The sequence below is a fragment of the Desulfamplus magnetovallimortis genome (assembly GCF_900170035.1).
Taxonomy (GTDB): Bacteria; Desulfobacterota; Desulfobacteria; order Desulfobacterales; family Desulfobacteraceae; genus Desulfamplus; species Desulfamplus magnetovallimortis.
Map to the genome: position 1 here is coordinate 128,893 of NZ_LT828547.1, position 57,671 is coordinate 186,563.

Annotated in this window: 43 protein-coding genes (1 of these 43 running past the window's edge); 6 read left to right on the top strand and 37 right to left on the bottom strand. The window is 40.7% G+C overall.

The annotated features are described in order from the left end of the window. Window positions 1-3 precede the first annotated feature (3 nt). Both MTBBW1_RS14640 and rd read left to right on the top strand, forming a co-directional pair. On the top strand, window positions 4-156 hold the full coding sequence (locus tag MTBBW1_RS14640) for a YgaP family membrane protein (protein WP_087881775.1): 153 nt from the start codon (window positions 4-6) through the stop codon (window positions 154-156). Window positions 157-254: 98 nt separating this feature from the next. After that, window positions 255-413, top strand: a complete 159-nt coding sequence (gene rd / locus MTBBW1_RS14645) for a rubredoxin (RefSeq protein ID WP_080804510.1) — start codon at window positions 255-257, stop codon at window positions 411-413. A gap of 102 nt (window positions 414-515) precedes the next feature. On the opposite strand, the gene MTBBW1_RS14650 is transcribed toward rd, so the two are convergent. The 6 genes from MTBBW1_RS14650 to MTBBW1_RS14675 all read right to left on the bottom strand — a co-directional run bounded on the left by MTBBW1_RS14650 (window position 516) and on the right by MTBBW1_RS14675 (window position 8,008). Further along, complete coding sequence (locus tag MTBBW1_RS14650) at window positions 516-869, bottom strand: DVU0772 family protein (protein WP_080804511.1); 354 nt, start codon at window positions 867-869, stop codon at window positions 516-518. A gap of 527 nt (window positions 870-1,396) precedes the next feature. Beyond that, on the bottom strand, window positions 1,397-2,392 hold the full coding sequence (locus tag MTBBW1_RS14655; RefSeq protein WP_342743906.1) for a DHH family phosphoesterase: 996 nt from the start codon (window positions 2,390-2,392) through the stop codon (window positions 1,397-1,399). 47 nt (window positions 2,393-2,439) lie between these two features. Next, window positions 2,440-3,558 (bottom strand): hypothetical protein, encoded by a 1,119-nt coding sequence (locus MTBBW1_RS14660; RefSeq protein ID WP_080804513.1) that lies wholly within the window; start codon window positions 3,556-3,558, stop codon window positions 2,440-2,442. Between the two features lie 621 nt (window positions 3,559-4,179). Continuing rightward, on the bottom strand, window positions 4,180-6,453 hold the full coding sequence (locus MTBBW1_RS14665; RefSeq protein ID WP_087881776.1) for a DUF3141 domain-containing protein: 2,274 nt from the start codon (window positions 6,451-6,453) through the stop codon (window positions 4,180-4,182). Window positions 6,454-6,498: 45 nt separating this feature from the next. Further along, window positions 6,499-6,921, bottom strand: coding sequence for a MaoC family dehydratase (locus MTBBW1_RS14670; protein WP_080804514.1), 423 nt, complete (start codon window positions 6,919-6,921; stop codon window positions 6,499-6,501). 628 nt (window positions 6,922-7,549) lie between these two features. After that, on the bottom strand, window positions 7,550-8,008 hold the full coding sequence (locus tag MTBBW1_RS14675) for a polyhydroxyalkanoate synthesis regulator DNA-binding domain-containing protein (protein ID WP_080804515.1): 459 nt from the start codon (window positions 8,006-8,008) through the stop codon (window positions 7,550-7,552). A gap of 412 nt (window positions 8,009-8,420) precedes the next feature. Between MTBBW1_RS14675 and MTBBW1_RS14685 the strand changes: the two genes are divergently transcribed. From MTBBW1_RS14685 to MTBBW1_RS14695, 3 genes are all read left to right on the top strand, one after another. Beyond that, window positions 8,421-8,681: a hypothetical protein gene (locus MTBBW1_RS14685; RefSeq protein ID WP_080804517.1), complete on the top strand. Its 261-nt coding sequence runs from the start codon at window positions 8,421-8,423 to the stop codon at window positions 8,679-8,681. A 31-nt stretch (window positions 8,682-8,712) separates the two neighbouring features. After that, complete coding sequence (locus tag MTBBW1_RS14690; RefSeq protein ID WP_080804518.1) at window positions 8,713-9,012, top strand: hypothetical protein; 300 nt, start codon at window positions 8,713-8,715, stop codon at window positions 9,010-9,012. A 252-nt stretch (window positions 9,013-9,264) separates the two neighbouring features. After that, a complete protein-coding gene (locus tag MTBBW1_RS14695) occupies window positions 9,265-11,250 on the top strand; it encodes a metal transporter (RefSeq protein ID WP_080804519.1) in 1,986 nt (661 codons plus the stop codon). Window positions 11,251-11,449: 199 nt separating this feature from the next. On the opposite strand, the gene MTBBW1_RS14700 is transcribed toward MTBBW1_RS14695, so the two are convergent. The 31 genes from MTBBW1_RS14700 to surE form a co-directional block, all read right to left on the bottom strand. After that, entirely contained in the window at window positions 11,450-13,864 is a 2,415-nt protein-coding gene (locus MTBBW1_RS14700; protein WP_245809399.1) for a GNAT family N-acetyltransferase, read from the bottom strand. A gap of 98 nt (window positions 13,865-13,962) precedes the next feature. Next, window positions 13,963-15,090: a D-alanine--D-alanine ligase family protein gene (locus MTBBW1_RS14705; RefSeq protein ID WP_080804520.1), complete on the bottom strand. Its 1,128-nt coding sequence runs from the start codon at window positions 15,088-15,090 to the stop codon at window positions 13,963-13,965. Further along, window positions 15,087-16,196, bottom strand: a complete 1,110-nt coding sequence (locus MTBBW1_RS14710; protein WP_080804521.1) for a D-alanine--D-alanine ligase family protein — start codon at window positions 16,194-16,196, stop codon at window positions 15,087-15,089. The genes MTBBW1_RS14705 and MTBBW1_RS14710 overlap by 4 nt, the downstream gene beginning before the upstream one ends. Continuing rightward, complete coding sequence (locus tag MTBBW1_RS14715; RefSeq protein WP_245809400.1) at window positions 16,193-17,818, bottom strand: KamA family radical SAM protein; 1,626 nt, start codon at window positions 17,816-17,818, stop codon at window positions 16,193-16,195. The genes MTBBW1_RS14710 and MTBBW1_RS14715 overlap by 4 nt, the downstream gene beginning before the upstream one ends. A gap of 647 nt (window positions 17,819-18,465) precedes the next feature. Then, window positions 18,466-18,708 (bottom strand): hypothetical protein, encoded by a 243-nt coding sequence (locus MTBBW1_RS14725; RefSeq protein WP_080804523.1) that lies wholly within the window; start codon window positions 18,706-18,708, stop codon window positions 18,466-18,468. Beyond that, a complete protein-coding gene (locus tag MTBBW1_RS14730; protein ID WP_080804524.1) occupies window positions 18,708-19,139 on the bottom strand; it encodes a putative toxin-antitoxin system toxin component, PIN family in 432 nt (143 codons plus the stop codon). Before MTBBW1_RS14730 ends, MTBBW1_RS14725 begins: the two co-directional genes overlap by 1 nt. Window positions 19,140-19,196: 57 nt before the next feature. Beyond that, the gene (locus tag MTBBW1_RS14735) at window positions 19,197-20,930 is read right to left on the bottom strand and encodes an AAA family ATPase (RefSeq protein WP_080804525.1); all 1,734 of its coding nucleotides are present in this window, start codon (window positions 20,928-20,930) and stop codon (window positions 19,197-19,199) included. A 424-nt stretch (window positions 20,931-21,354) separates the two neighbouring features. Then, complete coding sequence (locus MTBBW1_RS14740; protein ID WP_080804526.1) at window positions 21,355-23,091, bottom strand: AAA family ATPase; 1,737 nt, start codon at window positions 23,089-23,091, stop codon at window positions 21,355-21,357. A gap of 59 nt (window positions 23,092-23,150) precedes the next feature. Beyond that, entirely contained in the window at window positions 23,151-24,506 is a 1,356-nt protein-coding gene (locus MTBBW1_RS14745; protein ID WP_080804527.1) for a GAF domain-containing protein, read from the bottom strand. A 125-nt stretch (window positions 24,507-24,631) separates the two neighbouring features. Further along, the gene (locus tag MTBBW1_RS14750; RefSeq protein WP_245809401.1) at window positions 24,632-28,024 is read right to left on the bottom strand and encodes a chemotaxis protein CheB; all 3,393 of its coding nucleotides are present in this window, start codon (window positions 28,022-28,024) and stop codon (window positions 24,632-24,634) included. Between the two features lie 81 nt (window positions 28,025-28,105). Further along, a complete protein-coding gene (locus MTBBW1_RS14755; RefSeq protein ID WP_186441328.1) occupies window positions 28,106-30,802 on the bottom strand; it encodes a PAS domain S-box protein in 2,697 nt (898 codons plus the stop codon). A gap of 128 nt (window positions 30,803-30,930) precedes the next feature. Beyond that, entirely contained in the window at window positions 30,931-33,426 is a 2,496-nt protein-coding gene (locus MTBBW1_RS29585; protein WP_245809402.1) for an ATP-binding protein, read from the bottom strand. A 35-nt stretch (window positions 33,427-33,461) separates the two neighbouring features. Beyond that, a complete protein-coding gene (locus MTBBW1_RS14765) occupies window positions 33,462-34,871 on the bottom strand; it encodes a TRAP transporter substrate-binding protein (protein WP_080804529.1) in 1,410 nt (469 codons plus the stop codon). Beyond that, window positions 34,861-36,084: a TRAP transporter substrate-binding protein gene (locus MTBBW1_RS14770; protein ID WP_080804530.1), complete on the bottom strand. Its 1,224-nt coding sequence runs from the start codon at window positions 36,082-36,084 to the stop codon at window positions 34,861-34,863. The genes MTBBW1_RS14765 and MTBBW1_RS14770 overlap by 11 nt, the downstream gene beginning before the upstream one ends. Before the next feature lie 145 nt (window positions 36,085-36,229). After that, a complete protein-coding gene (locus MTBBW1_RS14775) occupies window positions 36,230-36,958 on the bottom strand; it encodes a DUF1016 N-terminal domain-containing protein (RefSeq protein ID WP_080804531.1) in 729 nt (242 codons plus the stop codon). A 181-nt stretch (window positions 36,959-37,139) separates the two neighbouring features. After that, entirely contained in the window at window positions 37,140-37,364 is a 225-nt protein-coding gene (locus tag MTBBW1_RS14780; protein WP_222424068.1) for an SAM-dependent methyltransferase, read from the bottom strand. After that, entirely contained in the window at window positions 37,361-39,076 is a 1,716-nt protein-coding gene (locus MTBBW1_RS14785; protein WP_080804532.1) for a response regulator, read from the bottom strand. The genes MTBBW1_RS14780 and MTBBW1_RS14785 overlap by 4 nt, the downstream gene beginning before the upstream one ends. Before the next feature lie 2 nt (window positions 39,077-39,078). Beyond that, window positions 39,079-39,444 carry a response regulator gene (locus MTBBW1_RS14790; protein ID WP_080804533.1) on the bottom strand — a complete coding sequence of 122 codons (366 nt, stop codon included), beginning with the start codon at window positions 39,442-39,444 and terminating at the stop codon, window positions 39,079-39,081. Continuing rightward, window positions 39,441-42,041, bottom strand: coding sequence for a transporter substrate-binding domain-containing protein (locus MTBBW1_RS14795; RefSeq protein WP_080804534.1), 2,601 nt, complete (start codon window positions 42,039-42,041; stop codon window positions 39,441-39,443). The genes MTBBW1_RS14790 and MTBBW1_RS14795 overlap by 4 nt, the downstream gene beginning before the upstream one ends. A 177-nt stretch (window positions 42,042-42,218) precedes the next feature. After that, the gene (locus tag MTBBW1_RS14800) at window positions 42,219-43,454 is read right to left on the bottom strand and encodes an ATP-binding response regulator (RefSeq protein ID WP_080804535.1); all 1,236 of its coding nucleotides are present in this window, start codon (window positions 43,452-43,454) and stop codon (window positions 42,219-42,221) included. Next, window positions 43,447-45,858 carry an ATP-binding protein gene (locus MTBBW1_RS14805; protein WP_186441330.1) on the bottom strand — a complete coding sequence of 804 codons (2,412 nt, stop codon included), beginning with the start codon at window positions 45,856-45,858 and terminating at the stop codon, window positions 43,447-43,449. The genes MTBBW1_RS14800 and MTBBW1_RS14805 overlap by 8 nt, the downstream gene beginning before the upstream one ends. 207 nt (window positions 45,859-46,065) lie before the next feature. After that, on the bottom strand, window positions 46,066-46,464 hold the full coding sequence (locus tag MTBBW1_RS14810; protein WP_186441332.1) for a YfiR family protein: 399 nt from the start codon (window positions 46,462-46,464) through the stop codon (window positions 46,066-46,068). Beyond that, on the bottom strand, window positions 46,436-46,978 hold the full coding sequence (locus tag MTBBW1_RS14815; RefSeq protein WP_080804538.1) for a hypothetical protein: 543 nt from the start codon (window positions 46,976-46,978) through the stop codon (window positions 46,436-46,438). The genes MTBBW1_RS14810 and MTBBW1_RS14815 overlap by 29 nt, the downstream gene beginning before the upstream one ends. A gap of 1 nt (window position 46,979) precedes the next feature. After that, window positions 46,980-49,208: a TonB-dependent receptor gene (locus MTBBW1_RS14820; protein WP_186441334.1), complete on the bottom strand. Its 2,229-nt coding sequence runs from the start codon at window positions 49,206-49,208 to the stop codon at window positions 46,980-46,982. Window positions 49,209-49,465: 257 nt separating this feature from the next. Next, a complete protein-coding gene (locus MTBBW1_RS14830) occupies window positions 49,466-50,131 on the bottom strand; it encodes a nucleotidyl transferase AbiEii/AbiGii toxin family protein (RefSeq protein ID WP_080804541.1) in 666 nt (221 codons plus the stop codon). Then, window positions 50,100-50,420 carry a hypothetical protein gene (locus MTBBW1_RS14835; protein ID WP_080804542.1) on the bottom strand — a complete coding sequence of 107 codons (321 nt, stop codon included), beginning with the start codon at window positions 50,418-50,420 and terminating at the stop codon, window positions 50,100-50,102. Before MTBBW1_RS14835 ends, MTBBW1_RS14830 begins: the two co-directional genes overlap by 32 nt. Window positions 50,421-50,795: 375 nt before the next feature. Next, on the bottom strand, window positions 50,796-51,803 hold the full coding sequence (gene ltaE, locus MTBBW1_RS14840) for a low-specificity L-threonine aldolase (protein WP_222424069.1): 1,008 nt from the start codon (window positions 51,801-51,803) through the stop codon (window positions 50,796-50,798). A 39-nt stretch (window positions 51,804-51,842) separates the two neighbouring features. Next, window positions 51,843-52,940 carry an AI-2E family transporter gene (locus tag MTBBW1_RS14845; RefSeq protein WP_080804543.1) on the bottom strand — a complete coding sequence of 366 codons (1,098 nt, stop codon included), beginning with the start codon at window positions 52,938-52,940 and terminating at the stop codon, window positions 51,843-51,845. Beyond that, entirely contained in the window at window positions 52,933-54,363 is a 1,431-nt protein-coding gene (locus MTBBW1_RS14850; protein WP_080804544.1) for a PAS domain S-box protein, read from the bottom strand. Before MTBBW1_RS14850 ends, MTBBW1_RS14845 begins: the two co-directional genes overlap by 8 nt. A 265-nt stretch (window positions 54,364-54,628) precedes the next feature. Then, window positions 54,629-55,567, bottom strand: a complete 939-nt coding sequence (locus tag MTBBW1_RS14855; RefSeq protein ID WP_080804545.1) for a TIGR02285 family protein — start codon at window positions 55,565-55,567, stop codon at window positions 54,629-54,631. A 109-nt stretch (window positions 55,568-55,676) separates the two neighbouring features. Continuing rightward, window positions 55,677-56,438, bottom strand: a complete 762-nt coding sequence (gene surE, locus MTBBW1_RS14860) for a 5'/3'-nucleotidase SurE (RefSeq protein WP_080804546.1) — start codon at window positions 56,436-56,438, stop codon at window positions 55,677-55,679. A gap of 106 nt (window positions 56,439-56,544) precedes the next feature. Between surE and MTBBW1_RS14865 the strand changes: the two genes are divergently transcribed. Next, window positions 56,545-57,671, top strand: partial view of an MFS transporter gene (locus MTBBW1_RS14865; protein WP_080804547.1) — the 5' portion only. The gene runs 367 nt beyond the window's last position; only the first 1,127 of its 1,494 coding nucleotides appear in the window; it begins with the start codon at window positions 56,545-56,547; its stop codon lies beyond the right edge, outside the window.

The window sequence follows — 57,671 nt, forward strand, 5'->3', positions numbered from 1 at the left end:
CCGTTGAGTGTTGTTTTTGCGGTTTCCCACAGCATTTACTGGCTGTGGCTTACAGCTTTTGTTGGAGCCAACATGATTCAGGCAGCATTCACTGGTTTCTGTCCTTTGGCCTATGTGTTAAAATCAATAGGCTTAGAATCAGGCAATGCATTCTAAATTAAGAACAACAGAAGAGTTTTTTGTTTTTTTTATTATGAGATGTTGGATTAAGATCAATTTGCAAAAAACAAATTTTTTAAAGGAGATTTATTAGAATGGACAAATATGTATGCGATCTTTGTGGATATGTTTATGATCCTGCTGAGGGTGATCCTGATAGTGGTGTTGATGCTGGTACAAGCTTTGATGATCTTCCGGCGGACTGGGTATGCCCCATATGTGGTGCATCAAAGGATGATTTTTCCAAAGAGTAGTGTTTGAATAAACAGTCATTAGAGTAGAGACAAGGCATGCCTTGTCTCTACTATGGTGAAGGGGTATTTATGTGAAAACAATCTCTGTTTTTGCCTCATTTCTTAGCATGCAAGCTCTTTTTGAAGCCACTCTTTTACTTCTCCCTCAACAGCAAAAACTCCTTTCTGATACCCAACTGATGCCAGAAACTTCTTCTCAAGTCTTTCCGGAAGATTAAAAGTTGCAAGGTCTTCTGAGTCAAAGCCCTTTCTTTTTACAAGGGTTACAATGGGAGGATTCTTCCAGGTGTTTATTACAAAATAGACTGTCTCATTATTGCTGTCTCTTGAATTATAGTACGAGAGATCTCTTAAAGGTCCCCATTCAAGATGAAGGGCAATGGCCTCTTCTGGAGTCATCTCCCAGTCAACTGCATTCATTATAGCCAGATTATTTTTGATTTCATGAAGTTCCATGTGCCTGCCTCCGTCCTTTTATATTATAGTTCTGTTTTACCTTTCAAAATAGCTCTTTATTTATCAATCACTCAAAATTTTATATGAAAGTCTCCGTAACAGTCTGTTTTAAAAACGACTTTCATGACTTTCATTGTGGCGGTAATCCGCCATCTACGTTATTAATCACTCAAAGTCGACACCTATTATCCTGTGAGTCGTGTCAACACTTTCTGAATCAGGAGTCCCAAGATTAACAGGAGAAGGCAGGATTATATTTATCCTGAACATCCTTTTTATCTTGGTTACCCCCCCTGGCTCAGACAAATTCCGCAAATGCAAAAAAGCAATAAAATTTCGAATTTGAGTGATCAATAAGCACACTGAGTATATTGATTAACAAGCAAAAGGAATGCCACCTTGTGGCAGGGCAAAATCTGTGTCATATTGATGTTATAGAATACATTTATGTCTCACTATTGTGAGACATAAATGGAGTCACTTATCATAAAAGCATGCTTCCACAAATTGTCGCAGTTGTTTTGATATTATTCAGTTTTGACACCGGCATTTGCCTCCACCTGATCAATTATCCACTCTCCGATTTTATTTTCAAAATCATCTTTGCCCATTACTTCAGCAAGATCTTCCATTTTGATCTCAACCCTTGCCATAGCCTGATGCCCTCCTGCTGAACCAATTGATGCAAATGCCTGTTTTGCTGTATTGCCAGCGCTTTTTCTAAGGCCGTCGTTTCTCATTATAATGATAAGCTTTTCATTGTAGATACCTGATATAATACTCCAGTTGGCAGAGTCCATTCTCATAAAAAAGTCTGCTGTTATAACACATTGATCAGGGTTTTTTATTTTGCCGGTGTGTGAATATACCCTGTGGTTTATTATTTTCTTTTTTTTTATGGCCGAAGCAATGAAATCAAGGTCGTTCTCCTTGAATTCAGCCTGTTCAATGCGTGTAATAAGACATGGATTGACATATTTATAAAGGAACTGAAACGCTCTTACATCGTCCATGGTGGTCTGACGAAGAAATCCTGCTGTATCTGTCTTTATTCCCATTAAAAGAGCTGTGGCAAGGTTCTGGGAGGGTTTTATGGCAGCAGCTTTTATGTATTCTGTCATCATTGTTGAACATGCTCCGTAGCCAGATCTTATGTCATTGAATTTGGCGCAGTCACATGATAGGGGATGGTGGTCGATTATGGCATCATACCGGAACATGGCAAAGCATTCGTGGTGGTCGGGCTGGGAATCAACCACTACAAATCTATCAAATTTTTTGTCATCAATTTCGTTTATGGGTATCATTTCAATGTTTAGAACCCTTAGCATTGTCAGGTTGTCAGGCCGTCTTATCTCGTTGAAGTAGGTAATTTTGACCTCATATACCTTTCTCCATAAAAGGCGTTTGACAGCAAGGGCACTTGCAATGGCATCAGGATCGGCATTTATGACTATCAATACCCGATTATCGGTGGAAAAGAGTGATAGAAAGTTTTCAAGTCTCTGTATATTGCTCATCATTTCTCCTGGTCAGACATATGAGCCAGTAATTATCAACAGACTCTAAATTAATATTTGACGATGAACTGTCCAATCCTTCTGTTCTTCACATTGCTGAAAAACAGGGTCACCACAATAAAAACATATCCTGCAATTGCAAGTGGTGCAAAGGGTGCAATCAGTGTTCCAAGGGGTGCCAGAATAAGAGCTGTAAGCCAGTGTACCATAATTACCATGCCCGAGTGCATGCGTATTGGAAAATCCCTGAACCGGCATATCACTGCAAGGCCACACAGATTCCAGCCATAAAGGGAGGCAAATGTGTGGATACGAAGCAGCCATTTAGTATTGACAGGGTTATAATCAGGAGCCATCTGGTAGAAGATATAGACAATGCCGGATATTGCAGTGGCAATGAGAAAGCCAATTCCTGATGAGAGGAACTGTTTTTGCTGCATTTTTTGTCCAAGCTTACGATAGAGGCGAAATACGGTGATGACAGCAATAAAAAGTGCAGATGTAACAACAAGCTGTGGATAGAATTTTTCAAAAAGAATAAAAATAAAAAATATTATGACTCCCAGATTTATGGTCCAGAAACATATTACGGAAATAATTCCTGTGAGGCTTTCTCCGTTTGCCCTTATCATGGAGAAAATTACAGAAAGTGTTATAAGGGACAAAGGAAAAGAGAAACCAAGAAAAAATGTATTTAGAGCAAGTTTTTCCATTACAACAGCGTGCATGTACTCGTTGTTTATTATGACAATGGAAGACATGACAAGGCCGATTGACAGGCACAGAAGTGAAGCCTGGTGAAATTTGGCTGAAACACTCTCTTTTAGTGTGAAAAAATTCCAGGGGAATATGGAAAACTTTTCGATTCTTAAGCTCTCCACAATTGATGCAAGGGCAATGGATATAATTATTGTGACAGGATAGATTTCAAAAAAAGCAGACAGAGCATAAAGCAGGGAAAGAACAAGAAACATGCCTGTACGAAAAGAGAGCTTGTCCTTGCCTTCGGTAAAATAGAGAATGATTGTGCCGCCGGTACACAGGTTGAAAAGAAATATGTGCAGTCGTTCAAAATCGTAATGTTCCAAAGGGAAATAGACACCAGCATAGCCAAAGCAAAGGGCTGTTATCATCATGGTGGCAAAAAAGAGTTTTAAACTGCGAGTCATCGGATTTTCTCCTTTTTAACTTTGATAGGCTTGTAAAAAGTCCAAGGTTAAGATTGTACATTAAAAATGTGGAATTTTTCATAAAACGGACATGGCGTATTAGCAAGCTGATTCAAGATATCCTTCAAAAATAGTTTAAACTTTTCTGTCTCTGTCCATTTGTCTGAATCACTGATTAAACGGATTAAATGATTACACTGATTAGAAAATCCGTGTAATAATCATAATCAGTGAAAATCCGTGATTCAGACAATTTAAAAGGAAAGTGTAAACTACTTTTGCCAGAATATGAAGCATCCCTGATTTAATTTTCTTTTTTTAAAAAAAGTCTATCACAAAATGATTTTTCAAAATAGAATATTTTGAGTTGTTTTTTAGAGGGATACCTGAGAGCATATCTGGCTGGGGAGGTGTAATAATTATATAAACAGGTTTATGAATTGCTGGGATGGGTTCTAAAGTTGTTGGGAAAATTTTGAACCATGATAAAGATTTAAGGATTAAGATGATTAAACGGGCATGATTGCGTATCAATCATCCCCAAGTATAAAAATGATAGTCATTTTCACGGTAAAAATCAAGATAATCCTTAAGTCATGAAAATCATGGTTCAAAAAAAGGTTAAACCGATATAACCTGCTCCTCAACAGATGGTTGCTGCGGATCTTCTTGAGATGATGGAAATGAAAAAAGCTCTTTAAGCAAAATTGTCTCAATGGTTTTTAAGAGGGCAATCTCCTTGGGATGAAGCACATCGTCGGCATTGGCAATTGTATTGGCAATTTCAATGGCTGTGATGCGATCTTCCTGGGATGGAATCAGATCAGCAAGTGTTTCAAGCGCCATTGCCTTGTCCTTTTCCAGAATTGCAGATTGTTCAATGATCATGTTTTTCATTTTTTCAGGTGTTATTTTGCTGAGGCGTTCATCTGCACGCATGAAAATCTCGGCTGCACCATATTCTGTCATGCCCATGACCTTATCTGCACGTGTTACTGCGATCATTATTCTGACCATTCCCTCTTCAAATCCGCCTCTTCTCATTGCGGTTTCCCACAGTTCTGTCTCAATCTCCTTGAACATTTTTGTGGTTTTGAGGGTTACATCCATGTTGCTCTGTTTTGATTCTCCCTTTTTATTGAAAAACAGGGATTTTACCCAGTCGTTGCCATAAATATTATAGAATAGGGTTTCAAAAAGAAGATCCCGAGTATCTCGGAAAAAGTTAAGTTGATCTACAATAGTATCTGAAGCAATATTTTCAATCTTTTTGAACAGGTTTTCTTCGCTGGCAGGTTGACGCCCTTTTTTTACCATGTCAGCAGCACTTTTCAGTGGCCATATAAAGGGATTCATGTCTGAAAAAGCGTAGCGCTCAAACCTAAGCGGATGAGCCTGGCGGATCATCTCTGCTGAAAGATCATTAGAGAACATTTTGACCCAGGGGCTTATGAAATCCTGATAGAGCTTGTCATTAAAGCTTGATATGGCAGATACAGACTCAAATACCTCTTCATCCCTGCTTTCACTGTCACCCATTGCCAGAATGTCGGAGATATCCCGCTCAATAAATTTAACACCGTGATCATTGAGCCAGGGTTTGCTTGGGCCATCTTGAATCACCATTTCATAAAGTCCCGGGGAGAGAAACTCTATTGCTTCAACGCACCCGACAATCTCTTTATGCTCCTTGCGGTTAACCTTGCTTGATACAAAAATTCCAAGATGGCCTATGTCATCATGGAGCATATAGACTATGACCTGTCCATATTTTCTGATCTTTTCAACACTGCTGTAAACCCTTGGTATCCAGTTAAGTGCCTGCTGTGGAGGGGTTATGTTGTCTCCCCTTGATGCAAAGACAAGTATCGGGCTTTTAAAGTTTTTAAGATTAATGTATCTGTTGTCCGAAAGTTTTAAAATGCCCTGTTCAAGTTCATCACTTATGAAAAGACGGTTTACAATAAAGCGTATCTCCTCTCTTCCCATGAGGTAAAAACCGCCCCACCATTTTTCAAAATCAAGGAATCTTTGCTCTTCTGTATCAACTTTTTTATAGACGTTGTAGAGCTTGTTCCACAATGTGTTTGCAGGATTTAACTCTTCAAATCCACGCACAAGATCTGCACCGTCAAAGGTGCCATTTCCAATATCACTGCTCAATGACGCAAGCCAGCTTCCGCCAAAAAGCCCGCCCCTGTAGCGCATGGGATGTCCACCTCTGACACCTCCCCAATAGGAAAGTGGAGAGCCATTTAAAACCATGGGGCCTGTCACATCTGGTCTGTCAGCACCAACAAGTGCTGCTGCCCATCCACCCTGACAGTTACCCATAACAGCGGGTTTGGGGGCCTCTGGGTGGCGCATCATGACCTCTTCAAGAAAGCGAACCTGGCATTGCTGAACATCGGCAATGGTCTGGCCTGGAACAGGTTCAGTAAAAAAGATCATGAAATAGACCGGATAACCAGCCTCAAGTGCCACGCCGATCTGGGAATCCATTTTGGAACCGCCAATTCCAGGGCCGTGTCCTGCCCTTGGGTCAATAAGCACTATGGGACGTTTTTTGGGGTTGTGGGAAACTTTGGATTCATCTTCCGGAAGAATTCTGACAAGCTGAAAGTTGACAGGTCTTTCCATATCCTTTCCGTCCCTGATAACCTTGTAATTAAAAACAAGTACCGGAGGTTGCCCATTCTTAAGATGTTCAAGATAGCCGTTGCCCCTTTTGCGGATGATATCCCAGAAGAGAACAGTTCTTTGAAAGCTGTCAACACAGTAATGATAGGCTTCTTCCGGCATATTGAAAAGCATGGCCGTTTCAGGAATTTCATCCATCAGGTCAAATCCTTTCGGAATTGACCATATTGTTTTCATATCGAACCTGTCGCTCATTGCAAATCCTTTTTTATGTTCGGTTTCTTTTTTGTGATGGAGTGACTACTTTTTTTTGGGTGGGCTGACAACGGCACTGCCGTCAATCACAACAACGTCATTTTGATTGGTGCACGTTGTCTTCAGCATAACCTTATTCTTTTCCACAATTTTTTCTGTCACTTCAACTCTGGCTGTGATGGTGTCTCCTATGCGGACAGGTGCTTTGAAACGGTATTGCTGTTCAAGATAAATTGTGCCAGGCCCTGGAATTTTCATGCCAATGACAGTTGAGATAAAGCTTCCCACTAAAATTCCGTGTGCAATGCGTCCTTTAAAGAAAGTTCCGGCAGCATATTGCTCATCTATATGGGCAGGATTCATGTCGCCGCTTATTCCGGCAAAAAGATAGATGTCAGACTCTGAAACTGTCTTGGAAAATTGCTCAAAGTCACCAATATTCAATTCATCAATTGTTCTTCCTGTCATTTAAATTCCCCTCCTTGATTTAAAGTAGCGCACTGTCAACACTTAATTATATAGCTTTCCAGGTATAGCTTTTCTATAAAAAAAGTTTCTTTTTTGGTAAAAAAATTAATCCAGATAACAGACAGTTAGACTTTCCTATTATCAATTTGATTTTCTGGAATACTATAGGGTTATCTGCAATGTAGAGACAAGGCATGCCTTGTCTCTACAATTAACCGAACCCTAATTTTTAGCTTTGACAATGCAGTAGTATTAGTTTTGTATTTTTACAGTGAAACAATATAAACTCAAAGTCAACACCTATGATCTTGTAAGCCTTGTCAACAGCGTCTGAATAACGTACATGGCGGATGCCCGCCACAATCGAAGAAATGAAAGTTGTTTTAAAAACAGCTATTTATTGAGACTTTCATATAAAGGATTCCCAGAATAAGGATTCCCAGGATTAACAAAGATAAGGCAGGATTATCTATCCCGAGCATCTTATCCATCCTGGTCATCCTGATTCAGACAAATGCAATAACTTCTGAAAAAGCGATAAAATGTCGATTTTGAGTATAAAAAATGTCAGTTAAAAAGCAGTGCATATATGGGTAAAAATGAGAGTCATTTTCACGGTAAATTATAATTAATCTTTCTTGATGTTTTTTCCTATGTTTTCAGAAAAAAACTTCATGGGATCAATGTCTTGTAATGTTTTTCCTGCAAAAGCAGACAGATCCATACCCATCTCAAAATAGGCATTGACCTGGTCATCCATTCTCTTTCTGTAGAAGAGATAGTTTTCTATGGTTTTTTCCAGATATTTTTCAAAAAATTCATGTAGATGGCTTTCACCGTACTGAATAATAAGATGGAGAAGGGAGACAGGTATCAGAGCATTATCTTCCTTGGCCTTATTCATGATTATCTGGGTAAGTACCTGGGATGTGACATCTTCTCCACTGTTCACATCAATCACTTCCACCCTGTTATTTTTTTTAATCAGCAGAGCAACATCTTCAAGGGTGATATATGCACTCTGGTCTGTGTTATATAGCCTTCGGTTGGGATACTTTTTAATTATTATCTTGTTCGTAACACTCACAGTGACATCCTTGAGGTCTATTGGTAGGTTTAAATTTCTGTGTATTTGTCTGGTTTTAAACTTATATATTAAGTTGAAGTATAATTTTTAAAGTTAATGCTACATTGCAGCATTTTTTTTGTCAATATCATTTTCTTTGAGCAGTCTTTTTTTTGATCTTTCCTCATATATCATTAAAAATCAACTATTTCATGAGTTATTAAATAAAAAAAAGCTGAGTATAAAAAAAATTGTGCAGCGCACAAAAATTCTGTTGACAAATTTCGGGGAATTCATATATTGTCCAGACATAAAGGAAAGATTTTCAAAGTTCAGAAGTACTGTCATTAAAAGTTCAGAGCACTGTTATTAGTTGAATCAGGGGGCTGAACAATTTAAATTGAATTTTTATTTTTTTAAAAGGAGTTGCACAATGGACGTTTCAACAGTTGCAAAACAGATGGTAGGTTTTCAGAAAACACTTTTCAATAATACTTTTAATGCGATGGTGATTGTTCAAGATCAGACTGAAAATATGCTTAACGGTTTTCTGGGACAGGTACCATGGATCACAGATGATGCCCGCAAGCAGATGAATGAAAGCATGGCATTTGCAAAAAAAGCCAGGGATGATTTCAAAAAGGCAGTTGATGATGGATATTCTAAATTTGATCAGATGTTTGAACAGAAATAATCGGTAAGCTGTCAGTTTGAGGAGAGAAAAAATGGATAATAAAAAAGTTTTTACACAGGTTTTTGACTACCAAAAAATGATGTTTGACAATGCATTTGCCATAATGAGCAATGTTCAGGATCAAAGCGAAAAATTGCTTAATATGGCAGTTGAAAAAAATCCCATGATACCAAATGATACATTGCGAACCATCTCCTACTGGAGTGATTTTTTCAAGAAAAACAGGGCAAACTACAAGTCTTATGTTGATACCCACATTGACAAGGTAAAAGGGATGTTTGATGTCGTAGCACCTGCTTCTTCAAAAACAGATGCACCCGCAAATAATTAATTTGCCTGTTTTATGTAAAACTTCAAGGTGATGCAAATGACTTCAAAGGGCAGGCTGAAAAAGCCTGTCCTCCATATTTTTATACAAAAGTATCATTAAGGTTTGTTTTTAAACGGGCATGATTGCGTATCAATCACCCCCAAACATAAAAATGATAGTCATTTTCACGGTAAAGATATTTTCATTCATTCGATTGTGGCGGTTATCCGCCTTGTACGTTATTGGAAAGCCTCAAAGTCACGGAGTCCAGAAATGTTAGATCCCAACAATTTATGCAAAACAACCCCTTTTTTTGATGATAACCTGAACAAGATGCGCAGTGACTTTTTGCTTAATCCAGGTTTTATGCTTGCCCAGATAACTGCTGCAAATAACTTGTTTTCAGGGATTATGAAGTATAACAGCGATTTTTTTACGCCACTGATGACAGCCACCTCATACTTCAACAGTGTTGAGCAGTCTCGGCTTCTGGCTGATACTGCAAAGCTGGTGTCAAATATTACAGGACAACCGGAAGATGGCAAATCAGGATTCTCTTTTTTTCCCTGGGCATTGCAGGGAGGTCAGGATACCTCAGACAGTATAAAAGCTGATGATAGTATAAAAAAGGAGGAAAGCGAAAAAGAGTCTCCTTTTGAGGTCTGTAAAGCCTATCTTAAACTTCTTGAGTTCAACATTGAGCTGTTCAACAGATACAATTCCGGAACAATGCAGGCAATCGGCGATGTTACGAAAAAAGATCTTGAAGGCTATTTTACAGCTCTTCAAAACACCCTCTGTAATAAGGAAGGTGATACCCTTGAAAAATTTTTCCTGCGTCAGTTTGACAGGATAAAAGGCGTGGTTGATACCCTTCCTGAAGCCATACAGGATATTGAATCCGAGTATGGCTTTCATTTTGAGAGAAAAATCAATCCATTGATTGCTGAAACAGACCGCTTTTTTCTTTACCAGATAATGCCCACAACGCCCGGGGTAAATGTTGACGAAGGTGCAAAACCTCTGCTTATCATTCCGCCTTTTGTGCTGGGGAGCAATATCCTTGGATTTTTGCCAGGTGAAAACAGAAGTTATGCCCACAGTTTTGCCAATCAGGGAATTCCCACATATATAAGGATCATGAAGGATATTGCAATAACGCCTGCCTTTCAGTTGATGACAATGGAAGAAGATCTTCTTGATACCCGTTTTTTCTGTGAGAAGATCATGGCCAGAAACAAAAAAAAGGTTACTCTGAATGGTTACTGTCAGGGTGGATACAGTGCTGTGTGCAATATTCTTTCAGGGGAGCTGGATAGTGTGGTTGATGCACTTATCACATGTGTTGCTCCAATGGATGGAACCAGAAGTAAAGGCCTTGGAGAATTTTTGGAAAAACTGCCGTCAAGGTTCAATGATCTTGATTTTGGTACAAAAACCTTGCCTAATGGGAATAAAGTGGCAGACGGTAACCTTATGGGGTGGGTCTATAAGATCAAAAGCATTGAGCATGAAGCTCCAATGGTGGCATTTTTCAGGGATATGTTCATGGTGGAAGGAGCAAGGGAGAAGGGCAAGCCCATCAGCAAAACAGCTTTGGCTCTTAATTACTGGCTACGGAACGAGAGAACAGATATACCCCTTGCTATCACAGGAATGAGTTTTGCAGCCTACAACATACCTGTGACTGAAGATGGGACTCTTCCTGTTACCATTTTTGGCAAGTCTCTCAATTTTAAAACAATAAATGAGAAAAAGATTCCTTGGCTTTTATGTTACGGAGAGCAGGACGATCTTGTAGAAAAAGAGACAGCTCTTGCCCCCACTGACTATATTGATGTTGAGCTTACCCCTTTTCCCAAGGGTCATGTGGCAATTGCCACATCATGGTCACATCCAGAATCTGCATGTGCCCTGCATACGCGCTTTGGAAAGGGAAATTACAGAGGGCCTGTCAAGTTTCAGATGGATCTCAATGATGAGATTGAGAAAAAGAGTATTTCTACTCCAAAGCCCCTTGCATCTTCCAAAACATCTGAGGCTGTAAAAACATCTGAGGCTGTAAAAACATCTGAGCCTGCAAAAACATCTGAGGCTGTAAAAACATCTGAGGCTGTAAAAACATCTGAGCCTGCAAAAACATCTGAGGCTGTAAAAACATCTGAGCCTGCAAAAACATCTGAGCCTGTAAAAACTTCTGCACCTGTAAAAGTAAAATCAGTTAAAGCAATGGTGCAAAAAAAAATCGGGCAAAAATAAGGCAAAAGCATGATGATTGAATAACAGTTGAATGTCTGAAATTTCCAAAGCGAGTGATCTCATTTGTCTGAATCATGATAACCAGGATGGATAGGATGTTCAGGATAGATAATCCTGCCTTATCTTGTTAATCTTGGGAATCCTGATTCAGACCAGTGTTGATAGGGTTTACAAGATCATAGGCGTCAACTTTGAGTACCTATGCGATTTTAAAACCCACAGTTTTGCTGTAAATGGCCTTGCCGTCCCCCGGGGCATAAAAGTCCTCAAGAACAACATTGCAGTTATACCCACACCGCTCGTAAAAGGCTCTGGTGGATGCATAACCTGGCTGCATTGATGTCTCCACATACACCTTAAGTCCACCTGCTTCGCTTATGAGGCGCTCCATTTCCGAAAGTATTATTTTTCCAAGTCCTCTGCCCTGAAGATCCGGGGAAACAGCAACCCAGTAAATATCGTGGCTTGTTAGTGTGCATGGAACAGGGCCGTAGCATCCATAACCTGTTATTTTATCCCCCTTGCGGGCTATGACAAAAAAATATCCGCTCTCTGCTCCCTTTTCAAGGCGCTCCCTTACAAGTTCCAACGCTATTTTTATTTCATCCGGCCTGAAAAAACCTGTACTTTCAACAAGTTTCTCGATTTTTTCCACATCTCCGTCAATTGGTTCATAACTTATTTTCATGCCTTTATGACTTAAATCATGCAGAGATTTTCGGCCTGTGACACTGAAGACAACATCTGCCATGCCCTGAAAAAAATTCCTTGCATTTATCCCGAGGTTTCTGGTTCTGTATCCTCCCTCCTGAATAACAAGAACCGGAAGTCCTGTTTCACCGATCATGCGTCCGTTCATGCGAAAATCTGAAGGAGTAAGTGACCATGTACCTGTTGGATCATGGCGTGCAGTATCAAGACCCAGAGCAACCACAAGGAAATCTGGTTCAAAATCAGATATACGCCTAAGTGCCCTGGAAAGAGCCTTGACATACTCTTCTCCGTTAACTGCCTCCTCAAGGGGGATATTGAGATTAAAACCCTCTCCTTCATCAGCTCCGACTTCATCTTCAAAACCTGTGAAATATGGATAGGCAAAAGCTGGGTGACCATGTATTGAGACTGTCAATATGTCAGAACGGTTATAAAAAATATCCTGCTGCCCGTTTCCATGATGATAATCAATGTCAAGGATTGCAACTCTTCCATGCTCCCGCAGAAACTGGGCTGCAATGGCAGTATTGTTTAGATAACAAAATCCCCCAAAGGCGCGTCTTTCTGCATGATGACCAGGGGGGCGAACCAGTGCATATGATACCCTCCTCCCCTCAAGAAGTGCCTTTGCTGCTGTGAGAGCGGCATCAACTCCTCCCCTTGCAGCCGGATATGCATTTCTGTTAATGGGTGTAAAGGTATCAATGCAGTAGTAGCCAGGAAGAACGGTTGTCTCGCGGGGTGGGCGGGTCTTGTTTCTGATGGGAAAAACATATGGATATAGCGATTTCCCCTCGGCTGTCTCTTCACATGCTGATACAAGATATGCCAAATAGTCGGCATCATGTATGCCGTGGATGTGGGTATCTGGAAAAGCCTCTGTCTCCATAATATCAAAAAGACCGGTTTTTTCAATTTCAGAAAGTATGCTTCTTACACGTACAGGCGATTCCACATAACCCCTTTCATGTATATGGTGAATCTCGTGGCGTTTATTTATTACAAGGGCAATTTTCTCTTTGAGCCCTGAATCAACATTTTTTTTGACTTTTTCCGGCCTGACATGGCAAAACGGCCTTATCTTTACAGGATTTTGCTTTATGGAAGTCACCACCATCTCAACATAATCAGGAGGGCAAAGCTCTGCATATTTTCGTTCCAGTATGGCACGAACAACCCTTCTTGCGTGATTTCGGCTTAAAGGTTTGTCACTGCCCAGAGCATCGTAAACAAGAAAGGGAGAGCATGAACCGTAAGAATCAACCTTGTCAGGATGGGGATCACCAACATCAGCTTTGTCAGAAGGGGCATCACCAACATCTTTTTTATCAGAAGGCACATTCCCAACATCTACTTTGTCAGAAGGTAGAGCTTTAATGTCGGCCTTATTATTGTTGTCAGAAATCCACTGCCCAACCGAAATTTCATAAGCTGTGCCGGCTATTGGGCGCGCTCCATACCTTTCATAAAAACGTAGCCGGGCAACATTTTCCTTTAAAATCTCGGGGTCACAGGCGCCTTGAGTATCTGGAAGGCACTCAAAGAAAAGCCCACGCACCCCAAGGGATGAGCATTCACTTCTGACACGCTCATACAGGGCACTTCCAAGCCCGCCGCGCAGTGTGTCCCTTGCCGTGGCAATCCAGTCCAGGAAACAGAAATTGATTTCCGGCTCATGGAGTACCATGGCAAAGCCAAGCACCTTGTGGCGCATGTTTTCAGCCACAAAAAGAATCGGACGAAACCTAAGCTTGAAAGGGTTCCTCAGTTTGTCTCCAATATGGATGATATCCTCTTCAGGAGCCTGGGGAAAACGTTTGTTTAAAATCCCTCTGACCTGATTCAAGGCATCCCTATTAACAGGGATAACATCATCAAAAATACGTCTTATGCGAAACATTTTTTACTCTTATCCACCAAATAAAAAGGGCAGATATTAAGTCTGCCCTTTTGAATTTTCAGTTTTCAATAATTACTTCAAAGCTTCTCAATAATTCTCTATTGTTGTCTTAAATCTGGCATCAGACACGCAATAATATGTTCCACTCCGCTTTTATAAGATATGCCTGCCCTCTCCATTGCGGCTGCAAATCCGGCATCCGGAGAGATACATGGATTGGCGTTTATTTCAAGGATAAAGGGATTGCCCTCTTCATCCACCCTGAAATCCACACGGGCATACCCCTTTAGATCAAAACAGTGCCAGCATCCAATGGCAAGCTTTTCAAGTCTTTTTAGAAGAGGCTCATCTTCTGGAATAAATTCAAAATTTCGGGATGTATTGCGGTATTCTTCTGCATCTTCCACCCATTTTGCTCTATATCCAACAATTTTTGCCTGATTTTCATTAAATCCCTTGAAAACTATTTCAGCAGGTGGAAGAACCCATGGTTCCCCTGAATGAGACTCTCCTGTACAATTGCCTGGAAGATTATCATCATCATTTTGTGGATAATCCTTACCCGCCAGGAGGGAAATATTGAACTCTCTGCCGCTGATGAAACGCTCTGCAAAACAGCTTCCCCCAAGAGCTGGTGCCCTTTCAGGAAGAATTTTCGCAATTTCACAGGAAGTGCCTTTAACCAGGTTCTCCTGTTCAAGCCCAAGGGAAGCGTGCTCCCACAAGGATTTTATAATCCACACTACAGATTTTTCTTTTTCATATGCATTATCATTACTGCCGGCATGCATGATTGTTTCTGTTTCTCTGTTTTCGATTGTATCCACATCGGGGCAGTTTTTAATGGGTTTAATCCATTCTGCTGTGGGAAGCCCCCATGCTGCCATTCTCTCCTTGGCCATAACCTTGTTGGAGGTTATGTATATAGAATCTGCTGTACATCCTGAGTAGGGAATATTTAAAGCATCAAGAAGATCCGGCACCACATGAATAAGCCTTCCATGGCCGTCAAGTGATTCCACAAGGTTGAAAACAGCAGCAGGGGCAATCTCTGCAAGCTTTTCTGAAAGTGCGTTCAGGTTAAGGTCACATGGTAATGCCACTGGCAGAAAGCCAAGCTCTTCAAGGGCATTGGAGACAGCTTTTACCTGAAATAGCACATCCTCTTCATCCGGAAGACTTATATCCCTTACTGCATTATGAACAACAGCGATAACCTTTTTCATGCAGCCTCTCCAAAAGCCACTTTCTGGCAACATATATCCGAATTGTCTGCTGTTTTTGATGGATATCTCTTTTGTTCTGAAGTATGACTCTTTATCTCTTGAAATTCACCATATGATTTTTTTACTCTTTCAATTGCTGATGAAAGTATCATTTCAATGAGCTGAAAATGTGATATCCCGAAAAAACGGCAGAGAATCGGCAGATCAGAGTAGGTTGGATTAAGTCCGGCAAGGGGATTAACCTCTATGAATGCGGGCTTGCCAAAACGATCACAACGAATATCAATGCGTCCGCCATCTCTGCATCCTAATACCTTCCATGATGAGAGGGCAAGTCTTTCCACATCCATAATGAGAGGCTCATTTTCGGGAGTAACCGGGCTGTATTCAACCCGTCCCTTCCATTCTGCCTTGTTCTCAAAGGAATAAATATCTTTTTCCGCTTTTTCCAGAAGATGAATCTCCATTGTGCCCAAAACACGGGCATCCCTTCCTGTTCCCACAATTCCAACAGTAAACTCCCTTCCGGAAAGAAACTCCTCCACAAGTACAGGCTGCCGGAACTGTTCCATAAGCTCCCTACATACAGAAGGAAGATCATCTCTGGAACGGACAATTGATTTTGCTGTTATGCCCATTCCTGTACCTTCTGCAACAGGTTTGACAAAAAAAGGCGGTTCAAAAGAAAGAGTCTCCGCAGGTCTGTCATATTGGGATTCAATAACCATAAAATTTGCAGTTGCAAGTCCTGCATCCCGAATCACCCGTTTTGTCAGACCTTTATGCAAAGTAAGGGCAAGAACCAGAGGATCTGAAAATGTGTAAGGGATTCCATACATATCCAGAATTGCAGGAACCTGGGCTTCTCTTGCCACTCCATTCAATCCTTCTGCAAAGTTGAAAACAAGATCCCAGCGTTCTCCTTTTACAAGGCGTTCTGTCAGACTTCGGCCGGTTCCAATGCACACTGTTTCATGTCCAAGGCTTTGGAGAATATTCTCAATGGATTCAACTGTCTCAAGAGAATCAAACTCGGCTGTTGCCAATTCGCTGTATCCCATGTCAAGATATTCCTGACGCAGGTCATAAGTAAGGCCAATGATCATGATGCTCCCCCTTTTTCACTAAAAAGAGATGTTTCATAGATATTTTTATTATTAAGAGCACGATCATTACTATTTCTGTACCTGTTTACAGGAAGAGTTACAGAATTATTCACAGGAAGACTTACTGAATTGTTAACAGGAAGACTTACGGAATTGTTAGCAGGAACGTTTTCAAGTTCGTTTACGGGATCCGGATAACGGAACATACGGTTCTCATAATTTTTAAGCACAAGCTCTTCTGGTGTATGCTCCTGAACATAATTAGGCATAAGCGGAATCTTTCCTCCACCGCCAGGGGCATCAATAACGTATGTGGGCACTGCATATCCTGTTGTAAAACCTCTTAATCCCTGAATAATCTCAAGGCCCTTATCAATGGTTGTACGAAAATGTCCGGAGCCTGTAATGGGATCACACTGGTAAAGATAGTAGGGGCGCACCCGCATCTTCATAAGATTTTGAACCAACTGTCTCATAGTTCCCACAGAATCATTGATACCCTTTAAAAGAACGCTCTGGGAACCCAGAGGAATACCTGCATCTGCAAGCATGGTGCAGGCTTTGTGGGTCTCAGGGGTACACTCGTCAGGATGGGTAAAATGGAGACTCATCCAGAGAGGGTGGTATTTTTTTAGCATCTTGACAAGTTTTGGTGTAATACGCTGGGGCAGAACAGCCGGAACCTTTGTGCCGATACGGATCACCTCAACATGGGGGATTGTGCGCAACCTTGAGAGTACCCATTCCAGACGATCATCACTTAGAGTAAGGGGATCACCTCCGGAAAGAAGCACATCACGGATTGTCGGGGTGTTTCGGATATACTCAATGGCTTTTTCCCAGCGACTTCGGCCAGCATGAATTCCGCCATGACCAACAACGCGTGATCGTGTGCAGTATCGGCAATAGGTGGAACAGAAATCAAGCAGCAGAAAAAGCACTCTGTCAGGGTAACGATGCACAAGCCCTGGTATGGGACTTTGATGATCTTCTCCAAGGGGGTCATCGGACTCACAGGACATTTTGATCCACTCATCCATCCTTGGCACAACAGATCGGCGCAGGGGCTGGTCAGGATCATTTGCCGATATCAGGCTCAGATAGTATGGAGTAATGCTCAATGGAAGCTGTGATTCCGTATTAACAAGGGATTCATCCGGAGAAAGTACCAGCATCCTGCTCAATTTTTCATATGTTTTTATACGGTTACTGATCTGCCACTGCCAGTCATTCCATTCTCTGTCTGTGACATCAGAATAAAATTTGCGCCTGAACGCCCTGGTTTGAGGGGTGCTTCTTGGATTTGATATGCGTCGGTTAATCTTTAGCTGGTTGATATTTAGCCTTGCTGCTGGAATGGTGGTGGTCTGTTTCAAAGTGACTGAGTCAAATGCAGATGGAACTACATGTTGAAAATGGTTGGCATCATTGTGAAAATGGTTGGAATCACTGGAATCAAGTGATGATGCTGAGGCATTGGGGAAACCTGAATCAAGGTAGTCTGTTGAATCAATGATTTTGGAAAAATTGTCAGGATGATTTATAAAGCGGCCTCTACTGGGAGGTTCGTCATCATCAAACAACATGGCTTTTTCGGCTGGTACTGCTTGTCCCTCTTGCATTGTTTCTCCTTAAAAATAAATAGAAGTGGTTATTCCCATTTAAAACTTTTCAATCGACAAAATGACAAAATAAAATAATTTTTGATGAACCTGCAAAAAAGTCTGACGGGAACAACCCTTAGCAAACACCATACCTGATTTAAAAGCTGCTGTTGATTATCTCATTTTTATTAAAACAAGAAATAATTCAAATGAACTTTTGAATTGTTTAATGTTCTGATTTTTCAATGTTTTTGCAAAGTATATTTGTAATACAGAGGAGAAAAAACAGTGATATCCACAGGGCTTTTTTCATGAATTAAAATTTTGAAAAGAATCTTAATGCATATTAAAAGAGGAGGGGTAGAATCTTCAAAAAAAGGAAGATAAAAAAAGGGAATTGTAATATCCGATTTCCATAAAAAACACCGGAAACAGGTGTCACCGTATGTCCGGTTTTTCATTCTGAAAGGAGCATCAACGAATGTACACTGCCGTAATCCTTATTCTGTTAACCTTGGGCATCCTGATTCAGACATTATTGACAAGGTTCAAAAGATCATAGGTGTCGATTTTCAGTACATAGGGTTGCCCCTATGTTTCAATGTTCGTTGTGCCCGCAGGGCATGGTCTTTATATGTAACAAGCTGTTTTAAGATGACTTTTATTCATTCGATCATTCTATCATATTCATCAGGGGTTACATCTGGAACTTGAGACATTACAGTCAAAAAACCTTCTCCCGTAGCTCGTTCAGCCCTCTCTTCAAGATATGGGTCTGGTAGAAGCTTATGTAGTTTTTCAGCAAGTGAAGCCGCAATTATTTCATCTATTGATATATTATTTAACTTCAATATCTCATATGTCTTTTGATATAATTTATCAGGAATGTTTATCAATAATTCTGCCATTATATTTCTCCTATCTCTTTTAAAAAATCTTTAGGGTTCATTATGCTGACACCAAAGGCATTTGCTCTTATAAAATTTTTTGTATTGTATGTAATAATATAATCTGCCGAACAAGAAAAAGCCAGTTCAAGGATAAAATCATCATCAGCATCTTTAAGATGAGGTCTAAGCAAATAAAAAATTTGATGCCTGTTTGCACATGCAACCAGATCATCTATGAACTTATCAATAATTGAAAGATTTTTACCTTGCCGATGAATTTCTCGTTTTAAAACAGCTTCATATTCAAGAACAATAGAAGTAGATACATTAATCTTAAAACGAGCATCTTTTTCTTTTAATAGATTTAACAAGCGAAATGATGCCCCATTTTTAGAACGTAACGCAGCAACAAAGACATTTGTATCTATGATGATTTGATAAGTTTTCAATAAAATGGCTCTTTCATTCTGGTTATTTGTTTCAATGGAAGAGATCGTTGATTTTATCTAAATACCAGCCACATTGATCTTAAACACCCGCCATCCCTGATTCCCGATACAGTAAATCACATATTGTGAGATTTTGGCCTCTGGATATTCTACTGCAAGGCCGTCAACATATCCTGCAATCTGTTTTGTATCTTCATCCTGCAATGTAAAATCTTCAATGGTGGTTTTTAGCCTTTTAAATTCTGCATTGGAAAGATACTTAAACTCTATTACCATGCGAATTCCTGCAAAGCACTCATTGTACTTTCCCACAAATTCAAGGTCACTTCTGCCCTTGGGGTAGGAGCGCTCTACATTCCAGGTGAACCACTCAGAGAGGTAACGGCTGCAAAGTTCATAAAAGGTGGTACGATAAAAGTTTTCGTTGACCTTCTGGAATATGGCTTCTGGAAGCTGTGATATATAACGATCCCAGTATGCAGCAAAAAGGGCGCTTAAATCCAAATCCTTCAAAAATTGTTGCATGGCATTGGTGTAACCTGTTGAGACATCAATTGCGTGGAGTTCGTTAAAATATTCTGCAAAAATTTTACGCATGTTCATGTTGGGCAGCTTTAAATTGAAACTGTCAAGACGGGTAAGCATTCCAAGATAATAAAAAGATATGGGGAAAAAACCTTTTTCAAAAAATTGGGACATATTAAACTTGGCGGTGAGAAAATTTTTGTCATACTCAATGGTATTATGAACCATTAACTGATCTACAAACCCCTTTGTAAGGTCAGGATTGGAGCCTGTTATCCTTCTTACCCACTCAAGGTCGGTTTTAAGGTTCATGTCTGTAAGGTACTCAGGATAGGCACGGTACCTTGTAAAATAGTGGAGAAAGTAGATTAAAATTGTGGAGTTATATACAGGTTCGCCATTGGGATGTATGAAGTGGTAGCCGTTGTACTGGTTTTTTATAAGGGCATCGGTTTCGCTTCGGGTATCTGGATCCATTTCATAATCATGGTAAATTTCATCAAGCAGGCGATCCACCTCGGCCTGGGTAAAACCAAGCATGTTCTCAAACTCCGGCTCTAAGGTTATGATGGTGGCAATGTTGAAGCCAGATGCAAGCTCATCAATGGTCACCGGCAAAACTCCAGTTATAAAGACATTCCGGATGGTTTGACTCTTTCTTCCCTCTTTCAAGGTCTTGAAAAAGGTTTTTAAAAAACCCTTAGAGGACATGAGCTGGTGGTAAAGGTGATCCTCATGGGAGACAATGAGCTGATTGGCAAAGTTGTCGTACTCGTCAATAATTACAAACAGAGGCGGGAGATTATCTCTTTTGACTGTTTTAAGAATACTCTGGAGATTGTTTACAGCACTTTTGTCAAGGTCTATGGTAATCTGATCCTGAAACCATTGCTGATTAAAAAAAACAAGATTGTCCAACTGGGCATTGCATACATGGTTGAAACTTTTCTCTATGGTTGCCATATCCCCCACTTCTATTACGGAAAAGTCAAGATGCAGCACAAAACAGGAACTATGCAGGGGCGTGGGTTTTTTGCCGATCCATGTGTGGCCGAAAAGCTCATGAAAATCATCTTTTTTCCGGATGTCGTAATAGGCTTCCAGCATGGTGCAGAGAAGGGATTTGCCGAACCTTCTGGGACGCAGAAAAACTGGATTTTTGATACGTTCTAATTTCTCTATGTATTGAGTTTTATCCACAAAATAACCGTTTTCTTGTATAATCGCCTCATAACTTGCCTCGGCGTATAATATGCGTTTTTTCATTTTTCTCTCCGTATCATGTGCAACCTCACCCCCCAGCCCCCTCTCCATGACTGGAGAGGGGGAGAATAATGCAAAAAATAGGCATGTTTCATTTACCGCTTTACACTTTCAGGGACACCATTCCCATTTGTCGGGATTCTTCCTAAAAAAAGTGTAAACTACTTTGGGGAAGATATGAAAGATGCCAAAAAATATACATTTTTTTTTGCATATCTTTTTAGTATCATTATTACTCAAAATCGACATCTTATTGCTTTTTTAGAAGTTATTGCAGTTGTCTGAACCAGGATAACCAGGATGGATAGGATGCTCAGGATAGATAGGATGCTCAGGATAGATAATCCTGCCTTATCCTGTTAATCTTGGGAATCCTGATTCAGACAGTGTTGACAAGGCTTACAAGATCATAGGTGTCGATGAGTTATTAACCCTTAATCTTAAAAATCCGCCAACCTTGATTCCCGATACAGTATATAACATACTGGGAGACCTTTGCCTCTGGATATTCTGTTGCAAGCCCCTCAACATATCCTGCAATCTGCATCGTATCTTCATCCTGCAATGTAAAATCGGAAATGGTGGTCTTGAATTTTTTAAACTCTGCATTGGAGAAATATTTAAACTCAATGACCAAGCGAATCCCGGCAAAGCACTCACTGTATTTTCCCACAAACTCAAGATCAGATCGACCTTTGGGGTAGGATCGCTCCACATTCCATATGAACCAGCGTGAAAGATAACGGCTGCAAAGTTCATAAAATGTAGTGCGGTAGAAATTTTCATTTACCTGCTGGAATATGGCTTCCGGAAGCTGGGAGATGTAATGTTTCCAGTATGAAGCAAAAAGGGCTTCTAAATCAAGATCATTGATAAAACGCTGCATACTCTCCTGATAACGTGTTGAAACGTCAATTTGATACAACTCATTGAAATACTCAACAAATATCTTACGCATATTCATGTTGGGAAGGGTCAGGTAAAAATCATCTAATTTGGTGAGCATCCCAAGATAGTAAAATGATATGGGAAAAAAGCTCTTATCAAAAAACTGGGACATGTTAAACTTGGCTGTTAAAACATTTTTGTCAAATGCTATCCTGTTATTCATGGTCAACTGCCCCACAAACCCCTTTGTCAGGTCAGGATTGGAACCTGTTATCCTTCTTACCCACTCAAGATCGGTTTTAAGATTCATGTCAGTGAGGTACTCAGGATAGGCACGGTACCTTGTAAAATAGTGGAGAAAGTAGATTAAAATTGTGGAGTTATATACAGGTTCACCATCACCATCGGTTTTCAAGAAATGGTAACCGTTGTACTGGTTTTTTATAAGGGCATCGGTTTCGCTTCGGGTATCTGGATCCATTTCATAATCATGGTAAATTTCATCAAGCAGGCGATCCACCTCGGCCTGGGTAAAGCCAAGCATGTTCTCAAACTCCGGCTCTAAGGTTATGATGGTGGCAATGTTGAAGCCAGATGCAAGCTCATCAATGGTCACCGGCAGAACACCGGTAATAAAGACATTCCGGATGGTTTGACTCTTTCTACCCTCTTTCAAGGTCTTGAAAAAGGTCTTTAAAAAACCCCTGGAGGACATGAGCTGGTGGTAAAGGTGATCCTCATGGGAGACAATTAGCTGATTGGCAAAGTTGTCGTACTCGTCTATAATTACAAACAATGGTGGCAGATACTCCTCCTCTATGGAGTTAAGAAGTGCCTTAAGATTTTCCGATGCCCTGCCCTTTATATCAACCTCTGGTTCATGTTTAAAAAAACTGCTGTTTTGGCGTATCAATTTTTTAATACGCAGATTACAAGTGTTATTAAAACTATGCTCAATATCCAAAAGATTTCCCGATGAAGAATCTACCGTTGACATATCAAGATGCAGCACAAAACAGGAACTATGCAGGGGCGTTGGATTTTTGCCGATCCATGTGTGGCCGAAAAGCTCATGAAAATCATCTTTTTTCCGGATATCGTAATAGGCTTCAAGCATGGTGCAGAGAAGGGATTTACCGAATCTTTTGGGACGGAGAAATACAGGGTTGTTGATACTTTCCAATTTTTCAATGTACTCTGTTTTATCCACAAAATAGCCGTTTTCCCGTACAACTGCCTCATAACTTGCTTCGGCATATAAGATGCGTTTTTTCATTGTTATCTCCATATTATTTGAAAACAAGAACCCGCCATCTCTGATTGCAGAATTGGTACTTATTGATCGTCTGTGGAGTATAGGTCAAAATCGGGATAAAGTAGTTCAGCACACTCCATGCATATACCATGACTGAACTGGGCATCAGAGTGCTCACTTATATATGCTTCAATCTGGTTCCAGTATCCTTTGTCATCTCGGATTTTTTTGCAATGTGAACATATGGGAATCAAACCGCTCAACTGTTTGACATTTGCCATTGCCTCCTGGAGTTTCTTTATCAGTTCTGCATTGGCCTTTTCACTTTTATCCCTTTTATCCAGATTTTTACTGTTCTGAAGTGCAATTGCGGCAAGTTCTCCAAAACCTTCTGCAATTCTTGCGTCATTGTCATTAAAGTCAGATGGTTTGTTGGCAAGTCCTATGATTCCAACAGTTTTTTCCTTTAACACCAAGGGGGCAAACATCACATTTTCTAAGCGTACATGGCCTACGGGCATGTACTCCACCCATCTGCTCTCCATAAAATTATTGTCATATACAGATCTGTTTTCCCTGTAGGCAACTTCCCTTAATCCCCTGATTGGCATTGGTAGTTCAGGGTCAACATCACATGGCAATCCTCCGGCTTCGAGAAAGAGCACTTCATTTTCAGAGCCATCTTCTGCAAGCAAAGCAACATAACCAGAGGTTGAACCAATAAGGCCGGAGCAGATATCAAATACCTTGCGGGAAATGCTTTCAAAACTTCCCTGCTCCAGAACAGCCCTTGCACCCATAAGCAGGCTTTTTACCTCTTTTTCCTTTTTTCTGCTCTCTTCAAGGGTTTCACTCAATCTGTGTTTCGTCATTTTAAGATCGTTAATATCTGTTATTGTAAGCATTAGCTCGCTCAAGGTATCTTCTTTCATAATAGTGGATTGGTTATGACGGGTGCCCTCCAGCAGCACATGGCATATTGTGCCATTTCCAGTAGAAATTTTTGCCTCGATTTTTTTCCCCTGGGGTTGTTTATAAAGAGCCTTATAGCGTGCCCTGAAGCCTGATGCATCATCATCCACAAGAAGATCTGCAAATGCCTGTCCTGATTTTTTAATGTCTCTGCGATTTAATATTTTAAGAAATGTCTCGTTGTGCTGTTTTATCATTCCAATTTCGTCAAGGATGACATATCCCACAGGTGCATTGTTAAAAAGAGAGATATACCGGGATTTGTTTTCCTCTATTATTTTCTGGGCACTCCTTAACTCTTCATTTTGAAGCTCCAGTTCAATCTGATGAAGCTGCAACTCTTCAATCAGTTTGGTGATGTCAGCGTTGTCTATATTTTCAGAATTATCAGGGAGCTTGTTAAGCACGGCTTTAGCTTTGATTCTAAGGGAATCCCTGTATTCTTCCATTTTTTTTGATTCCATTTATTATCTCCTCATTGCTTCTTCAAGTTTAAACTGTCAGGTGACTTTTAAGTCTTTTCAAAGGTTCAAGGCATTTTCTACCCGACAATCAAACCTTGAAAGAACACTCAGAGCCGGATAATTTTTTAAACAGGCTCTAAATGCTCACAATTCTTGTTTGCGTCTCTGTCTGTGAATTTCTTTTTTTCTGTTATATCCTCTATTATTGTGAAAGCCTGACAAGGCTCACTCTCTCCATCTCTGAACTCTGGAAATGCATCCACTTTAATCCAGCGATGTGTCTTTTCCTTTGGGTTATAAATTCCCATTATAAAGTTCTTAACTGGTTTTCCGGTTTTAAGCGTAACCATTGAAGGGTGTTGTGTGCCTGGCAAATCAGAACCATCTTTCTGGATTGCCCGCCATTGAGGATCCATTGATGTTTTGCCGGTAATCTGATCCAGTGTCAGCCCAAGAATCTCCTCGGCAGCAGGGTTGGCGGAAATTATCTCTCCCTTTGCATTCTGATAAACCACTCCCTGGGTAATCTTTTCAAAAAGTTTATTATACTTAAGTTCTGAGGCTTCAAGGCTCCATGCCATCTGTTTGTTATATGTATTGTCTTCAAAGCTTACCCCCAGCCTGTTGTCCGGCAGTAAAAAAGCAACCAGACGGTAATATCCATCATTTCCATCATCTTTATAATGAAGCTCATCCTTAAAACAGGGCTTTCCGGTTTTCATAACATCAAGAAATTCATCCAGCAATCCCATCTCTTCTGCACGTGGCCATATTTTTTGAAACGTTTCACCCTTCCATTGTTTAATCTCAATGCCGGTAAGTTTTTCTGCTGTGGGGTTGCTGCTCTCCAGAACCAGATCTCCATCTTCATTGAGTTTGTAAATAAAAAGCCCTGAAGGCATATGGCGGACAATATCTTTGGATGCCTGCCGGCTGTATCGCAAATCCTGCCTGATATTCATCATCTCAGTGATATCAACAAAGGTTATCATGGTTCCGGCATATGTATCAGGGCCTATATTATAGGGTAGAATCTGAATAAGATATGTCCTGCCATCCTGATCCTTTTTTTTCACAGAGATCATCCTGTTGTTAATCTGAACGCCCTTGACAGCTTCAAATGGATCAAAATCAACCATACGGTGGGATAGATGATGGATGGGGCGTCCTATATCTTTCTCCATGATATTAAAAATTTTTGTAATATGTGGAGAGTATTTCCTTATTTCACAGTTTTCATCCAGAATAAGAATGTCAATACCGGAGCTTGAAAGCAGATTTTCAACATCATTGCTCATTTCTGTAAGTTCAATGATCTTGTTCTGATATTCTGAATTTACGGTAAAAAGCTCTTCGTTTGTACTTTGCAGCTCTTCATTTGTGCTTTGCAGCTCTTCATTGCTTGCCAGAAGCTCCTCATTTGTGGCCTGCAACTCCTCGTTTGAGGTTTCAAGCTCTTCAATTGTGGCCTGAAGGTTCTCCTTTGAAAACTGAAGATCCAGCTCAAGATCTCTGATTCTCTGCTGCACATCCTCCTTGATATCATAGGTCTGAACAAGGGTTCCATCCCTGTCCCTGCTACTATATGTCTTTTCACCACTGGTTTCCTCAAAAAAGACAGCAACAAGGGAGTCATTCCCCTTTTTTTCAGGAAAGGGAATGATACGAAGAGTAATGTTTTTTGTACGATCCCGGACTGTAAAAATGATATTGGAATAGAGAAGCTCCTCCTTGGAACGGAAAACCTTCTGAATGCCTGTGGCCAGGGGTATGGCAAGATCCTTTATAACCATTTTGGTGATGTCATAGACAACCTTTCCCGAAGGAACCTTAAAAAAGCCTTCTGTATCACCAAAAATGTGTATAACTTCCATCTGTTCATTTACAATAACTGAAAGAAGGATAAAATGTTTCTCTATGACGCCCATATAACGTTCCATCATTCGCGTCTCATCTGGTCTGTTGTAGCTGGGCTTTCTATCCCTGAATGAAAATGGAAAACTTCTACTGTAGTCGGTTCTGTCACGGGGAGCCATATCACCATCATGGCATTTTGCAGGGTGCTTGCCTATGGATTTGTATATTTTGAACTTGGGATGTATTGTTTCAAAGCAAGTTGCCATATCTCCAACTGTTTCACTTGTACCAAGAAAGAGAATCCCTCCTGGATTAAGGGAAAAATTGAACATATTCAAAGCTTTCTGCTGAAGAACAGGCTGAAGATAGATCAAGAGGTTGCGGCATGTTATAAGATCAATCTTGGTAAACGGGGGATCCTTTACAAGGTTGTGCTGGGCAAAAACCACCATCTCCCTTATGTGTCTTGCAATTTGATAATTTTCCTCTTTTTTATAAAAGTATTTACCAAGAAGCCTTGGAGTAAGATCAGCGGCAATACTTTCCGGATATACCCCGTTTCCTGCATGCATCACAGCGTCACGGTCAAGATCTGTTGCAAAAATTTTGACATCCCGTGTTACACCAAGTTTCTCCATGGTCTCTTTGGCAAGTATTGCTATGGTGTAAGCCTCTTCACCTGTTGAGCATGCCGTGACCCATATTCTAAGCTCCCTGTCCCTGACACTTGAGATAAGAGCAGGCAAAGCAGTTTCCATCAATTCATTCATTGCTTCGGGATCTCTGAAAAAACATGTCACTCCAATAAGAAGTTCCCTGTAAAGGGTCATCACCTCTGATGGATATCTCTGTATATACTGAACATAATCGTTGAGATGGTTTATCTGGTTGACTGTCATTCTGCGCTCAATGCGCCTGCTGATGGTGGTGGGCTTGTAGTATGTGAAATCAACCTTTGCCTTTTCCCTAAGCTCTGAAAATATCCTTGTAAGTCCCTTTTCATCACTTAAAAAACTTTTTGTCTGCTTTCTGCCTGACACATATGGATGTCCCATATATGCCATTAACTGATCTGGCATCTCCTTTGGAGGAAGAATAAAATCAGCAACACCTGTTGATATTGCTGCCCTTGGCATACCGTCAAATTTGGCACTGCTTTCATCCTGAACCATCACCATTCCGCCGGACTCCTTGATGGCCCGAACCCCCCGGGTTCCGTCACTTCCTGTTCCTGATAAAATAATGGCAATTGCCCGGTCTCCCTGATCTTCTGCAAGGGATTTTAAAAAAATGTCAATGGGAAGATTAATACCCCTTGTGGCATCCTTCTCTTTTAAAACCAGCTTGCCATGAAATATGGAAAGATTTTTCTTGGGAGGAATCATATAGATGTTGTTGGGCATAACCTCCATTCCATCTGTGGAACGATGTACAGGAATGCTTGTCTTTTTTGATAAAAGTTCCACCATCAGGCTTTTATAATCAGGTGAAAGATGCTGTATAACGATAAATGCAAGCCCGCTTTCAACAGGCATGTTGCTGAAAAAGTCCTCAATTGCTTCAAGGCCACCGGCAGATGCACCAATCCCTACATAATGGGTAACCTTGCCGGTGGCTTTGTTAGCCGTTGATTCACTGTTCATTTTCTCTTTTTTTTCCATCTTTACACCCCTTTACCTTAAAAATGCATCAGCCTCCGGAGGATAGTCTAATTAACATTAAAGAATATTGTTCCTTTTTTGTTATTCATTTTCTCTCATTGGGATAAGAACCCTTATACAGGTAGTGTCTGTCTCGTCACATGTCTCCATTTCAATCTCATAACCCATGACTTTGGCCATAAGTTTGGCAGAATAGGTGCCAAGCCCTGTTCCTTTCTTTTTGCCATGGGTGAGATACTTTCCAAAAAAATTCTTGCGCATCTCCTCGGGAACAGATCCTTTATTGTGAATGGCAATAGATATACTTGATTTGTTTGATTTTGGGGTATTGCTTTTTTTATACTGAATATTTTTCTCATCTGCAATTGATTTCGGATGAATAATTGTCTCATCTGTACTTGATTCCGGATGAATAATTGCCTCATCTGTATTTGATTCCGGATGAATAGTTGTCTCATCTGTACTTGATCTCGGATGAATAATTACCTCATTTGTAATTAAGTCCGGTTCTGAAATTTCAATCAAAATCCCGTTTTCCTCAGGGGAGGCCTCAATTGCATTGACAATAAGATTGGAAAACATGGAAGAGAAAAGATTTTTCTCGGAAAGTACCATTAAATATTTTCCCTTGGTGAAGGGTTCCCCGTTTAACATTATTCTGTGGCTTATCTTTTTCATGGATAAAAGCGATGCATTTTGTTCAATGATTCTGCCGATTATTTTCAGGGCATCAATCTGCTGAGGCTGATAGTTATATTTCCCAGTCTCCATTTTGAACATGTCAAGTGAGGAGTCAATCATTTTGAGCATATTTTTTGCTGCATCCTTTATAATTCCAAGGATCTTGAGCTGCTCTTTATCAAGATTTCCCTTTGCTGAAAGAACAAAGGGAAACCCCATTATTGCACTCAAAGGCTGCTTGAGATCATGACGCATTATGCGATCAACATCCTCTTTTAATCTCTCAAGCTCCTTTTTTTCAGTGATATCCACAACAAAAGTGACTTTACGGGGACGACCATCAATGCCGATAACCCTTGCAGCATCAGCAATTATAGCTATGAGGCTGCCGTTTTTATCAACAACCTCCCATTCTCCCCTTAATTCAGATTCTCCCTGAATAAAGCTATCATGCAGTTCACCGAGTATTTTCCTGCTCTTTTCCGGTACAACAATTGTAAAATGTTTGCCAATCAGCTCAGACTCATCATATTTATAAAGACGACAATAAGCTGGATTTACCTGCTCAAATATTCCATTTTCATCTGTTATGCATATACCCACAGGAGTGTTGTCTATTATGGCCGTAAGTCTTTTTTCACTTTGCTTGATGGCTGTTATTTCAAGCCCGTGGGAGACAAGACCTGTAATTATTTCCTTTTCGTTTCGATAAGGAACATATGTCATCTCCATCCAACACTTGCCTTTACCGGAAAAAGTTATTTCTGTCTCATAAGTTATAGTCTCTCCTGCAAGACAACGATCAAGATGTGGCTTTATTTCTCTTTCAAACACATCCTGCCCCACAAAATCAGCAGGTCTTTTTCCTGTTATCTGTTCTTTTTCAAGTTCATAAAACTCTTTATAAACATCATTGACTGCAATATATCTGTAGTCTTTTGAAAGAAAAGCCATGGGCTGGGGAAGTGTTGCAAGAATATGGCTGTAATAGTGAAGAATTGCATCAGCTTCTATTTTGTGAAGTGCAAATCCCAGATCACGCGCCATCTCTCCGAAAAGATCCTGTGCCTCTTTATCAAAGGCATATATATCAAGCACAGAGACAGATAAAACACCAAAAATCTTGCCATGGCTTTCTATACGTCTTGTCAATCCTGCACGGGCTGCATATCTGTGGGACAATGGACAACCTGGGCAATCTTCAGACGGATTTTTTATGACAATAACACTCTCTTTCTCAAGGGCCTGTTTCATGCATGGTGGATGCTCAATCCGGTCAAGATGCCGCTGCATCTGTATAAAGGAATCTTCCTTGAATTCACTTGAGGCTGTCATGGTGACGGTGCCTTTCTCGTCAAGCAGCGCAATCCATGCATTATAATATCCCATGCTTTGGGTCAGGGTTTTGCAGACAAGCCTAATTAATGACACCGGCTCCTTTTCATTGACAATAAGCTGGTTGACCTTCCGTATGGCAGACAAAACACTCTTTATATGTGCTTCCCTCTTCAGTATCTCCTCACGTTCGGTTATATCTGAAATGGAGATCAAAATATGATCCGAGAGATTACCGTCAAATTTTTTGTCAAATTGCTGAATACGTCCCTTTAGTTCTGCATAAAAAAATGTTTCATTTTGACTGGTTAGCCGAAGTTTCATGGTTTTCCCTTCAGGATTTTTGAAAAAAGCCTTGAACCTGGAAAGAAAGATTGGTCTGTCCTCCTTTTCTATAAATTCTGAAAAAGGTTTTCTGATCAGATCAGAACGTTTTTTGGTCAACATTTCACAGATTGTCTGGTTTACATCAATAATCATGGGGTCTTGATTCATTACGATGTAGCCGACAGGAGCATTATTAAAAAGTGTCGAGAATCTGTCCCTTGATCTTTCGATCTCCTTCTGGGCATTTCTAAGCTCCTCGTTCTGTATCTCCAGCTCAACCTGATGTAGCTGAAGTTCAGTGACCAGCTTATCAACATTTTCCCTGGGTATGCTTTCACCTGCACCAAAGCCTTTTTTTAAAATAGCTTCTGCTTTTTCGCGCAGTCTCAGTTCACTCTTTTGGAGATTTAATCTGTTATGTTCAATTTCATGCATCTTTTTCTCCAATTTATTCATAAATCGTCTCGATTATATCATAATCATCCCATGGCATAAAAATGTGGTATATTTTTACGGTAAGGTTGCCTTTGCTTCCCATTTATTTATGGTTATTTTCAAGGACTTCACGTATTTTCAAGGACTTCACGTATTTTTAAGGAAAGATCCTTCATAATAACCGGTTTCATCAAAAAACCTTTAATACCAAGCGATAGAGCCTTCTCTTCAGACATTATTTCGCTGAACCCGGTACAGAGAAGCACCGGAATATCAGGACGCAGACGGGTTAATTCAGCTGCAAGTTTGTCTCCGGACATGCCGGGCATTGCCATATCCGTAATTACAATGTCAAACACATCAGGAGTGAGCATACAGGTTTCAATGGCTTCAATAGCACTTGCACATGACGTAACCTTGTAGCCCAGGCGCTCCAGCATCCTCTTTTCCATTCTAATGAGAGACTCTTCATCATCCACAAGAAGTATATGTTCAGTGCCGCCCTGAATCTCTTTTTCTTCCTTGTAATCCTGTCTGTCAGAAAAATCTGTTCCTGCCATGGGCAAATAAACATGAAATTTCGATCCTTGTCCATGCTGGCTATCTACATTGATAAATCCCCCCATTTTTGTAACAATGCCATGTACAACAGAAAGCCCCATTCCAGTACCTTTACCAACATCTTTGGTTGTAAAAAAGGGATCGAAGATTTTTTCTTTAACCTCTTCTGTCATTCCTTTACCTGTATCAGCTACGGTTAAACAGGCATATCGTCCTTTTAACACACCTGAAATTGTGGCATCATGCTCTCCCAGTTCAATCTCTTTCAGGGTAACGTTGAGTTCTCCGCCGCTCTCTTCCATGGCATGGTAGGCATTTGTGGTAAGATTCATGACTATCTGATGGATTTGTGTGGGATTTGCCTTAATCATTCCACAATCTGACCGGATATCCTGTTCCATTTTTATGGTTGCAGGGATGGTTGCCCTGATCAGTTTCAATGCTTCCTTTATAACAGGCTCCAAGTTCATCTCATGAAATTCGTCGGTCTCCTGACGGGAAAAGGTAAGGATCTGCTGAACCAGTCCCCTGGCTCTCATGGCGGCAGAATAGATTTCATTAAGGCTCTCTCTCAAAGGATTTCCGGCAGCAAGATCATCGAGCATCATCTCTGTATAACCTATAATGGGAACAAGAATATTATTGAAATCATGTGCAATACCGCCGGACAAGGTTCCAACAGCCTCAAGCTTCTGGGATTGGAGAAGCTTTATCTCAAGCTCTTTTCTCATCTTTTCAGAGGCAATCCTCTCCCTGATCTCATCGTTAAGCTGATCATTTTTAACAGAGAGTTCCTGTGTTCTCTCCTGCACCCGATGTTCCAGTTCATCGCGGGCATTCCGCAGGGATAGTTCAGCATCCTTTCTTTTAATCACCATGCTGTTGAATGCAGTGGCAAGGTTTCCGATCTCGTCATCGCTTTCAACCATTACCTGACGTTCCAGGTTCCCTGCCTCGATCTCCCTTGCTGCACCTGCAAGTTCTTCAATGGGGCGTATCACCCTTTTTTCAATATATTGCCACCCCATGATAATGGAAACAGCAAGGCTTGCAATAAATACCAGAACAAGAATAGTTGATATTGTTTTCCAGACAAACCTGGCCTTACTGGTAGTAGCCTGGACATCTGTTCTGGTCTTTTCTATCAAAATCTGGACAACGGCATTTATTTTTCTTGATAACTCAACGCACTCCTTTGAAAGCAGTCCGGCATCGGATATTGTCTTAAGTATTTCTCTCCGTATTTCCGGTATGGAATCGGGATAGTCAAGATAGTCAACATAACCGTGAAACTCTGCAATTAATTGACCATAGGCATTGGAAAGCTGGGGGATTAGCTCTTCACTCTGTTCACTCATGTCTGCAAGGTTGGAAAGGCATTTCAGTTTTATCAGGTTCAAGTTTTCCTCATTCTGCTCTGTTGCAACCGAGAGAAGAAGCTTTGTAAGTGAACTTGTGGTCATTCTGATATTGACAAGGTGCAGCAACTGCTCGACCTTTGCAGCCACATCATCAGCCATCATACCTTCATTCATCTCAATCCATTGATCTACAGGAACCCTGAATACGGATATGGCAGGGTTAATGATCTCCTCGGACTTTTTATAGGTTTCAAGAAGCTGGGTGTATCGTCTCTGTTGAGCTTCCGTCAGTACCAGTTTTTTCCTGACTGTTTGATCTATCCTGGAGACATATCCTGTGAAATCCCTGAAGTCCGATTCAAGTTCCCTTACCATTCCGATACTTAAGGCAAAGTTGCCGAGCTGCCCGAATATCCTGGATAAATTTTCGATTTCACTATTTATTTCACCTGAAATCACTGTACGTTCTTTTTCATCAGCAGATGCAATCAGGGAAGGTGCGCTGGCAACAATACGTTCACTCTGGGCAGCTAGTTGCTGGGCAAGGATCAACGGAGGCAGATCCTGGGTAGTTATTTTATCCAGAGTATTCCTAAAAAAGAACAGAATGTAAAAATTAAGGAGCGTTGAGAGTACCATAAAGGCAGTCACAGCTATAAAAGATGCCATGAGTTTGATTTTAACGCTTTTTTGGGGATTCATAATTGCCTCTGACTGTTTTTAGAAATTTTTCATGGCTACACCTTTTTCCACCACCTTCGGGGAAGGACATTTTCAGGAAGTCTCTCCAAAGGAATCTCCCTGGCAATGTTGAATATCTCCTGATAGATATCAACATTACCTGCAAGCCTGTTAAGTTTTTCCCGCCACTCCTCCCAGGGTTGAGGGTTAAAGCAAGGGGCGCATCTCTGCTGGATCTTATGGAGTTCCTTTTCAGAAAACTTTACATAACGGATACCCTGGTCTGAAAAAACAGTCCCCTGCATTTGTGGCTCTGAAGCCCCTGCCATATTTATCAGAGAAGCTTCTCCGGCAAGCTGTCCCCATATTTGTGTATAGTATGCCGACTCCATCATGGCAACCTGTAGATCAGGGGAGAGACTTTCAAAGACGCTGGTTCGGATGGCAGCATGGGTATTTCCGCTGAAGAGGCGAAGGTCAAGTACCTGGGAGATGATCCCCGATTGTTCAAATGCCATGCCCGCAGCAGCAGTTTCCCAGGTCTCCATGCCGTCAACAAGACCAAATTTCATGGCATTAAGTGTTCCGCCCCAATCCATGGGGACAGGAACAATGCCAAGAAGCTCCAGTGCTTTCTGTCCGAATTTACTGGCTGTGACACGTATTTTTGCCCCTTTAAGATCATCAATGCTTTTGATATCAGGCTTCTCTCGCCACTTCATGCCCATTGTAAGGCCCCGCAAGCGGCAATGAGTAAACAGAAGATGAAGCCCGTGATGTTTTCGGAGGGGCTCCCGCAACAGTTTCTCACTTTTGGGATGATAAAAAAAATGGTGCTGGGATGCCCTGTCCGGAAAGATGCCAGGAAAGTTCAATACATTGAAATATTCGGCAATTCCGGCAGCATTCTGTATGGATGAAGAGTAGATATCCACAATGCCCTGCATAGCCTTTTTAACGCAGGTCATCTCATTGCAAATTTCACCTCCAGGAATCAGTTCTATACGTATTTCACCATCTGTTCTCTCTTCAAGATCCCTTATAAATTCAAGGTATCCAAAACCGTTGATCTGGAATATTCTCTTTCCAGTTATGGTGATGGCATAGGTAAGGGTTCTCCTTGGTTTTCCGGTATATACAGTTTTTCCTGAATATCCTGCTTTTTCTGCATATCCTCTTTTACCATATCCGCCATCTGCTCCGGAAGAGCGTTTTTTGCTGATATTTTGGGCAGCATCCGCAAGGGTAGAAATCGTTAATGGGTCTCCTCCCATTGAAGTTAATGCCATCAGCAGGGATGTCCATCCAAATGTGCGTGCAAGTCGTCCCATCTCCCTTCTTGAAACAGGTGCAGGTGCAATTTGTCCCATATCTTTTCTTGAAACAGGTTCAGAAAGAGCGCTGTTCTCAAAGCCGGCATTCTGAACAGGAATCCCTGGTGTCAGGCTTAAATCTCTATTTTTCATATTTCCACCACCTTCGGGGGTCAATGTTTTGAGCCAGTGTATCTGCGGGAATTTCCCTGGCAATGTTGAATATCTCCTGATAGATATCAATATCTCCTGCCAGTTTATTGAGTTTTTCCCGCCAACTTTCCCAAGGTTTTGGGTTATACAAAGGAGAACAGATCTTTTCTGCTTTTTCCAGTTCCTTTACGGGAAGTTCAACAAAGCGGATGCCATGCTTTGCAAAGATGGTATCCTGCTTCATGGGCAGAGATGCGCCCACCGTATTAAAGCACGCAACTTCAGTTGCCATCTGGGTCTGATAGGCTGACTCCATGACAGCATACTGAAGATCCGGTGTCAGTTTCTCGAAGACACGCTCATTGATCCCTGTATGTTCGTTGGCGCTGAAAAGTCGCAGATTAACAACCTGTGAGATCACTTCAGGAAACTCGGCGGCCACGGCTGAGGAGTAGCCTTCCATTCCGTCAACCATTCCATATTTTAAAGCACCGAGGGTCTCCTCCCAGGGGATGGGTATCGGTTTCATGTTCAAAAGCTCCAGTGCCAGTTTACCGGGCTTACTTGCTGTAACCCTGATTGTCATGCCGGAGAGCTCCTCTATGGTGGTGATATCAGGTTTTTTCCGCCACTTCATTCCCATCAGAAGTTCCCGAAGACGACAGTTGGTAAAAAGGAAACGGATGCCATATTGTTTGATCAGAGGCTCCCGCAGAAGTTTGTTGCTTTTGGGATGATAGAAAAAATATTGCTGTGAAGCTCTTCCGGGGAACATATAGGGAAAATCAAGGATATTGAAGAAGGGGACAGACTCTGCCGCATTTTGCGTTGTGGAGCAATAGATGTCAATAATCCCTGATTGTGCCCTTTTTATGCAGTCAAACTGGTTGCAGATAGTGTTCTGGTCTATGATCTCCACACGGATTTCACCATCTGTACGATCTTCGAGATCCCTGACAAAATGTAAACAGCCAATGGGGTCAATGTGTTCCCAATCCTTCCATTTGACGCTCAGGCCATACACAAGGGTCACTCTTGTATTTTTTGCGCTCCTTTTTTTCTCCTGGAGTGCTGCTGCATCTGCAAGTCTGAGGGTAGAGAAATTGTCACCAGGAGCGAATGCAGCCATTGCCATAAGCGTGGAGGTAATGCCAAAATTTCTGGTAATTCTCAAAAAATCACGTCTGGAATAGTTTCGTGATTGTTTTTTCATATTCTGCTCCTTGGAAACTATAGTTTTCCAGATAATTAAATTGACAAACACAATGTAGGGGCAACCCTGTGTGGTTGCCCCTGCTTGTGGTTGCCCCCCCACAATGGGCGACCACAAGGGGCGCCCCTACGTTGTTACCATCACCTCACCGCTCATTAGTTTTGGCAATAGGGTATCTTTTATAGTGTTCGTTTGTAATTTGGGTAAAATCATCAATCAATTTTTGGCATCCTTCATTTCCCAGTTTACACTTTCCCGAACAGAATGCCCGTTTTTCGGGGATACTGTTCCGGAAAGTGCAAAGTACTTTCTGTATGATATGAAGGATGCCCAATTTTTGTGGTGGCATTCTGAATTTCACCCATTCAACACCATCTTTGGATAGCATGTTTACTGTGCTACCGTTTGTAGCACCTGAAATTTGTTCATGCACATCATTGGTTTTCAAAAGATGAAATAAGAAGATATTTTGAATTGTCTTTTGGACATAAAAGAGAGCTTGATCATGGTTTTGAGTCTTGCTCATGATAATTAAATTATGACCCCAGGGAATCTGGGCAACAAGCTGTTGCCCAATTAGAGAATCTTGAGACCAGAAGAGAAACCACTGCCTCATATATTTAAGATTACGCAGAGAAAATCCTTTTATATCAGGAAATTCTGACTGTAAATCTTTGCTTAACTGTTTGAGAAAACCATCGCCCCATGAGGTATGTTTTTGTTTTTCAACAATTTGAGCAGCCATATCCCAATACAAATTCAAAAATGCCTGATTTACTGAAACCGCAGCTTTTATCTGAGCGTTTTTTATTCTGCTTTTAATATCATTTATAAAAAAATAATAGTCTTTGTCGGTAATGAGTGACTTATTCATATAATGATCTTTTCTAAATTTTCCATAATAGTCTTTTTTTATAAGAAAGTCCCCGTCTTTTAAGGCTCCAAAGGACTTTCATGCTTCGTTGTGGCAGATGGTTCTGCCATGGCCGTTATATGAAAGTCTCGGTAACAGCCTGTTTTTAAAACGACTTTCATCCCTTCGATTGTGGCGGTCATCAGCCATGTACGTTATTTAAATTGGCTTCTTCAAGCAACTGTTCCTCAAACCCAGCTTTTAAGCTGGTAAAGCGTTCCTTAAAATCAAAGTCGTCTTCCTCTTCAGCCAGTCCAACATAACGCCCCGGAGTCAGCACATAATCCAGTTCTTTAACTCGCTCGATACTTGCCGCACAGCGAAAACCTTTTACATCTTCGTATGGGCTTAGTGGAAATGCCATCATTTTTTATCAAGCACACTTCTCACAGTCCTGGCCATATCCTCCATTGTCACAGGTTTCATGAGATATTCTTGAATACCCCCAGACATGGATTTATCCTTATCAATTAATTGACTCAATCCTGTGCAGAGAATAATGGGAATATCCGGCTTGATTTTCAGAAGCTCACGGGAGAGATCCTCACCGGTTATATCGGGCATTGTCATATCTGTAATCACAAGATCTATGCTATCAAAGGCTTCATGAAATATATTAATTGCCTCGATACCACTTGTAATGGCGACCACCTGATAGCCAAGGCGCTCAAGCTGCTTTTTTTCCATGTCACATACTATTTCATCGTCATCCACAAGTAAAATACGTTCTGTCCCACCGGGTATTTTTCCATTTGATATATCTTTACCATGTAAATGCAATTTATTTTTATAAGTGGAGGGGGCTGATTCCGGCCATGAAAGTTTATCTTCTATATCCGGTTCAACAATGGCGGGAAGATATACCTGGAAAGTAGTTCCCTGGCCAGGTTCGCTGTACATTGTTATATGTCCGCCATGGCTTGCCACTATTCCATGAACCACGGATAGGCCAAGCCCTGTTCCTTCATCCCTGGGCTTGGTTGTAAAATATGGTTCAAATATTCTTGGCTGTTGCTCTTTATCTATTCCTATGCCTGTATCACTGATTTCAAGCCTCAAATACTTTCCAGTGGCCAGATCAAGATCAGCAAGATAATTGTCAGGGGTAATAATCATTTCAGTAAGGGAGATTGCCAAAATCCCCCCTTTCTCCCGCATGGAATAACAGGCATTGGTAAAAAGATTTATCAGAATTTGATGAATCTGGGTGGGATCCCCAGAGATAGCGTCACAACCAGAATCTATGGATTGCCGTATTTCTATGGTTACCGGTATGGAAGATCGTAAAAGCTTGAGAGCATCCTTGATCAACACCTGAAGCTGCACTCTTTTTTTATCTTTTTTTGTCTGGCGGCTGAATGTCAATACTTGACGGGCTAACTCCCTGGCTTGATTGGCAGCAATAAGAACCTGTTGGAGATTTTGCCATGCAACGGAATCTTCAGGTAAATCCATCATGGTCATTTCTGTATAACCAATGATGGGAGATAGCATATTATTGAAATCATGGGCAATACCTCCGGCCAAAGTTCCAATGGCCTCCATCTTCCGGGCCTGCTGCAAACTCTCCTGTACCTTTGCAAGCCTTGTTTTCTCCTGTTCAAGCTGACGGACTTTTTTTTCCAGTTTTTTGGACAAGGCATTTGTATAGGCATTATTTAATTCATTCCTGCTTTTCAGAGGTTTTTCAGGAATCAGTAGTTTATTTTCTTTAAATGATTCCAGGACGGTTTTAATTTCAAGCAGAAAAGGGTTTATCTCCATTGGTTTAAGAATAAACCTTGATGCACCAAGATCCATGGCCAGTTTTTCGTCACTTGGGTCTGTATAGGTAGCGGTATAGAAGATAAATGGAATGGAACAAAGATTTTTATCAGACTTGACTGCACGACAAAGGGCATATCCATCCATTTCAGGCATGAGTATGTCGGATATTATAAGCGAAGGAGGATTGGTGGATGCCATCTCAAGTGCCAGTTTTCCATTTTCAGCACTTTCTACATCATAACCATTTGCCTCCAGCAATGTTTCAAGAAAAATCCTTGAATCTTCATTGTCTTCGACTATGAGAATTTTCATTGTCAGGCTCCTATAACCTTCTTGATTTGACTCATCACGATTGCGGGATCTATGGGTTTTTCAATGTATCCGTCACAACCTGCCCCCAGAAGTTTTTCCCGATCACCTGCCATGGCATATGATGTCATGGCAATAATGGGGATGGTATTACCAATTTCTGAATTTCTGATAATCTTGAGTACATCGGTTCCCATGATATCAGGTAACTGAATATCAAGAATTATAAAATCGGGACGTTCCTGCAACGCCAGATCCACACCCTGTTGACCTGTTTCAGCCCTTATGGTTATGTAGTTATGGGCTTCCAGGATAAAGGTAATCAACTCCATATTATTCTCATTATCTTCTATGACAAGTACTCTTTTCATGGATTGTCCTTTTCAGCCTGTTCCGTTTTATTATCCATTGATACAAGCTTAGAGGGAATCAGAAGACCAAAGGTGCTTCCTCTGCCCTCCTCGCTTCTAAATATAATCTCTCCCCCCAGAATTTCAGTGGCAAGCTTTTTTGTCAGATAGAGTCCAAGTCCAGTACCACCGGCCTTGATCTTCAATCGTGAATCCAGACGCTCAAATGCTTCAAACAGTTTCGGCTGATTCTCTTTTGAAATACCTATGCCTGTATCAGAGACCAAAATTTCAACATTCTGGCCGCACATTCGGCTCGTAAGTGTGATTCTGCCAGCTTCAGTGAATTTAACGGCATTGCTCATATAGTTGATGATACACTGAAGTAGCCGCTTCCTGTCCGTATGGAGTTTCAGTTCCTCTGGAACAGACAGAACAAGTTCCAGTTTTTTTGCCTTTAACTGAGGTTCAATGTTAATGACAGCCTCATCAACAATTTCGGAAAGGATAATATCTTCAGGATAGATATCAATCCTGCCAGCCTCGATTTTTGAAATGTCAATAACGTCAGTGATAAGGGAAAGAAGGTGTTTAGCCGAATTGTAAACCCTTGTAAGATGATCTTTCTGCTTATCATTAAGTGGTCCAGTCATTCCCTGGACAATCACACCTGTAAATCCAATGATGGAATTGAGAGGCGTTCTCAGTTCGTGGCTCATGGACGCAATAAACATGCTTTTGAGCTGATCAAGTTTTTTTAGTTCTTTGTTGGCTTCATTGAGTTTTTCATCGATTTCAATTCGCTTTTGAATTTCTTTTTGTAACTTGTAGTTCCATATCAGGATCACAAAAAGTATTATGAGTGCACCCGCTCCTATCTGCATGGCATAACGCCAGATAATTCGCGGGGCAATACCTGGTTTGTACTCAATATTGATCCAGCGATTACGGATAGCATTTTCCTCTTCAGGTTCTATGGATGCAAGTGCCTTGTTGACAATGCCGAGAAGCTCCGGCCAGTCATTACGAATAGCAATGTGAAGGGTCTGTGTATCCTGGGAAACCGGAGCTGCAACCTTGAGGTTGGTAAGGTTCAGCTTTCTGATCCAGTAGGTTGACGAGGCAATGTTACCCACAAATGCCTGGGCCTGACCATTTGAAACCGCAAGAAGGGACTTTTGGAGTGTATCATACAAAAGCGGTTGAATTTTGGTGTTCTCCCTCAGATAGCCTTCATGGGAACTGTTCCTTTGTACTGCAACTTCCATATTTTCTATATCATCAATGCCTGTCAAAAAAGGGCTGTCCGTACGGGTAATAATGGCACGATGAAAGCTGATGTATGGCCTTGAAAATTTCAGAAAAGCCTTGCGTTCCTGGGTAATAGCGACACATGGTAATAGATCTATTTCCTTATGCTGTGCTTTTTCCACTGCATCCTTCCAGCTGATATTCTCCGTCACCTCAAATTCAAGGCCAACCCGTTGAGTCAGAATAGTCAGATAATCCGATGCAATACCACTATAAGAACCGTTCGGGTCCAAATATTCAAAAGGAGCAAACTCGGGGTCAATACCGATGCGGATCACCGGATGATTACGAATCCAGGCCTTCTCCTCGCTGGTTAGAACTACGCTTTTGTCTGAATGATATATTTGGGGTTCGGAAAAGATAAGCTCCCTTGGAAGGCCTGACAGGTAAACATAAATGGCCTTATTGTAAATAGAGCCGGGGTCTTTTTTTAGTTTATAAAGATGATGGTCGATTTTGCTAATTAGTGTGGAGGCAAGGGGAGACTCTTTGGGAAAAGCAAACTTGAGATGCCTGGGGTTAAAAATAATTGATGTTTTAACCAAACCATACTCTTCGGCAAACAGAGAGCCAAAAATTCTGTTAACAATCCCTGCATCTGCCTGGTCAGCAGACAACAATTCAAACACATCTTTATAATCTTCTACTTCGATGAATTTACAGTCAACATCAAAATTATGGGCAAGCTTTTTGATACCACCATCGCCTTCCGTGTGGATGCTGCCTTTCATTACAGCAACTCTCTTCCCGTTCAAATCAATCAGGGACTCAGTGGTCACTCTATCATTGGTATAGACAGTTGCCCAGTTGACGAGAAATGTTTCATGGTTGAAGCTATATCTTTCTGCTCGCTCCTCAGAAAAAGCCACATCCACCATAATATCAATGTCGTTTTTTTCAAGCATATCAAGACATTCACTCCAACTGCCGTGAATATAGCCGAGTTTCCACCCCTCTTTTTGTGCAATGTAATTAAGAACATCTGGAAAGAGACCGACAATATTTCCTGAATTTTCCGAATAAATCTTTGGTCGATTCTCGTATGCTCCCACACGTATGGTGAGTGGTGACTTGATGCTTTGATCTGCAAGGGCAAGTGAAGAATAGGGCATGATCAAAGATAAAAAAAACAGAGTAAAGATAAAAAAGCTGAAAAGAGAGAGATTTTGCCTGATTTTACCATTTGTTTTTCTATTGGGGAGAGGAAATATTAAATGACAACCCTTTCCATAAGCAATTGGGGCTTGATTACCATGGAAAAAGATATAAGGAAACAGGTCAAAATAATTTAAATGTTCAATTTGCATAATGTGAATTCTTTCCAGTAGGAGTGACTGCGTATTTTGTTTTCCAAATAGACATTAGACACTATATCCATTTTCCATAACGTATTGATTCTATTGAAATACATTTTTGCAATATTCAATAAAATCAAATTGTTAAACCCAAACCACTATAGTGGTTAATGAAGAATGCCAAAATGATCACTCAAAATGACTGGCACATTCCGATGATGCAGGAAGGGAAAGTATAACTTTTGTGCCAAAACCTTCTCTGGAGCTAATGGAGATGGAGCCGCGATTCAATTCTGCAAATTCCTTTGCCACCATAAGGCCAAGGCCGCTTCCATCCTCCCTTCGGGTTCCTGGGCGGGATGATTTTGCACCTGTTTCAAATATGGAATCACAAATCTCTTTTTTCATCCCAACACCATTATCTGTAACTGCAATATTGTGCCATTTGCCATCTTGTGTGCATGAGATCACAACCCTGTTGCCACTGTCACAATATTTAATTGCATTGTGGACAAGATTCCTGATTATAAACTGCAACATGTTTTTATCATACATGACATCACAGCCTTCAGGAACATCACAGGTAAGCTCGACACCTTTGGCTGTGGCATCTTCCATGAAAAAAGAGATTATCTCCTCTGCAATTCCTGCTACATTAACCTCCTCTGTCACAACTTCTATGCTGCCGGTCTGCATTCTTGCCCATGTAAAAAGATTTTCAAACAGCTTGTACATATGCTTTGAAGAGTCTGCCATTGCCCTTATTCTATCCTGCTTTTCATCATCGTTAAGATCATGGTAAAAACTTTCAAGCATATCTATACTTCCTGTTATACTGAAAAGCTTATTTCTCATATCATGGGCTACAATGGAAAAAAGCTTGTCCTTTGAAGCATTTGCCTTTGCAAGCTCTTTATTTGTTTCTTCAAGGGCATGATTGACCTCCTCAAGAGTACTGTTGGCATCCGCAAGTGCCTGATTTGACTTGCCAAGGGCAACATTGGCATCTGCAAGGTCTGCATTTGCCTTTTCAAGCTCTTTTTTTTGTCTTGAAATGGTAAGATGGGTTTTAATTCTTGCAAGAACCTCATCCTGGTTAAAGGGCTTTACTATAAAATCAACGGCTCCGCTGTTAAATGCCTTGATCTTGTTGTCAGTGTCTGCAAAGGCTGTAAGAAATATGATGGGTATTTCACGGGTATCTTCATTTTCCTTCAGGCGCCTGCATGTCTCATAGCCATCCATCTCCGGCATCATGATATCCAGAAGGATAATATCTGGATGGGCAAAGGCGGTTCTTTCAAGGGCTTCCCTGCCATTTTTGGCAACAAATATCTTGTTTCCCTTCTCTCCGGTCAAATAGTCAAAAAGCACCTTAAGGTTGGTGGGATTGTCATCCACAATCAATATTTTGTTTTCATTCATTCGATTTTATCTCCAGAACTGATTCTGCAAGCTGCACGATCTCGTCAATCATGAAATTCTCAGCCATTTCATTGATTTTATCCTTAAATCGGGACGTTACAGCTCCTTTTTCAATTTTTGCTGCCCACTCCTGAATACCAGTAATATCCCCCTGTTTTGCAACCTGCAAAAGCATATCTATATCACCAATGGCATTTGCAATGTGTTGTTTATCCTCATTGGAAAAAGAGGCGTTGCCATTTTCAGATTCTGCCGATAGTTCATCCTTGGCACTTTGAACAGAGTCATCAGCTCCATATATCCAGCCGATATCTTTATACTTTGACAGCACTGTAAAAAGGGAGTGAAGGCTTACAGGCTTTGTAAGAAAAGCATCACATCCTGCCCTGAAACTCTTCTCCCTGGAATCATTTACAACACTTGCCGATATGGCAATTATCAGGGTATCTTTCAACGCAGGATCGTTGCCCTTGCGAATTCTGTGAACTGCCTCAAATCCGTTCATCTCCGGCATCATAAGATCCATGAGAATTACGTCCGGAATTATCTCATGTGCCAACTTTATGCACTCTTTGCCATTGGCGGCCATATAGACATTAAAGCCCATTGGCTCAAGAGCATCCCTTAAAAGCTCGCGGTTGTTTAGGTTGTCATCAGCCACAAGTATTCGGAAATCTTGATTGGATATTCCCATGATCTTCTGGTCAGGGGCAAGGGTTATCTCCCTTGCATTTGTCTCAGGCAGATGGATGGAAAAACTGAATGTGCTTCCTTCACCAGGTGTTGACTTCACAACAAGCTCACTTCCCATCAACTGAACCAAGCGCTTGCAGATTGCAAGACCAAGACCTGTTCCCTGAAGGCTATCATTAATGCTCCCCGCCTGTTCAAAGGGATGAAATATCTTTTCAAGGTCTTTTTTATCAATACCGGAACCTGTATCTCTTATTGAAAAGGATATCCACTCTGAACCACCTGTAGCCTCCCTGAAGGCAGCAGGGACATCGTTATCTCTTTCCACATGATACTCCACGCCTCCTGCATGGGTAAACTTTACCGCATTATCAAGGATATTGAAAAGCACCTGCCGAATCCTGACTTCATCCCCTAAAACCCAGCTTGGCAAATCTTCGGCTGCATGGAGTACAAAACCTATGTTTTTCTTTCGTGCCTTTATGCGGGTAATTGCGGCAGTTGATTCCAGAAGTTCACCAAGGGAAAACTCAACAGGATTCAGTTCCATCTTTCCTGCTTCAATCTTGGAGAGATCCAGGATATCATTGATCATCAAAAGCAGATGCTCTCCGCTCTGGCTTATTATTTTTAGCTGCTTAAGCTCGGTCTCCTGAAGATTACCGTTGCGCTCCATTATTTGTGTATAGCCAAGAATTCCGTTGAGAGGGGTTCTGAGCTCATGGCTCATACTGGCCAAAAATGCACTCTTGGCACGGTTTGCAACTTCAGCCTTGTCCTTTGCCCCGATCAGCTCCTGATTGAGCTTCTGAAGGGAACGGGTTCTCTCCATGACTTTCTGTTCAAGCTCAACCTTGTGATTTTCAAGCTCCTGATCCCTCATCTGGATCTCGTTGATCATGTTGTTAAAGGCTCTGATCATATAGTGAAGTTCATCATTGAAAATATCCATACAGGGGACCCGAAGGGAGTAATTTTTCTCTTTTGTTATGGTTTTTACAGCATTGGTCAAAGAGGCAATGGGCCCTGCCACAACCTTCATGGATTTTGAAAAAAACATGTAAATTACAAGACCTGTCAAAAGAAGAATAACAAGATTGTAACCTACATACCAACGGATAAGCTCAATGATTCTATCCTTTCCTGCAATAATCAACAGATGGCCTAAGTATGTACCATTAAACAAGATGGATGAATGACACTCAAGCCTTTTGAAGCAGTGGTTCAATCCATCTGGCTGAAGAGGCCATTTTGCAAGGGTTTCCGGTGTAACATCACTGTTTTCATAACTGCTTTCATAACTGCTGTTATCTCTTTTCTTATCACTTTTCTCATCACTTTTCTCATCACTTTTTTTATCAGCATGATCCTCTGGTGAATTACGGATGTAGGTAGCAAAAACCTTGCCTTTTTCATTGTAAATGGCAGCAGCTATGATATCGTTGTTTTCCCTGAGGGCATTGAGATTTTCCACAGCCGCATCCGGATCATTAAAATAGAGGGGAGCCTCAACATTTTTCTCCATAACAGAAGCAAGGGAAATAAAGCCGTAGTTCAGGGTTTTTTTCATGATATAAAAATCATTGATCACAAAAAAAGTCCCTGCAAAGACAAGTGCTATGCCGTTACTTATCAGTATCATCAGAAAAATTTTGGTTTTCAGGCTTCGATTTGCCAAAAGGGAACGCATAAGCCGGTTTACAATATTCATGGAAAACTGATGCTCCTGCAAATGGGTTGCATTGTTGTTTTTAAAATGATTTTCATGACTTTGATTGTGGCGGGTATCCGCCATGTAGTGCATTGTCAAGGCTAACAATTAGGATTCGGTTAGTTGTAGAGACAAGGCATTCCTTGTCTCTACGTTGCAGATAACCCTTAAAATTACGTGTTGACAGTGCAGTAGGTTATACATGCTCTATCTGTCAGATACTATTCTGGCAAGTCGAAGAAGATGAGAGCTGATTTTAATGCCTGAGCGATTTTTTGCATCAACATTGATTTCAAATCCGATGCGGTTATTGGGCTTTGGATAGAAATTGAGAATCCCCCCCTGCTCAGCAAATCCGGGAAAGTCTCCAACTGTTAAAATTGGATGCCCGGCAATCATGTCAAGCAGCGCCTGTGCTTTTTTTTTCTCCGAACGGGTAACAATTACAATCTGGGCATCAACAATGGGGGGAACAATGTTATTATCAACTGTAGTAGCGATATTTTTATCAGCAAGATTCTCTTTATTATCACCAACAGAAGACATTTTTTTATCATTAACAAAAGTCTCTCTTTTATCACCAACAGAAGATATTTTTTTTATCATTAACAAAAGTCTCTCTTTTATCACTAACAGAAGAGGCTCTTTTATCATTAACAGAAGTTCCAATTAACTTTCCTGAATCTGGATAATGGAGTACCCTCAGCTTTTTGTTCTGAAACAGGCGATCTGCAAAGGGAGCAAACAACCCTTCATATTCATTGTCTCCCAGAATTATAATGGTAAACCATTGTTCCGCATCATGCTTTCCATCTTCAAATACACTACCTGTTGTTTTGGTTTCTTCAGTGCTACCTTCAGGTATTGTTTTTATCGTTTTGTTTGATTTTTGATGGGCAAAAGATTCTTCCGGCCATTCAATAAAATCGGTGAACTTAATTATCAATGCTGCCTGAATCTCCTGTCTTGAGATATCCTCAGAGGCAGCCGGTAATACAAATGCCCATAAAAAGGTTATCTGAATGGCCAGAAAAAGCAATGGGCAGACAACAAAAGTTGCAAAAGAATTTCGCATATCATATGCAATCTTTTCCATGGGATTGCGCCTCACTGCCTTCATATCAAAACATCCAACTTAGCCCGATGGTGTAAACGGGTTCTTCAAGGGTAATTTGCTGTTTGTTAAGGGAATCATAGTAGTACCCTGTTGACGGAACGTCATTATCGAAGATATTTTTCCCTTTCAGAAACAGTGAGCAGCGATCAGTCAGGTGATATCTGAGACCTGCATTTACAACAATGCGGTTATGATCAAAAAGATCCTGTTCCTGATTTTCGCCTCCGTCTTCTTCCCCTGAAGGTAAATTGTTTTCAACTGTTGTTACAGCAGCATTGTAAAGACACCCAAGGGTCATATCCAGGCGGTCATCAAAGAAAGTATGCCCCATGTTAAATTTAATGATATGTTCAGGATAGACCTTCCAGTTTTCTCCATTCCTGTTTGTCAGACGCATGAAAAAATCGGTTGCATCTGTGTTGTGAGGGTGTGAAAAGCCATATGAGATATCAAACCAGGTTCGATCATCAGGTGCAAAATATAGTGAAACCTCAAAACCGGCAGATGCAAAAGAATCGGTGATGATCTGCTCTACATAATCAGCCTCATCTGGGAGCTGCTCTGAATTATCAACTGCGGATTGCGATGATGATGAGCTGTTCTGGGACACCTGAGAATCAGAATCAGAAGAATCATCAGGATTTCCCGGCAATAAAAACACGGAATCCTTAAATACATTGTAATATCCGTTCAGACTGAAACGGCAGCGATCATCCAAAAATCCGAGATGATATCCAATCTCGTAACTTTTTACCTCTTCGGAAGTGAGCAGCTCATGTATATCTCCATAAGTGACATAATTTATATATTGAGGGTAGTGATATCCCTCCTGATATATCAATTTTATATTTTGGTGGTCATCAAGATCCCAGGTGATACCAAATCTTGGAGTGACCATATCAAGGGAGCCACCTTCAAATTCAAGTTCCACATTTTCTCCATGGAATTCAAACTCTTCAGAATAAACACCATCATAACGAAGGCCGGCAAACAGCATTACATCCTTTAATATCTGGTAATTATCCTCAATAAATATGCTGGCTTCAAGCCACTCCACATTGGCTTCAAAGGAGATATTTCCCTGGTCGTCAATCGGTGCAAAGTCAGGAATCTCACCTGATTCATAAATATCACTTACATTTATGACAATACTGTCAGCATGAAATCGTTTCCATAAAAGTGACCCGCCAAGTGCAATCCTGTGACCTGCAAATCGGGTTGTTTTAAGAAGAAGCCTTGATTTGACCTGCCATTCTGAATCCTGATTTTCATCCTCCCATGAGAGGTAGTCAGGGTCATATTCAAAGTATTTAATTGGTATTCCAAGTGTCAATACTTCAGTATCTGTCAAATGAAAATCCATCTCAGGAATTATTGCAGAACTATTCATGGCAAGCTCGGAATAGCCACTTTTGTCATATTTGAATTTAAGGGTGGAGTCAACAACTTCATTTTGGAGAAATGTGGTTAACCTGAAGTTCTCCTTTTCCCAGTTCAATGAAAAACGGCTGTTGGACTCAGGAAAGGAGTTCATCTTCACTTCTCCATCCTCAATTCCTTCAGACTCAACCGTGCCTGCATAGAAGAAAAAATCTCCTTTTGTAGGTGATGAGAAGCCATAACCGGTTTCAACCTTTACAAGATTATGGGGAAAGCCCGCCTCTGAATTGACAAAGCCTCCTGGATGCTCTGCTCCGTTTTTCTGGATTACATTGATAAAGCCGTTGATTGACCCACTGCCATGGATAATGGAACAAGGACCTTTGAGAACTTCAATGCGATCCATATAGCCAAGAAGAGGCAAATCAAGGTTGGTGTTAATGCCAACTCCGTTGCTGATATTCATGCTCTCACCGTCCAGCATGTATAAAATGGTGGCATTGGAAGAAGAGGCAATTCCTCTAGTGGCTGACAAGGCTCCGGCGCTGTAGGCACCTGAAACATTAACCCCGGGCACATGATATTCCAAAAAATCGGAAATACTTGATGCATATGCACTCTCTATCTTTTCTCCTGATATCACGCAAATAGCACCTGGTGCCTTTTCCTGGGGGATATCAAAAAAACTGGTGGAGCTTGTTTCAATTGACATCAACTGCTCTATGCTCATTTCTGCAAGTTCTTCCACAAGGGTTTTTGCATTGGCATCAAACGATACAAACGGAAGTAAAAGAAGGGGAGTAAGCAGACGGATAAAAATGGTATAATCATAGCCGTTTAAACACTTATTCATAATATCACACATATTTATTTCAGGTGTCAGATTGCATAACATGCTTTTTTCAATTCAATCATTACCAAATATATACTCAAAATTGACATCTTGTTGGCTTTTTGGCATTAATTGCATTTGTCTGAATCAGGATGCCCGGGATTTACAGGATGCTCAGGATAAACAATCCTGCCTTATCTTTTCAAAATCGACAAATAGTGGATGGACGGAATGCCTTGATTTTACAATAAAGTTATTGGTTGGAAAATCTATAGTTTTTAAAGAGTGATGTTTTTAACAATAGATTTCAATATATTACGACAGTTCAAAATGTGAAATTCCCTGGTGGCACTATGAACATACTTTATCTTTTCCAGAAGCTTCACTGGAAAAGTTTCAAATCTCACCAGAAGCTCTTCAATAGAAAGGCTTTGCTTGACATTGGCCATCTCAAACGCTTTTCTCCAATCTTTGTAACCTCGGGAATGCGCCTCCAGAATATCAGCAATATCCTTGGGTTCATCTCTGTTAAGAATTGCTCCAAATTTATTGGACATAATTTCATTTAGCGTGTCTATCTTGTGGTTATCAATTAAGTTAAATTTTTCAATTTTTTCAATATATTCATGGACGAAATCCAGCTGAAGCACAAGTGAGTTCTGACTAAATAAAATTCTGACAAAATCTTTGCTCTCAACAGTTATTTCAAATTCAAGGTGATTTGACTTTAGCAGAAAATCCTTTAATTCTGACCTGAACATATTGTTTTTGTTTGTGAAGAAATCCAGATCATCACTGTATCTGTGATTATAGTTGTGGAATCTGCTCAGTGCAGTGCCACCTGTGAGGTAAAACATGTTATCAAGAGAAGAAATAATTTCCAGCAATTCATCCTGAAATTTATAAAGAATATCATAGTGTCCAGCGTAATCTTTCTGGTGCATTGGTCTCACCTAAGTAGTGATTTCTGAGGGCTGCGACCCTGGTATTTTGAAATTCATGTTTAAAGCATCCATAAGGAATTTTCTCAAGCAGCTCTTTCAGGTCATTTTCCTTGAAAAGCCTTTTTGCCACACGGAAAAAGTCACTTGAATTGAGAATAATTTTTTTTAAAAGATAGAGTTTTTCATCTTTCTGATTTCCGTAGATGATATTTTCAATATCCTTAGTGGTATAATCATAGTCCCAGAAGCACTCTTTTATAACAGTATTCAAAATGTTTGTTTCATTCATATAAAACAGGCTCTTGCTTGTTTGTTACTGTCAAAATCCATACCTTACTACATTTTTAATATTTATTACATTTGTTAAAATAGGAGTAAAAACAAGTTTTACAGGCACAGCATAATGTTTTTACCGTGAAAATGGATACAAATTTTCATATTCGGGGGTGGCTGAGTCACAGCTATGTCCGTTTACCGTGAAGATAGATACAAATTTTCATATTCGGGGGTGGCTGAGTCACAGCCATGTCTGTTTACCGTGAAAATGGATACAAATTTTCATATTCGGGGTGGCTGAGTCACAGCCATGTCCGTTTACTCAAAATCGACACTTAGTTGCATTTTTGGTATTTGGGCTTTTTACAGGGGCATCATCTTTGAGTTCTTATGCCTTGAAAAAAGCATGAAAGCTCTCAATAACCCGCTCAATATCCTTCCTGCTTACATCCAGATGTGTAACAAGACGAAGATTATCATACCCATTGATAAGAATGCCATGCTCCATCATGAATGTGGACAATCCACTGCCCCTCTTGCCTGTTCTGACAAAAACCATATTGGTGGATGCAGAATCAGGTGATATCTCAATCTCGTCAATGGAGGAAAGCCCATCCGCAAGGATAGATGCATTTTCATGATCCACAGAGAGCCTTTCTATATTGTTTTGAAGTGCGTAAATGCCGGCAGCAGCAAGAATACCGGCCTGACGCATGCCTCCTCCCAGCATTTTCCTCCATCTTCTGGCAAGCTTGATCATGTCACGGCTTCCACACAGAATTGAGCCTACAGGTGCACCAAGCCCCTTGGAGAGGCACACTGATATTGTATCAAAGGGAGCTGCAATATCCTTTGCATCAATGCCAAGTTTCACGGCAGCATTGAAAACTCGGGCACCATCCAGATGAAATTTCAACTGATGTTGCTCAACAAATTGTGCTGCATTCTCCATATAGTTCATGGGCAGAACTTTGCCACCCTGGGTATTTTCAAGGCATAAAAGGGTGGTTTTTGCAAAATGGTCGTCAATGGGTTTTATATGTGCTTCAACACGACCAAGATCAAGTGTGCCGTCAGTCTCAAACTCAAGGGGCTGGGGCTGGATGCTTCCGAGAACCGCAGCACCTCCTGCCTCATATTTATATGTGTGGGCGGTCTGTCCCACAATATACTCATCTCCACGGCCGCAATGTGTCAAAAGTGCAAGTAGATTGCTCTGGGTACCTGATGAGCAAAAAAGAGCATCTTCTGTTCCTATCATTTCCGCTGCAATGGCCTGAAGACGGTTTACTGTGGGATCTTCTCCATACACATCGTCTCCAACCTGAGCTTCTGCCATGCATGCACGCATTGAAGCATCTGGTTTTGTAACAGTATCACTTCTTAAATCAATCACCGTAGCAGTCTCGCTTTTTTAAAAAATAGTAGTTTATTCTCACGAATTTCTATGTTTTAATTCCAAATCTCCGGGTAAGATTTTGTATTGCCTGCTGCTGAACCATGCTTTGATAACTGCATGGACAAGGGTGGCAAGGGGTATGGCCAGAAAAAGTCCCCATGTTCCCCAAAGCCCTCCAAAAACAAGAACAGCAACAATTATGGCAACAGGATGAAGGTTTACAACTTCAGAGAGCAGAAGCGGTGCAAGAAGATTGCCGTCAAGGGCTTGAATCACCCCGTAGGCAGCAACAACATAGGCAGTTTTGGCAACAAAGCCCCATTGGAAAAAAGCAACAAGGGCAATTGGCAGAACCATAAGGGCAGCACCTATGTATGGGATCAACACTGAAAGCCCTACAAAAAGAGATAAAAGTACGGCAAATTGAAGATCGAAAAAAGCAAAAGTTGCGTAACTTACACCCCATACAATAAGGATTTCCCAGATTTTACCTCTGACATAGTTTGTAATCTGGATATTTACCTCGTTCCAAACCTTTGTTGACAGATCCCTGTTGTCAGGAAGAAAACCCTTGAACCACTGCAGGATAAGGTGCTTGTCTTTTAAAAAGAAAAAAATCAGAAGTGGAACCAGAACAAGATATACAATCACTGTAATCAGGCTTTTAACTGATGCAAGGGAAAATGACAAAATTTTCTGTCCCTGACTGTAAAGCTCCGAGGCAATGGCATTTACAAAATAGTCTATCTGAGATTTATTGATTATATCAGGATATTTTTCCATTGCCTCCATAAATGCTTTCTGTCCCTTTCCAAGCATTGTTGGAAGTGTCTGTATAAACTGGGCAACCTGCTTGGAAAGGAGTGGAACAAGCCCTGTCACTGTAACTATTACACAGGCCATGAAAAAACAGAAGACAATTATCACAGCAGGTGTTCTCGGGGTTTTAATCCATTCAAGCCTTTGAACCATTCCCTCAAGCAGATATGCAATCATGGCACCCATGAAGACTGGTATTAGCATATCTCCAAGAAGAAATACTGTGAGAAAGCCAGATATCAGCAAAAGCGTCAATATTATTATCTGGGGATCAGAAAAATTGCGGTTAATCCATTGGCGGAACATGTCAAACATGGGAATTCCTCTTCTTTTTTTTCATTTGAATATACCAATCTTCATGGCCGTAAAGTTGATCTGAGCAATCTGGACAGATACCATGGCTGAAGGAAGCATCGGAATGTTTCTGGATATAGGATTCCAGAATATTCCAGTACCCTTTGTCATCCCTGATTTTTTTGCAGTGTGAACAGATGGGAATAAGACCGCTTAATACATTTACTTTTTCAAGTGCGGCCTTTAGCTTTTTAATAAGGTTTTCTCGTTCTTCTTCTGCCTGCTTGCGTTCGGTTATGTCATTTCCTGAACTTAACGTGGCAATAATATTGGCGTCATTATCCATCATTATGGTATTATTCCAGGCGATCATTCTCTCTTTGCCGCTTTTTGTTACAATAGAATTTTCAAAATACTCAACTGACTCAATCTCCCCGGCCATTATGCGCCTGAAAACCTCTGCTGCCTGACTTTTTTCATTTTTCGGCACAAAGCGTTCAAACCAATTGGTGCCGATAATATCTTTTTCATCATAGCCTAAGATCGAACAGCCTTTTTTATTGATTAAAATAACCTTCTGATCAGGAGCAATGGCGACCATTATAACAGCAGCGATATCAAGATATGTTTGTGCATGGTCTCTTTCCTCTTTAAGGCTTTTTGTCCGCTCCTCTACAATGTGTTCAAGCTCGTCATGTGCTTTTTGCAGGTGCTCCTCTGCTTTTTGTCGCATCAAAAGCTCATAACTTATTTTCTGATATGATGAATATAAATATAAAGTCATTTCATTGATTGAAGATATCATCTGGCTGAGTTCATCATTAAAGTCAATCCCTTCACGTGGTAAAGCCAGTAACTTTGGTTTGTCTTTAAAATCAAAATGTTTTAAATAGGAACTAATTAACAAAATATGTTTTATAAGTAGGAAGTGGAAAAGAATATATATAAAAGTTGTTACAAGAAAAGTCTTAAGACTTTGGGCTATGAGAATCGTTATAAGGCGGCTGGACAAGCGGGAATAAACGGAAGACATGCTTGCAACTACTGTCAGATTTCCTATTTGACGGGATATGATCCTGCTTTCATAAATAAGAGGAATCTGCTTTTCAATATTAAATTTTGATATTTTTTCCCCAATTTTTATATTGATATTACTTTCACCTGTAAGTTCAATGTACTCAATGTCCCTGAGATTCAATATCCCTTCCAATTGAGATTGCAGCCCTTTTTTATTAAAAAACCACAACGCTTCAATGAGTGGTTGTTTAAAACTTGTCTCTATTCTCTGAAACTGGTCATCAATAACTCTTGTGTCTCTTTTATATTCAATGAGAAGCTGGATTGCGGTTATAAACAGGGTTACAATACCACTGAACAGCAGTATGTAAAACAAAAGCCGATATGCAATCCTGTTACTCATTTTTTTATAAAAATTTAAAATCATTGCATTTCCAATAAAAAAAGTTTCTCAATTACGCATGGCAAATGGACATAAGCAATTCATAGATTGCTTATTTTCGTGTTGTTTTCTCAAAGTCGTCACCTATGATCTTGTAAGCCTTGTTAACAGTGTCTGAATCAGGATTCCCAGGATTAACAAAGATAAGGCAGGATTATCTATCCTGAACATCCTATCCATCCTGGTTATCGTGATTCAGACAAATGCAATAACTTCTGAAAAAGCAATAAAAATGTCGATTTTGAGTATATTATTGGGCATCAATAAAGGCTTCATAGTATTGTCGAATGAGTTTCAGCTCTTTTTTATCGGTGTGGCCTATTTCTGTAATGCTGCGATATTCATCGGTCGTTTTTATCCTGCGTAATACTTCATTCCACTTTTCTATAATGCGCTTCCCCCACTCATTTTTTGTACAACACAAATAGACATAGGAATAGGGTTCCATTTCACTGATCGGGATGCTTGTTATTGAAGCTGTGTCATCACCTTTTTTATTATAGTATTCAGCAACAATTGGATATTCTATAGTGTAATCAATGCGGCCTGTGCTAACCATTTTTATCAATGATTCAGCTCTTGCCGAAACACGAGTCAGGTTGGAACCGGATTCATATTTTTTTAGTAACGTATCTACTTTTTCGGTAAAGGATCTGTTTTTCTCTGCATACCCATTAAAACGTTTGTCACTCAGTAAGGTTACAATGGAGTATGACTCCGGATTTCCCAGCTTATCAGCGTCTGCTTTTTTAATGATAATGGCATTGGGCAAAACAAAGGTATGGGGTATTGAGTAATAAACAAGATTCTCTCTATTGCCGCTTTTCAGACCAAACGGATAGCAGATATTATTATTTTGTTCCACTTCATGCCAAAATCTTGCCCAATTCATTATTTCGGTTACATGATCGTATTCCGGTAAATTATCCTGTGCCACCTTTAGAATATGATTGAATCTACCATTTCCTTTATCTTCTCCTTCCAATATCATCCATGGTGGCCAATCCAATATCATCCAGGTTATGCTATCTTTTGAGTAAACTTTTGATAGACAGGAAGAGGATGCAATAATAAATGTAAACAGTAGAAGAACGCATTGCCACAATTTAAGCAATAAAAATTCTTTACAAGGATTCCTCTTACCTACACTTTTCATAAACATAATGATCTCATTTTTTGCCTTACTCATAACTATTTTTGGTAGTGCATAAAAGTGTTGATATCTTTTTGTGAAAGCCCTGCTGAATCAAGGTTTGTGAAGAGCTCATCAACATATTTGGGACACCACCCTATTTTTTTTAAAGGATTGAGTATGAATCAAGTTTTGTCATCAAAAGGTGGTTGGTAAGATCACATTGAATGGGAGTTACTGAGATATAATGCTCCTCCAGTGCCGCATCATCTGTTTCAGGCTCATTTTCCACAGGGTCCATGCAGTCATACCAGTAATATGTATGTCCACGGGGATCTGTCTCTTTTTTAAATCGTCTGGAAACATTTCGGGTCGCCTGGCGGGTTATTTTAATTCCCAGCACCTCATTTAGATTTATGGCAGGGGCATTGATGTTAAGAAAGGTTCCCTGGTGAATTGTTTCAATAAGGCTTTGGGAGGCAAATGCATCAATGAATCTGGCCATCCCTGTGTAATCCATTATATCCCCTCTTTTTATGGAGACAGCAATGGCCGGTACTCCATTTATGGCAGCTTCCCTTGCAGCACCTGCCGTACCGGAATAATTGATATTAACGCCGGTGTTTGAGCCTGCATTTACACCGGAAATTACAAGATCCGGAGGAGTCTCATACAGCTCAAACAGGGCAAGTTTAACGCAGTCAGCAGGTGTTCCGGTAACAGAGTACTCTTCAGACTCCATTGCAGTTATTTTTTTTGCCATATTTTTCATCCTGAGAGGTTCGTGAAGGGTAATTCCGTGGCCGACAGCACTTCGTTCTCTGTCAGGAGCCACCAGAGTGACCTTGTGGCTGTATCGAAACTGTTCATAAAGGGCACGAATGCCAGGTGCCAGGTATCCATCGTCATTTGTCAAAAGTATATTCATTAATCCATTGCCTTTCATGTTTATTGGTGCTTAAATCTCGGGTTGCATCAATTTTATTTTATAACATGTTTTCAGCACGACTGTACAGGTATGATTGGAGCCATCAATGTATTCTATCCCCATTAACAGCATGAGAGTCTTTATTCCATTTGCCATGGGATACTTTCTCTCCTATTTATATCGCGTTGTAAATGCCGTTATTGCCCCTGATCTTGTTTTGGATCTAAATATTGATCCATCACAGCTTGGCCTGCTGACATCAACTTACTTTATATCCTTTGCATCTTCACAGCTTGCCCTTGGTGTGCTGTTAGATCGCTACGGACCAAGGCTTATCAATGCATCATTGCTGCTTATTGCTGCAACAGGAGCATTTGTTTTTGCCAGATCCCACACATTGACGGGGCTTGTAGTTGGTCGAGCATTGATAGGCCTTGGGGTATCGGCCTGTCTTATGGCAGCTTTTAAGGCATATGTAATATGGTTTCCTGAAAAAATCTGGCCAAGAGTCAATGGATTTCAGATGGCAGCAGGTGGAGTTGGAGCATTGACAGCAACAACACCTGTTGAATGGATGCTTAAAATAACCGACTGGAGGGGAGTATTTGCAGGACTTGCGGTTTTAAGCTTGGTTATTGCAGCAGTACTCTTTTTTGTTGTACCGCAAAAAAAAGCCATGAACAATTTGCCGAATGACAAGGATAAACAAAAACATAAAAAAAATGAATCCCTTAAAGAGCAGATAGCAGGCATAAGAGTTATCTTTTCAAGCCGGAACTTCTGGAGAGCAGCTCCTGTTACCACCCTTTCCCAGGCAACATTTCTTTCCATACAGGGGCTTTGGATAGGGCCATGGCTCAAAGATGTTGCAGGGCTTGAACGCCACGACATTGCAACAATATTGTCACTGACAGCAGTTGCAATGATAACAGGCTTTATTACACTTGGAATGGCTGCAGAAAGGCTTGAACAAAGGGGGATGGATCTGCTTCTTGTCTCAATAACAGGAATGGCAGTTTTTATGGCTGTTCAGGTATTAATAATTTTAGATATTGTATCAGGTGCCATGCCCTGGGTTCTGTTTGGTTTTTTTGGTACATCAGGAATTATTGCCTATGCCGGGCTTTCCAGAAAGTTTCCCGGATACCTTTCCGGAAGGGTTACCACAGGGATTAACCTCCTGGTTTTTGTTACAGCCTTTGTTGCTCAATGGGCAATTGGAGCCATTATAAA

What these genes read in the sequence shown, in the direction of transcription:
- rd (WP_080804510.1), top strand. Translation starts at nt 255, where the DNA reads ATGGACAAATATGTATGCGATCTTTGTGGATATGTTTATGATCCTGCT.
- MTBBW1_RS14650 (WP_080804511.1), bottom strand. Translation starts at nt 869, where the DNA reads ATGGAACTTCATGAAATCAAAAATAATCTGGCTATAATGAATGCAGTT.
- MTBBW1_RS14655 (WP_342743906.1), bottom strand. Translation starts at nt 2,392, where the DNA reads ATGATGAGCAATATACAGAGACTTGAAAACTTTCTATCACTCTTTTCC.
- MTBBW1_RS14660 (WP_080804513.1), bottom strand. Translation starts at nt 3,558, where the DNA reads ATGACTCGCAGTTTAAAACTCTTTTTTGCCACCATGATGATAACAGCC.
- MTBBW1_RS14665 (WP_087881776.1), bottom strand. Translation starts at nt 6,453, where the DNA reads ATGAGCGACAGGTTCGATATGAAAACAATATGGTCAATTCCGAAAGGA.
- MTBBW1_RS14670 (WP_080804514.1), bottom strand. Translation starts at nt 6,921, where the DNA reads ATGACAGGAAGAACAATTGATGAATTGAATATTGGTGACTTTGAGCAA.
- MTBBW1_RS14685 (WP_080804517.1), top strand. Translation starts at nt 8,421, where the DNA reads ATGGACGTTTCAACAGTTGCAAAACAGATGGTAGGTTTTCAGAAAACA.
- MTBBW1_RS14690 (WP_080804518.1), top strand. Translation starts at nt 8,713, where the DNA reads ATGGATAATAAAAAAGTTTTTACACAGGTTTTTGACTACCAAAAAATG.
- MTBBW1_RS14695 (WP_080804519.1), top strand. Translation starts at nt 9,265, where the DNA reads ATGTTAGATCCCAACAATTTATGCAAAACAACCCCTTTTTTTGATGAT.
- MTBBW1_RS14700 (WP_245809399.1), bottom strand. Translation starts at nt 13,864, where the DNA reads ATGTTTCGCATAAGACGTATTTTTGATGATGTTATCCCTGTTAATAGG.
- MTBBW1_RS14705 (WP_080804520.1), bottom strand. Translation starts at nt 15,090, where the DNA reads ATGAAAAAGGTTATCGCTGTTGTTCATAATGCAGTAAGGGATATAAGT.
- MTBBW1_RS14710 (WP_080804521.1), bottom strand. Translation starts at nt 16,196, where the DNA reads ATGATCATTGGCCTTACTTATGACCTGCGTCAGGAATATCTTGACATG.
- MTBBW1_RS14715 (WP_245809400.1), bottom strand. Translation starts at nt 17,818, where the DNA reads ATGCAAGAGGGACAAGCAGTACCAGCCGAAAAAGCCATGTTGTTTGAT.
- MTBBW1_RS14725 (WP_080804523.1), bottom strand. Translation starts at nt 18,708, where the DNA reads ATGGCAGAATTATTGATAAACATTCCTGATAAATTATATCAAAAGACA.
- MTBBW1_RS14735 (WP_080804525.1), bottom strand. Translation starts at nt 20,930, where the DNA reads ATGAAAAAACGCATATTATACGCCGAGGCAAGTTATGAGGCGATTATA.
- MTBBW1_RS14740 (WP_080804526.1), bottom strand. Translation starts at nt 23,091, where the DNA reads ATGAAAAAACGCATCTTATATGCCGAAGCAAGTTATGAGGCAGTTGTA.
- MTBBW1_RS14745 (WP_080804527.1), bottom strand. Translation starts at nt 24,506, where the DNA reads ATGGAATCAAAAAAAATGGAAGAATACAGGGATTCCCTTAGAATCAAA.
- MTBBW1_RS14750 (WP_245809401.1), bottom strand. Translation starts at nt 28,024, where the DNA reads ATGGAAAAAAAAGAGAAAATGAACAGTGAATCAACGGCTAACAAAGCC.
- MTBBW1_RS14755 (WP_186441328.1), bottom strand. Translation starts at nt 30,802, where the DNA reads ATGCATGAAATTGAACATAACAGATTAAATCTCCAAAAGAGTGAACTG.
- MTBBW1_RS29585 (WP_245809402.1), bottom strand. Translation starts at nt 33,426, where the DNA reads ATGAATCCCCAAAAAAGCGTTAAAATCAAACTCATGGCATCTTTTATA.
- MTBBW1_RS14765 (WP_080804529.1), bottom strand. Translation starts at nt 34,871, where the DNA reads ATGAAAAATAGAGATTTAAGCCTGACACCAGGGATTCCTGTTCAGAAT.
- MTBBW1_RS14770 (WP_080804530.1), bottom strand. Translation starts at nt 36,084, where the DNA reads ATGAAAAAACAATCACGAAACTATTCCAGACGTGATTTTTTGAGAATT.
- MTBBW1_RS14775 (WP_080804531.1), bottom strand. Translation starts at nt 36,958, where the DNA reads ATGAATAAGTCACTCATTACCGACAAAGACTATTATTTTTTTATAAAT.
- MTBBW1_RS14780 (WP_222424068.1), bottom strand. Translation starts at nt 37,364, where the DNA reads ATGATGGCATTTCCACTAAGCCCATACGAAGATGTAAAAGGTTTTCGC.
- MTBBW1_RS14785 (WP_080804532.1), bottom strand. Translation starts at nt 39,076, where the DNA reads ATGAAAATTCTCATAGTCGAAGACAATGAAGATTCAAGGATTTTTCTT.
- MTBBW1_RS14790 (WP_080804533.1), bottom strand. Translation starts at nt 39,444, where the DNA reads ATGAAAAGAGTACTTGTCATAGAAGATAATGAGAATAATATGGAGTTG.
- MTBBW1_RS14795 (WP_080804534.1), bottom strand. Translation starts at nt 42,041, where the DNA reads ATGCAAATTGAACATTTAAATTATTTTGACCTGTTTCCTTATATCTTT.
- MTBBW1_RS14800 (WP_080804535.1), bottom strand. Translation starts at nt 43,454, where the DNA reads ATGAATGAAAACAAAATATTGATTGTGGATGACAATCCCACCAACCTT.
- MTBBW1_RS14805 (WP_186441330.1), bottom strand. Translation starts at nt 45,858, where the DNA reads ATGAATATTGTAAACCGGCTTATGCGTTCCCTTTTGGCAAATCGAAGC.
- MTBBW1_RS14810 (WP_186441332.1), bottom strand. Translation starts at nt 46,464, where the DNA reads ATGATAAAAAAAATATCTTCTGTTGGTGATAAAAGAGAGACTTTTGTT.
- MTBBW1_RS14815 (WP_080804538.1), bottom strand. Translation starts at nt 46,978, where the DNA reads ATGAAGGCAGTGAGGCGCAATCCCATGGAAAAGATTGCATATGATATG.
- MTBBW1_RS14820 (WP_186441334.1), bottom strand. Translation starts at nt 49,208, where the DNA reads ATGAATAAGTGTTTAAACGGCTATGATTATACCATTTTTATCCGTCTG.
- MTBBW1_RS14830 (WP_080804541.1), bottom strand. Translation starts at nt 50,131, where the DNA reads ATGCACCAGAAAGATTACGCTGGACACTATGATATTCTTTATAAATTT.
- MTBBW1_RS14835 (WP_080804542.1), bottom strand. Translation starts at nt 50,420, where the DNA reads ATGAATGAAACAAACATTTTGAATACTGTTATAAAAGAGTGCTTCTGG.
- MTBBW1_RS14845 (WP_080804543.1), bottom strand. Translation starts at nt 52,940, where the DNA reads ATGTTTGACATGTTCCGCCAATGGATTAACCGCAATTTTTCTGATCCC.
- MTBBW1_RS14850 (WP_080804544.1), bottom strand. Translation starts at nt 54,363, where the DNA reads ATGATTTTAAATTTTTATAAAAAAATGAGTAACAGGATTGCATATCGG.
- MTBBW1_RS14855 (WP_080804545.1), bottom strand. Translation starts at nt 55,567, where the DNA reads ATGAGTAAGGCAAAAAATGAGATCATTATGTTTATGAAAAGTGTAGGT.
- surE (WP_080804546.1), bottom strand. Translation starts at nt 56,438, where the DNA reads ATGAATATACTTTTGACAAATGACGATGGATACCTGGCACCTGGCATT.